Origin of the sequence: Mesorhizobium sp. PUT5 (genome assembly GCF_052216645.1) — a bacterium.
Classification (GTDB): domain Bacteria; phylum Pseudomonadota; class Alphaproteobacteria; order Rhizobiales; family Rhizobiaceae; genus Mesorhizobium.
The window spans coordinates 3,126,849-3,184,519 of record NZ_JBQOSO010000003.1 but is presented as its reverse complement, the minus strand read 5'-3'; the positions used below and the strand labels follow the sequence as shown (position 1 = coordinate 3,184,519).

The 57,671-nt window shown below is 66.8% G+C and carries 44 protein-coding genes (1 of these 44 only partly in view); 18 read left to right on the top strand and 26 right to left on the bottom strand.

Annotated elements, in window-relative coordinates:
* Positions 1–17 precede the first annotated feature (17 nt).
* Both ACTDI4_RS16985 and ACTDI4_RS16980 read left to right on the top strand, forming a co-directional pair.
* Positions 18–2,063 (top strand): oxidoreductase, encoded by a 2,046-nt coding sequence (locus ACTDI4_RS16985; RefSeq protein WP_442843384.1) that lies wholly within the window; start codon positions 18–20, stop codon positions 2,061–2,063.
* A 53-nt stretch (positions 2,064–2,116) separates the two neighbouring features.
* Positions 2,117–3,766, top strand: a complete 1,650-nt coding sequence (locus tag ACTDI4_RS16980) for an ABC transporter substrate-binding protein (RefSeq protein ID WP_442842264.1) — start codon at positions 2,117–2,119, stop codon at positions 3,764–3,766.
* A gap of 96 nt (positions 3,767–3,862) precedes the next feature.
* Here the strand turns inward: ACTDI4_RS16980 and ACTDI4_RS16975 are convergent, their stop codons facing one another.
* The gene (locus ACTDI4_RS16975) at positions 3,863–5,011 is read right to left on the bottom strand and encodes an amidohydrolase (RefSeq protein ID WP_442842263.1); all 1,149 of its coding nucleotides are present in this window, start codon (positions 5,009–5,011) and stop codon (positions 3,863–3,865) included.
* Between the two features lie 226 nt (positions 5,012–5,237).
* Between ACTDI4_RS16975 and ACTDI4_RS16970 the strand changes: the two genes are divergently transcribed.
* Positions 5,238–6,020: a hypothetical protein gene (locus ACTDI4_RS16970; RefSeq protein ID WP_442842262.1), complete on the top strand. Its 783-nt coding sequence runs from the start codon at positions 5,238–5,240 to the stop codon at positions 6,018–6,020.
* Between the two features lie 97 nt (positions 6,021–6,117).
* Here ACTDI4_RS16970 and ACTDI4_RS16965 read toward each other — a convergent pair whose 3' ends face one another.
* From ACTDI4_RS16965 to ACTDI4_RS16945, 5 genes are all read right to left on the bottom strand, one after another.
* On the bottom strand, positions 6,118–7,569 hold the full coding sequence (locus ACTDI4_RS16965) for an amidohydrolase family protein (RefSeq protein WP_442842261.1): 1,452 nt from the start codon (positions 7,567–7,569) through the stop codon (positions 6,118–6,120).
* A gap of 167 nt (positions 7,570–7,736) precedes the next feature.
* The gene (locus ACTDI4_RS16960; RefSeq protein WP_442842260.1) at positions 7,737–8,852 is read right to left on the bottom strand and encodes an ABC transporter ATP-binding protein; all 1,116 of its coding nucleotides are present in this window, start codon (positions 8,850–8,852) and stop codon (positions 7,737–7,739) included.
* A 15-nt stretch (positions 8,853–8,867) separates the two neighbouring features.
* Complete coding sequence (locus ACTDI4_RS16955) at positions 8,868–9,656, bottom strand: ABC transporter permease (protein WP_442842259.1); 789 nt, start codon at positions 9,654–9,656, stop codon at positions 8,868–8,870.
* Positions 9,656–10,522 carry an ABC transporter permease gene (locus tag ACTDI4_RS16950; protein WP_442842258.1) on the bottom strand — a complete coding sequence of 289 codons (867 nt, stop codon included), beginning with the start codon at positions 10,520–10,522 and terminating at the stop codon, positions 9,656–9,658. The genes ACTDI4_RS16955 and ACTDI4_RS16950 overlap by 1 nt, the downstream gene beginning before the upstream one ends.
* Before the next feature lie 162 nt (positions 10,523–10,684).
* Complete coding sequence (locus tag ACTDI4_RS16945) at positions 10,685–11,719, bottom strand: extracellular solute-binding protein (protein ID WP_442842257.1); 1,035 nt, start codon at positions 11,717–11,719, stop codon at positions 10,685–10,687.
* Positions 11,720–11,917: 198 nt separating this feature from the next.
* On the opposite strand from ACTDI4_RS16945, the gene ACTDI4_RS16940 reads away from it, so the two are divergent.
* The gene (locus ACTDI4_RS16940) at positions 11,918–12,811 is read left to right on the top strand and encodes a LysR family transcriptional regulator (protein ID WP_442842256.1); all 894 of its coding nucleotides are present in this window, start codon (positions 11,918–11,920) and stop codon (positions 12,809–12,811) included.
* 236 nt (positions 12,812–13,047) lie between these two features.
* Here ACTDI4_RS16940 and ACTDI4_RS16935 read toward each other — a convergent pair whose 3' ends face one another.
* From ACTDI4_RS16935 to ACTDI4_RS16900, 8 genes are all read right to left on the bottom strand, one after another.
* Positions 13,048–14,643 carry an ABC transporter substrate-binding protein gene (locus tag ACTDI4_RS16935; RefSeq protein ID WP_442842255.1) on the bottom strand — a complete coding sequence of 532 codons (1,596 nt, stop codon included), beginning with the start codon at positions 14,641–14,643 and terminating at the stop codon, positions 13,048–13,050.
* Between the two features lie 91 nt (positions 14,644–14,734).
* Positions 14,735–15,871, bottom strand: a complete 1,137-nt coding sequence (locus tag ACTDI4_RS16930) for a M14 family metallopeptidase (protein ID WP_442842254.1) — start codon at positions 15,869–15,871, stop codon at positions 14,735–14,737.
* Between the two features lie 60 nt (positions 15,872–15,931).
* The gene (locus ACTDI4_RS16925; RefSeq protein ID WP_442842253.1) at positions 15,932–16,549 is read right to left on the bottom strand and encodes a TetR/AcrR family transcriptional regulator; all 618 of its coding nucleotides are present in this window, start codon (positions 16,547–16,549) and stop codon (positions 15,932–15,934) included.
* A 241-nt stretch (positions 16,550–16,790) separates the two neighbouring features.
* A complete protein-coding gene (locus ACTDI4_RS16920; RefSeq protein WP_442842252.1) occupies positions 16,791–17,921 on the bottom strand; it encodes a substrate-binding domain-containing protein in 1,131 nt (376 codons plus the stop codon).
* Positions 17,922–17,983: 62 nt separating this feature from the next.
* Positions 17,984–18,970 carry an ABC transporter permease gene (locus ACTDI4_RS16915; protein WP_442842251.1) on the bottom strand — a complete coding sequence of 329 codons (987 nt, stop codon included), beginning with the start codon at positions 18,968–18,970 and terminating at the stop codon, positions 17,984–17,986.
* On the bottom strand, positions 18,967–19,947 hold the full coding sequence (locus ACTDI4_RS16910) for an ABC transporter permease (protein ID WP_442842250.1): 981 nt from the start codon (positions 19,945–19,947) through the stop codon (positions 18,967–18,969). Before ACTDI4_RS16910 ends, ACTDI4_RS16915 begins: the two co-directional genes overlap by 4 nt.
* Positions 19,944–21,461, bottom strand: coding sequence for a sugar ABC transporter ATP-binding protein (locus ACTDI4_RS16905; RefSeq protein ID WP_442842249.1), 1,518 nt, complete (start codon positions 21,459–21,461; stop codon positions 19,944–19,946). Before ACTDI4_RS16905 ends, ACTDI4_RS16910 begins: the two co-directional genes overlap by 4 nt.
* A complete protein-coding gene (locus ACTDI4_RS16900; protein ID WP_442842248.1) occupies positions 21,458–22,342 on the bottom strand; it encodes a sugar phosphate isomerase/epimerase family protein in 885 nt (294 codons plus the stop codon). The genes ACTDI4_RS16905 and ACTDI4_RS16900 overlap by 4 nt, the downstream gene beginning before the upstream one ends.
* 124 nt (positions 22,343–22,466) lie before the next feature.
* Here ACTDI4_RS16900 and ACTDI4_RS16895 point away from each other — a divergent pair, with 124 nt between their 5' ends.
* Both ACTDI4_RS16895 and ACTDI4_RS16890 read left to right on the top strand, forming a co-directional pair.
* On the top strand, positions 22,467–23,507 hold the full coding sequence (locus ACTDI4_RS16895) for an AraC family transcriptional regulator (RefSeq protein WP_442842247.1): 1,041 nt from the start codon (positions 22,467–22,469) through the stop codon (positions 23,505–23,507).
* 72 nt (positions 23,508–23,579) lie between these two features.
* Entirely contained in the window at positions 23,580–24,092 is a 513-nt protein-coding gene (locus ACTDI4_RS16890) for a DUF2478 domain-containing protein (RefSeq protein WP_442842246.1), read from the top strand.
* A gap of 46 nt (positions 24,093–24,138) precedes the next feature.
* On the opposite strand, the gene ACTDI4_RS16885 is transcribed toward ACTDI4_RS16890, so the two are convergent.
* Positions 24,139–25,104: a methionyl-tRNA formyltransferase gene (locus ACTDI4_RS16885; protein WP_442842245.1), complete on the bottom strand. Its 966-nt coding sequence runs from the start codon at positions 25,102–25,104 to the stop codon at positions 24,139–24,141.
* A 121-nt stretch (positions 25,105–25,225) separates the two neighbouring features.
* On the bottom strand, positions 25,226–26,713 hold the full coding sequence (locus tag ACTDI4_RS16880; RefSeq protein WP_442842244.1) for an aldehyde dehydrogenase family protein: 1,488 nt from the start codon (positions 26,711–26,713) through the stop codon (positions 25,226–25,228).
* A 206-nt stretch (positions 26,714–26,919) separates the two neighbouring features.
* On the opposite strand from ACTDI4_RS16880, the gene ACTDI4_RS16875 reads away from it, so the two are divergent.
* The 4 genes from ACTDI4_RS16875 to ACTDI4_RS16860 all read left to right on the top strand — a co-directional run bounded on the left by ACTDI4_RS16875 (position 26,920) and on the right by ACTDI4_RS16860 (position 29,085).
* The gene (locus ACTDI4_RS16875; protein ID WP_442842243.1) at positions 26,920–27,996 is read left to right on the top strand and encodes a substrate-binding domain-containing protein; all 1,077 of its coding nucleotides are present in this window, start codon (positions 26,920–26,922) and stop codon (positions 27,994–27,996) included.
* 184 nt (positions 27,997–28,180) lie between these two features.
* Positions 28,181–28,435 carry a DUF2249 domain-containing protein gene (locus tag ACTDI4_RS16870; protein ID WP_442842242.1) on the top strand — a complete coding sequence of 85 codons (255 nt, stop codon included), beginning with the start codon at positions 28,181–28,183 and terminating at the stop codon, positions 28,433–28,435.
* Positions 28,436–28,505: 70 nt separating this feature from the next.
* Positions 28,506–28,763, top strand: coding sequence for a hypothetical protein (locus ACTDI4_RS16865; protein ID WP_442842241.1), 258 nt, complete (start codon positions 28,506–28,508; stop codon positions 28,761–28,763).
* 34 nt (positions 28,764–28,797) lie between these two features.
* Complete coding sequence (locus ACTDI4_RS16860) at positions 28,798–29,085, top strand: DUF6522 family protein (protein ID WP_442842240.1); 288 nt, start codon at positions 28,798–28,800, stop codon at positions 29,083–29,085.
* A gap of 16 nt (positions 29,086–29,101) precedes the next feature.
* Here the strand turns inward: ACTDI4_RS16860 and ACTDI4_RS16855 are convergent, their stop codons facing one another.
* Positions 29,102–30,022, bottom strand: a complete 921-nt coding sequence (locus ACTDI4_RS16855) for an NAD(P)-dependent oxidoreductase (RefSeq protein ID WP_442842239.1) — start codon at positions 30,020–30,022, stop codon at positions 29,102–29,104.
* 147 nt (positions 30,023–30,169) lie between these two features.
* Between ACTDI4_RS16855 and ACTDI4_RS16850 the strand changes: the two genes are divergently transcribed.
* Positions 30,170–30,925, top strand: coding sequence for a FadR/GntR family transcriptional regulator (locus ACTDI4_RS16850; RefSeq protein WP_442842238.1), 756 nt, complete (start codon positions 30,170–30,172; stop codon positions 30,923–30,925).
* 32 nt (positions 30,926–30,957) lie between these two features.
* Positions 30,958–32,502: an alkaline phosphatase family protein gene (locus tag ACTDI4_RS16845; protein WP_442842237.1), complete on the top strand. Its 1,545-nt coding sequence runs from the start codon at positions 30,958–30,960 to the stop codon at positions 32,500–32,502.
* 23 nt (positions 32,503–32,525) lie between these two features.
* Here ACTDI4_RS16845 and ACTDI4_RS16840 read toward each other — a convergent pair whose 3' ends face one another.
* Positions 32,526–32,822, bottom strand: a complete 297-nt coding sequence (locus ACTDI4_RS16840; RefSeq protein ID WP_442842236.1) for a DUF3175 domain-containing protein — start codon at positions 32,820–32,822, stop codon at positions 32,526–32,528.
* Positions 32,823–32,978: 156 nt separating this feature from the next.
* Between ACTDI4_RS16840 and ACTDI4_RS16835 the strand changes: the two genes are divergently transcribed.
* Positions 32,979–34,208, top strand: a complete 1,230-nt coding sequence (locus ACTDI4_RS16835) for an MFS transporter (protein ID WP_442842235.1) — start codon at positions 32,979–32,981, stop codon at positions 34,206–34,208.
* 19 nt (positions 34,209–34,227) lie between these two features.
* Here ACTDI4_RS16835 and ACTDI4_RS16830 read toward each other — a convergent pair whose 3' ends face one another.
* The 8 genes from ACTDI4_RS16830 to ACTDI4_RS16795 form a co-directional block, all read right to left on the bottom strand.
* Positions 34,228–34,734 carry an RrF2 family transcriptional regulator gene (locus tag ACTDI4_RS16830; RefSeq protein WP_442842234.1) on the bottom strand — a complete coding sequence of 169 codons (507 nt, stop codon included), beginning with the start codon at positions 34,732–34,734 and terminating at the stop codon, positions 34,228–34,230.
* A gap of 324 nt (positions 34,735–35,058) precedes the next feature.
* Complete coding sequence (locus ACTDI4_RS16825) at positions 35,059–36,045, bottom strand: sulfate ABC transporter substrate-binding protein (RefSeq protein ID WP_442842233.1); 987 nt, start codon at positions 36,043–36,045, stop codon at positions 35,059–35,061.
* Positions 36,046–36,204: 159 nt separating this feature from the next.
* Entirely contained in the window at positions 36,205–37,248 is a 1,044-nt protein-coding gene (locus ACTDI4_RS16820; RefSeq protein ID WP_442842232.1) for a sulfate/molybdate ABC transporter ATP-binding protein, read from the bottom strand.
* Positions 37,249–37,263: 15 nt separating this feature from the next.
* Positions 37,264–38,130, bottom strand: coding sequence for a sulfate ABC transporter permease subunit CysW (gene cysW / locus ACTDI4_RS16815; RefSeq protein WP_442843383.1), 867 nt, complete (start codon positions 38,128–38,130; stop codon positions 37,264–37,266).
* Between the two features lie 10 nt (positions 38,131–38,140).
* Positions 38,141–38,992 carry a sulfate ABC transporter permease subunit CysT gene (cysT, locus tag ACTDI4_RS16810; RefSeq protein ID WP_442842231.1) on the bottom strand — a complete coding sequence of 284 codons (852 nt, stop codon included), beginning with the start codon at positions 38,990–38,992 and terminating at the stop codon, positions 38,141–38,143.
* Between the two features lie 46 nt (positions 38,993–39,038).
* On the bottom strand, positions 39,039–40,067 hold the full coding sequence (locus tag ACTDI4_RS16805) for a sulfate ABC transporter substrate-binding protein (protein WP_442842230.1): 1,029 nt from the start codon (positions 40,065–40,067) through the stop codon (positions 39,039–39,041).
* 167 nt (positions 40,068–40,234) lie between these two features.
* The gene (gene pbpC / locus ACTDI4_RS16800; RefSeq protein ID WP_442842229.1) at positions 40,235–42,292 is read right to left on the bottom strand and encodes a penicillin-binding protein 1C; all 2,058 of its coding nucleotides are present in this window, start codon (positions 42,290–42,292) and stop codon (positions 40,235–40,237) included.
* 296 nt (positions 42,293–42,588) lie between these two features.
* Positions 42,589–48,099, bottom strand: coding sequence for an alpha-2-macroglobulin family protein (locus tag ACTDI4_RS16795; RefSeq protein WP_442842228.1), 5,511 nt, complete (start codon positions 48,097–48,099; stop codon positions 42,589–42,591).
* 319 nt (positions 48,100–48,418) lie between these two features.
* Between ACTDI4_RS16795 and ACTDI4_RS16790 the strand changes: the two genes are divergently transcribed.
* The 5 genes from ACTDI4_RS16790 to ACTDI4_RS16770 form a co-directional block, all read left to right on the top strand.
* Positions 48,419–50,323 carry an autotransporter assembly complex protein TamA gene (locus ACTDI4_RS16790; protein WP_442842227.1) on the top strand — a complete coding sequence of 635 codons (1,905 nt, stop codon included), beginning with the start codon at positions 48,419–48,421 and terminating at the stop codon, positions 50,321–50,323.
* Between the two features lie 3 nt (positions 50,324–50,326).
* A complete protein-coding gene (locus ACTDI4_RS16785) occupies positions 50,327–54,508 on the top strand; it encodes a translocation/assembly module TamB domain-containing protein (RefSeq protein WP_442842226.1) in 4,182 nt (1,393 codons plus the stop codon).
* A 285-nt stretch (positions 54,509–54,793) separates the two neighbouring features.
* Positions 54,794–56,449 carry an ABC transporter substrate-binding protein gene (locus ACTDI4_RS16780; protein WP_442842225.1) on the top strand — a complete coding sequence of 552 codons (1,656 nt, stop codon included), beginning with the start codon at positions 54,794–54,796 and terminating at the stop codon, positions 56,447–56,449.
* Between the two features lie 105 nt (positions 56,450–56,554).
* Positions 56,555–57,589, top strand: coding sequence for an ABC transporter permease (locus tag ACTDI4_RS16775; protein ID WP_442842224.1), 1,035 nt, complete (start codon positions 56,555–56,557; stop codon positions 57,587–57,589).
* Positions 57,590–57,598: 9 nt separating this feature from the next.
* Positions 57,599–57,671: the start of an ABC transporter permease gene (locus ACTDI4_RS16770; RefSeq protein WP_442842223.1), read on the top strand. The gene runs 1,082 nt beyond the window's last position; 73 of the gene's 1,155 nt are visible here — the first part of the coding sequence; the start codon lies at positions 57,599–57,601; its stop codon lies beyond the right edge, outside the window.

Here is a 57,671-nt window from a genome sequence, read left to right as displayed (position 1 = left end):
ATGCGCGCATGAATTCCTTGCCCGGCACCGATCCTCTCCTTCAGCCCTTTCATCTGAAGCACCTTGTGCTGAAGAACCGGGTGATGTCGACCAGCCACGAGCCGGCCTATTCGGAAGACGGCATGCCGAAGGAGCGCTATCGGCTCTACCATGCCGAAAAGGCCAGAGGCGGCATGGCGCTGACCATGACGGCGGGGTCGGCCATCGTGTCGCGCGACAGCCCGGCCGCCTTCGGCAACCTGCATCTTTACGACGACGCCATCGTGCCGTGGCTTGCCGAACTGGCCGACGCCTGCCACGAGCACGACTGCAAGGTGATGATCCAGATCACCCATCTCGGCCGCCGCACCGGCTGGAACAAGGCCGACTGGCTGCCGGTGCTTTCGGCCTCGCCGGTGCGCGAGCCGGCGCATCGCGCCTTCCCCAAGACGGCGGAGGACTGGGACATCGAGCGCATCGTCGCCGACTATGCCGCCGCCGCGCAACGCTGCCAGGCGGCCGGCCTCGACGGCATCGAGTTCGAGGCCTACGGCCATCTGATGGACGGCTTCTGGTCGCCCGCCACCAACTATCGCGACGACGCGTTCGGCGGCCCGCTCGAAAACCGGCTGCGCTTCACGCACATGGTGCTGGACGCCGTGCGCGCGGCGGTCGGCGAACGCTTCGTCGTCGGCATCCGCATGGTGGCGGACGAGGATTTTGCCGCCGGCCTGTCGAAGCAGGAAGGCGTGGAGATCGCCCGGTTGCTGGCGCGGTCGGGCAAGGTTGATTTCCTCAACATCATCCGCGGCTCGATCGAGACCGATGCCGCGCTGACCAAGGTCATCCCCGTGACCGGCATGCGCGCCTCCCCGCATCTCGACTTCGCCGGCGAGGTGCGGGCGGCAACGAAGTTCCCGACCTTCCATGCCGCGCGCATCTCCGACGTCGCCACGGCGCGCCACGCCATCGCCAGCGGCAAGCTCGACATGGTGGGCATGACGCGCGCCCACATCGCCGACCCGCACATCGTGAAGAAGGTAATGGAGGGGCGCGAGCACGAGATCCGCCCCTGCGTCGGCGCCACCTATTGCCTCGACCGCATCTATGAGGGCGGCGAGGCGCTCTGCATCCACAACGCCGCCACCGGGCGCGAGGCGTCGATCCCGCACGTCATCGGCAGGAGCGGCGGGCCGGCGAAGAACCTGGTCGTGGTCGGCGCCGGCCCGGCCGGGCTGGAGATGGCGCGGGTGGCGGCCGAGCGCGGCCATCGGGTCTCGGTGCTGGAAGCCTCCGGCCACGCCGGCGGACAGGTGCGGCTGGCGGTCCAGAACCCGCGCCGCAGGGAGCTGATCGGCATCGTCGACTGGCGTCTGGCCGAACTCGACCGGCTGGGCGTCATGATCCGCTACGACAGTTGGGCGGAGAAGGACGACGTGCTGGCGCTCGCCCCCGACGTGGTGGTGGTGGCCAGCGGCGGCGTGCCGCAGAACCCGCCGCTGGAGACCGGCGGCGACCTCGTCACTTCGAGCTGGGACATCATGTCGGGCGCGGCGAAGCCCGGCGAGACGGTGCTGCTCTACGACGACAATGGCGGCCATCAGGGCATGGGCGCGGCAGAGCTGATCGCCAATGCCGGATCGCGGCTGGAACTGGTCTCGCCCGAGCGTTTTTTCGCGCCCGAAATGGGCGGCATGAACCATGTGCCCTATATGCGGTCTTTCCACGAGAAGGGCGTCACCGTCACCATCAACACGCGGCTGGCGGCGGTGCGGCGCGAGGGCAACCGGCTGGTCGCCGCGCTGGGCTCGGACTTCGCCGAAGGCTGGCGGGCGGAGCGCCGCGTCGACCAGGTGGTGGTGGAGCACGGCACCCTGCCGCTGGACGACCTTTACCTGGCGCTGAAGCCGCTGTCGCGCAATGGCGGCGCCGTCGACTACGAAAGGTTGGTGGCCGGCGGCGACATCTTCCCGCTGCGCAACCCGGAAGGCGGCTTCCTGTTGCTGCGCATCGGCGATGCCGTGGCCTCGCGCAATATCCACGCCGCCATCTATGACGGCATCAGGTTCGGCATGAGGATCTGAGCCTGGAAGATATCGACGGCGATCGACGGGAACAGAAGAAGAAGGAGGAGAACATGCGATTCTACAGGAGCAACGGCAATCGAGTGCCGGCGGCCATCGAGCAGATGGCCAAGGATGCGCGTGAAGGCCGGATGGATCGACGCGAATTTCTGGCCTTGGCGAGCGCATTCGGGGCATCGACAGCCCTGGCCTACGCGATGGCGGGCCTGGCCGCCCCTCGGCCGGCTTTCGCCGAGGAGGTCAAGAAAGGCGGAACGCTGCGCGCGGCAATGCCCGTGAAGGCCCAGAAGGACCCGCGCACCTATGACTGGGTGGAGCTTGGAAACATCACGCGCACCTGGCTTGAACCGCTGGTCCGGTATACGCACCAGTTCACGTTCGAACCGGTCCTGCTTGAAAGCTGGGAGGTGAACGACGACGCCACGGAATATGTTCTGCATGTCCGCAAGGGCGTGACCTGGAACAATGGCGACACGTTCGACGCCGACGACGTGGCGTTCAACATCGCGCGCTGGTGCGAGAAGGATGTCGCCGGCAATTCCATGGCCGCCCGTGTCGGGGCGCTGATCGACGACAAGACGGGCAAGGCAAGGGATGGCGCCATCACCAAGGTCGACGGCAATACGGTGAAGCTCAAGCTCAGCAAGCCGGATATCGCAATCATCCCGAACTTCACCGATTATCCCGCGCTGGTGGTTCACCGCAGCTTCGACGCTGGCGGCGCCGATCCCATAGCCAAGCCGATCGGCACCGGGCCGTTCGAGCTGGTCTCCTACGACGTAGGTGTGAAGGCCGTGGTCAAGCGCCGCCAGAATGGAAAATGGTGGGGCGGCGAGGCGCCTCTCGACGGCGTCGAGTTCATCGACTACGGCACCGACTTCAATGCCACGGTGAACGCTTTCGACTCCGGCGAGATCGACCTCAACCTGGAGACGCCGGCCGACTTCATCGACATCCTGGACAAGATGGATCTGGTCAAATCCGAGGTTGCGACGGCTACGACCCTGGTGGCGCGCACCCATGTGGCCAACAAGCCTTACGACGACCAGCGGGTGCGCAACGCCTTGCAAATGGCGGTCGACAACAACGTCGTGCTTCAGCTCGGCTACAACGGTCGGGGAACGGTTGGCGAAAATCACCATGTCAGCCCCATCCATCCCGAATATTATCCGCTGCCCAAGAAGACCCGCGACGTGGCGGGCGCCAGGAAGCTGATGGAGGAAGCCGGCCAGGCCGACTTCGAGCATGACCTGATCACGGTCGAGGACGACTGGCAGAAGAACACGGGCGACGCGATTGCGGCGCAACTGCGCGAGGCCGGCATCAAGGTCAAGCGCACCGTGCTGCCGGGTTCGACCTTCTGGAACGATTGGACGAAATATCCCTATTCCATGACGATCTGGTACATGCGCCCGCTTGCCGTCCAGGTGCTGGCGCTCGGCTATCGGACCGGAGAAGCCTGGAACGAGTCCGGCTACTCCAATCCGGAGTTCGACGCCAAGCTCAACGAGGCATTGTCGATCAACGACGTTGACAAGCGCAGGGAGGTCATGAAGGATGTCGAGCAAATACTGCAGGATTCAGGCGTTATCATTCAGCCGTTCTGGCAGAAGCTCTACAGCCACATGAACAAGAAGGTGAGGAACTACAGCGTTCATCAGACCTTCGAGATGGACCTCCAGAACGTCTGGCTGGACGCCTGAGCCGGGTCTTTCGAGGCCCGCATCCGCCTCGCCGGCACCCGTCCAAAAGCGGGTGCCGGTCGAAACGTCCGGTTTCCGCCACTTCGGGGTCACGCCTTAACCGAGGATATTTCGTGCCGTGCGCATGAATATCCTGGACCCGATCGGGATCAGGTCGTCCGGAAAGTCGTAGTCGGGATTGTGCAGGGCAGGGTGGTGCTCGCCCGCGCCCAGGAAGAGCATCGCCGATGCGGCATTGTGGCCGAACACGCCGAAATCTTCCGAAGCGCGCATCGGCAGGTCGCCTTCCCCGTGCGGGACACTCTCCTCGTCGAGTACCCGCCGCAGATGCGCCACGGCCTCCGGCGCGTTGACGCTGGCGACGAATATCTCGTGATAGTCGTAGCGCACGGCAAGGCGATGCCGGCCGGCGATCCCTGCGGCCAGCGCTTCGGCGGCGGCGCACAGGTCGGCCATGCGGTCGTCCCGCCGGGTGCGCAGCGTGGCCCAGACCTCGGCATGTCCCGGCGCGATGCCGAACACGGCTTCGCCCATCAGGGCATGGGTGACGGTCACCATGCCGAACTCGTCATCGGCGAAGGTTCCGTTGCCGAGCGCGGGCAGCGCCGGGATCAGTTCGCTGATCGCCATCGCCGGCGGGACGCCGGTCTCGGGCATGGAGGAGTGCGCGGTCTTGCCCTCCAGCATTATGCGCATGCCGCGCGAGGCGCAGTTGACGACGCCGGCTTTGAGCCGCACCTCGCCGAACGGCACGCCGGGCAGATTGTGCAACGAGAAGGCGAAATCCGGCGCGATCCCGCTGAAGCGCGGATCGGCGACGACGCCGGCCGCGCCGTTGCCGGTCTCCTCCGCCGGCTGGAACATCAGGACGACACGGCCGCGGGCGGGCCGCTGACGCCCGAACTGGCGGCCCAGCGCGGCCAGGATCGCGGTATGCCCGTCATGGCCGCACATATGGGCCTTGCCCGGTACCAGCGACGCATGCGGCACGCCCGAAACCTCGTGGATCGGCAGCGCATCGAGCTCCGACCGGAACATGACCGTCGGTCCCGCCGCGCCGCTGTCGTAGACCGCCGCCACGCCGTGTCCGCCCAATCCGGTCAGCATATTGTCCGGCTTCGTCTCGGCGAGGAAGGCGACGACCTCTGCGGCGGTCTTGTCCTCCTCGTTCGAGATCTCCGGTTGCCGGTGCAGCTTGCGCCGCCATGCGGTAAGCTCCACGATGTCTCGATTGGTGAGGGTCACGTTTTCCGACTCCGCTTGCTGTCGCATTCCAATAGCACAGGCAGCCGGGATGGCGCATTGAATCCGGGCGACGAGAAACCCACGGAGTGGCAATCTCGCAGACGAGACGCATCCTGTCCGCGAATCGTTGGTCATTGCGCAGGCAGGCGTCGGACGAACCCGGCGCGGCGCTGAAAACGAGGCTGAGACAATGCCGTCGAATGGTCACCATGATCTCGAAGCCGCAATGGAATCGCTCCGCTCCCTGCAGGACGGCGACCGCGGCGTCCTGGCTGTCATAGCCTGCGGGCACGAGGCCATTCCCAGCCTGAAGGAAGTGTTGCTCCGGAGTGACCCAAGCGGGCTGTTCGAAACCAGATGCCGGGCGGTGCGGGCCCTCAGGTCACTGGGAAGCAGCGATGTCTTGGCCGATTTCCTGTCGATACCCCAACTGGGCGCGGATCCCGCGCAGCGTCTCGGCGACGAGGCGGTCGTCGAAGCTGCGGCGCGTGCCCTGGCCGAGATGCGCCGCGACGATGCAAGCTTTCGACTCCTGCTGAAGCTTGGGCGCAGGCTGCCTTATCTGGCGGGCGTGGTCGGGGCCCTTGGAAGCTTCGACCGTCCAGAGGCCGCGCCGGTCCTTGTCCCTGCCTTGGGAGAGGATGAGGCAAGGCCTTTGGCCGAAGCGGCCCTGCTGCGCCTCGGCCGGGCGGCATTGCCCCTTCTCGTGCCGGCAACGACATCGCCGCACCCTTCCGTGGACAACGAGAGCGACGGCAGTCGACGCAAGAGGCGAAGCGCATTGGAGCTGGTTTCGCGGATCGGCTGCACGAAACGGGCATGGCCTCGCCTGCGAAGCCTCATGGACGATAAGGATGCGAGGATTTCGGCCCTCGCCTGCAAGCTCTGCCTGCTGCACGGGACGGCAGCGGAGCGGGAAAAGGCGGCCAGCCGCCTTGCCGGGCTGCTGGCAGGCGCCGACTGGATGCTGCGGGCGGACATCCTCCGGCCGCTTAGACGGGACGAATGAGCGCTGCGCCCCCCGTGTTTCCGCAGGTCGGCGAGAATCGGCGACTGCCGGGCGGCGTCGCCGATATCGGCCCGGAGGCAGGAGCGCGCCTCCTGGATCAGCCTCGCGAGTTGGCGGGCGGCGGTGCGTCGAACCAGTTCTCGCTCTCCAGGAGCTTCCAGATCCGCTCGCTGACCTTGCCGCCTTCGGCAACCACGCGCCCTTCATCGGCCACGGCCAGCTTGCCGCCCAGAACCTGGAAGCGTCCGTTGGTCATGACGTGCCGCACGTTGCGGCCGCTGGAATAGAGCAGATGATGCAGCGGCTCCGGCGGCAGTGCGCCGACCCCGCCGAGGGGGGTCGTGACGTTGACCGCGCACAAATCCGCCTTGGCGCCCGGCGCGAGCCTGCCGAGGTCTTTGCGCCGCAGCATGTCGGCGCCGCCGACCGTTGCCGCGCGCACCGCATCGGCAATGCGCGGGCGCTGCATCTTGGCCTCGCTGTATTGCTCCAGCAAAGTGGTGCGCAACTGCCCGTTCAGCGTCGCGATCTTGATGTTCTCCAGATAGTCGTTGGATATCTGGTCGATGCCCAGCGAAATGTTGAGCCCGCCTGCGAGCGCTTCGGGGAAGGGCTGGGAGGCCTGGTGCAGCAGGCTCGCCATGCAGGCGCAGTGCACATAGTTGACCCCGTGCCGCTTCAGGATCGGCGGGTCCAGCACCATGTCCATCTTGTAGAGATGCGCGGCGATCACGGGCTGCTCGAAGAAGCCCAGGCTCTCCAGCCAGGCCACCGGGCGCATGCCCCACAGCCGCTCGCAGACCTCCACTTCGCGGAGGCGCTGCGCGAGATGGATATGGACGCCGTTGCCGAGTTCTTCGGCGGCCTTCTGCGCGGCCTTCAGCGTCTCCGGCGTCTGCGTGTCGGCCGCGTGGATGGCCATCTGCCCGCGCAGCAGATCGCCGTCCGTCTCATTGAGCGCCAGGCCGAAGCGCCGCGCAGCTTCGATTTCCTGAAGCGTCTCGGGCACGGAATCGAACAGCATCTGGTCGTTTTCGCGGTACCAGAGCTTGTAGAGCCGGTCCATGTTGGGGGCGATGACGCTGACATAGGCCCGCACGCCCCAGGCGCTTGCCACGCGCACGAAGGATTGCGCGTGGCGCAGCGAAGCGCTCATCTCGACGAATGTCGTGCAGCCGGACTTCATGATCTCGGCGATATTGTAGGCGGTCAGGGCGTCGAGCTGCTCGTCGTCCAGCTTCATCGCCATCTCGACCGGCCGGTCCATGAAGCGGCCGCCCTCGATCAGGCCGCGCGCCGGGCTGCTGACGGCGGTGTGCGTGTGCCCGGAAATGAAGCCCGGCAGCACGAGGCAGTCGCCGGCGTCGACCCGCGATTCCCAGCCGCGCACGCGGCCCTTGCGGATCTCGGCGATCGTGTCGCCGCGGACCACGATCGAGACGTCGCGCTCCAACTGCTGCCGGCCGTCTCGCTCCACCAGTGCCCAGCCGGCTTCGATCACGCAGTCCTGGCTCGAGGCGGTCCGGCCATGGGGGGAAATGTCGGTCATCGGGTCTGCTCCTGTAACTGGCAGTGGAATGGTCTTGTTCGGCAAAGTCGGCGCAAAAGAACCCGCATGCGGCGAGCACCATGCTCGTCGCTTTCGTTCGGCCGACGAAAACTGGAAGGGTGGGCTGTTCGCGGGCAGCCGGCGGTTATGTGCTCATGGCGCCGGCCTCACGCTGACGGGAACGCGACGGTGTCTTCGGGCCGCCACGTGACGACGACGTCGTCGCCCGAGGCGAGCCCGAGATCCGCGCCGGTGACGCGGTTCTGCATGACCGTGGTCATCAGCCCCAAAGGCGTTTCGACATAGCAGAACGTCTTTTCGCCGCTGAACATCACGCCCTTCAGATGGCCGCAAACGGCATTGCCGGTTGCAGCCTGGCCGTTTTGGGCGCGAACCTCCATCTTCTCGGGCCGCACCATCACGGCGACGCCGCCGCCCACCGGCACATCCGCATGGACCTTGCACACTTCGATCTCCCCGGTCGCGCAGGCAAGCCGCGCGCCGTCCCGGCCCCGCTCGACCAGCCGCGCCTGCCATTGGTTCATCTGGCCGATGAACTCGGCCACGAAGGGCGTCGCCGGCTCGTCATACATGACGCGCGGCGTATCGAACTGTTCCACCCGCCCGGCGTTCATGACGGCGACCCTGTCGGCCATGGCGAGCGCCTCCTGCTGGTCATGGGTGACGAAGACGGTGGTGATGCCGAGCTGCTGCTGCAACTGCCTGAGCTCGAACTGCATGGCCTCGCGCAGCTTGGCGTCGAGCGCCGCAAGCGGTTCGTCCAGCAGCAGCACCCGAGGCCGGGTGACGAGCGCCCTGGCCAGCGCGACGCGCTGCTGCTGCCCGCCCGAGAGCTGGCCGGGAAAGCGCTCGCCGAACGGGTCCATGCGCACCAGTGCAAGGGCTTCCGCGACGCGCCCGGCAATGTCGGCTTTCGGCAGCCGCCGCATCTGCAGCCCGAAGGCCACGTTCTCGGCCACCGTCATGTGCGGGAAAAGCGCGTAGCTCTGGAAGACCATGCCGATATCGCGGCTTTCGACCGGCACGGCGAGCAGCGACTTGCCGCACAGCAGGATGTCGCCCGAGGTCGGGGCCACGAGGCCGGCCACGGAGCGCAGCAGCGTGGTCTTGCCGCAGCCCGAAGGCCCCAGAAGCGCCACGAACTCGCCCTGCGCGATATCGATGCTGACATTGTCGACGGCGGTGAAGGTGCCGTATTTCTTGCCGACCTCGCAAAACGACAGATAGGGCAACATCGATACGGCAGTCTGGGTTCGTTGCATGGGTTCCGGCCCGTTCTATGCTGCTATCAGGTGCTTGACGCCCAGGAAGCGCTCCAGGACGAGAAGCAGGACGACGACGATGACGATCTGTATGGTGGAGATTGCAGCCACGGCGGGATCGTAGTTGTAGACGAGGTAGCTCAGCACCGCGACCGGCAGGGTCGTTGTGTCGGCGTTCGACAAAAGGAGCGCCACGGCGACCTCGTCGAACGAGAGCAGGAAGGCCAGGATGCCGCCGGCAAAAAGGCCCGGCCTTATCATCGGCAGCGTGACATGCCGGAACACCTGCCAGCGGCGCGCGCCGAGCGTGCGCGCGGCTTCCTCGACCTCGGTGCCGATGCCGGCATAGACGCCGAGCACCGTGCGCAGCACATAGGGCACCGTGATGACGACATGGCCGATGAGCAGGCCGACGGGCGAGGTGCCGAGGCCGAAGCGTGCGAGGAAGAACAGCAAGGCCGCGGCCAGAATGATGGTCGGCAGGCTGAGCGGCGACAGCATGAAGGCCAGCATCGCCTCCTTCATCGGCAGCTCGCTTCGCACCAGGGCGATCGCCGCCGGGACGGCCAGGATCACGCTTGCCATGGTCGCTGCGACGCCGAGAATGAACGAATTCCATAGCGGCACGACGAATTGCGCGTCGGTCAGCACCTTCTCGAACCATTTCAGCGAGAAGCCGGAGGGCGGGAAGCTGACGAACTCGGCCGAGGTGAAGGCCACGCCGACGATGATGAGGACGGGCGCGGCGAGGAAGGCGATCGTCAGCGTGACGACGATCCGATGCCAGGGAGCGAGCGTATCCATCAGGGCCTCCAGCGGCGCCGGCGCGCCCGCGACTGCAGCCAGACCATGACCATGACGATGGCGAGCAGGGTCATGCCCATGGCTGCCGCGAAGGGCCAGTCGGATGCGACGTTGAGTTGCTGGTAGATGAGAAGCGGCAATACCATCGTGGATGTGCTGCCAAGCAGCATCACGGTCACGAAGCTTCCCACGCACAGGGTGAAAACCAGGATCGAGCCCGTGAACAGCCCTTCATAGCTCAGCGGCAGGATGACGCGCCGGAATATGCGCGCGCGCGTCGCCCCCAGCACGGCGGCGGCTTCCTCCAGCTTCGGGTCCAGGGTTTCCAGCGTGCTGGCGAGCGAAAGCACCATGAACGGCAGCAGCACATGCACGAGGGCGATGAGGACGCCTCCCCAATTGTACATCAGGTTGAGCGGCGGAAGGCCGAGCAGGGTGAGCGTCCAGTTGATCGCCCCCTTGCCGCTCAACAGCACCATCCAGCCGAAGGAGCGCACCACCACGTTCACCAGAAGCGGAATCACGATGGCGAAGATCAGAAGGCTTTTGCGCGTGCCGGTGGAGCGGGCGATGGCATAGGCCAAAGGATAGCCGACGATGGCGCAGATGACGGTGACCAGGGCGCCCAGGGCAAGGGTGTCGAAGATGACCCGAAGATAGTAGATGTCCGTGAATATCCGCGCATATTCCGAAAAACTCGGCCTCAGTTGCGACAGATGCAGGCTTTCGCCCAGCACCAGCAGCAGCGGTCCCACGAAGAACACCAGCAGGAACACCAGCAGCGGCGCCGGCGCATAGATCGGCCGGGCCCGGAAAACGCCGGCGACCGGCGTGGCGGGCGGGGAGAGCGCTCCTGTGTGCTGCATTTGCGTCATCGCGGTGTCTATCTTCCTCATTTTCCGACGTGATCGCCGGGCTGTCGCTGCGCGTCGAAGCCAGCCTGTGCTGCGGCGAGGCTTGCATGCCGCTGCACAGGCAGATGCCTGGCCCGGGCGGGGTGCATCAGCGCCGCCGCCCGGGCCGGCTGCCTACTGCATTTCCTTGTTCCAGCGTTCGATGATCTCGGGGATGCGGTCGATGATCTCGTGATAGGGCGGGACCTTGATCTTATCGAGCGGCGTGAATTCCGCGCGCAGGTCGTCGGGGTAGCTCACCGTCTTATTGGTGCCCGGGTAGCGCATCGTTTCCGAATTGCCGATCTGGCCCTCGGGCGACAGCACGCAGTTGATGTATTCCCAGGCCACCGGGTTTGCGCCCCTGACCACGGATTGCATGACGAGGCTGACCACCCCGCCCGGCTCCGGAACGGTGAACTTCGCCCAGTCGTTGCCCTTGTTGATGAAGGAGAATGCGCGGCCGTCCCAATAGACCAGCACGTTGACCTCGCCGGTGGCGAAGAGGTTGAGCGCCTCGACCGGCGTCGACCAGAACTTCACCACATAGGGGCTGATGGCCTTCATCTTCTCGAAAGCCGTATCGATGCTGCCGTCATATTGCTGGGCGACCCACCAGATCTGCGAGGGTCCCCAGGTGTAGGTTCCCGACGGCCAGGCGACTTTCCGGCCATATTTGCCGGCGGCGATGTCGTCGATCAGTTGCTTCCAGGATTGCGGCGCTTCCACCGTCTTGCCGTTGTACATGACGCCGAGCGCACCGTAGTTGCCGGAGACGCCGTAGTCGTCCCAGGGCTTGTGGAACTCGTCGGGGATGGAGGCGAGATTGGGCACCTTGTCGACGCTCATCTGCTCCAGCAGGCCCTCGCGCGCCGCGCGCAGGCTGTCGAGTTCGCTCAGGGCGATCACGTCGATCGGCGAATGGCCGGGGTTTGCCTTGACCTTGGCGAGCCAGTCCGAGGATTCGCCCGTCATGACCTCGACCTTCACCCCGGTCTTCTTTTCGAAGCAGGGTATGTAGTTCTTCTTGACCGATTCCGCCCACAGGCCGCCATAGGCGGTGACGACGATCTTGTCGGGCTTGGCTTCGTCGGCTCCCGCGGTTGCAACCGAAGCGCCGAGCGCAACGGCAATGCTAAGCGCGGCAAGGGCGCAGCAAGGTTTTTTCATTCAATTTCTCCTCCCGGTTGAAGCGGGCAACGGTCAGCGGTCGATGGAACGGCCCGGCGCCTTCCGCCGCGCATCAATCCCGCACAAAGATCAACCATCCGTTGCTTCGCGAGCCGAGACTGACCGGATAAGGCTAGTATTGACGGGACCGGAGCGCCAATACCATCATGGGCGCGATTTATATCGCGGGAGGCATAAATGCTGAATGTGAGGCTGCTGCGCTGCTTCGTGGCGGTGGCCAATGAATTGAGCTTCACCGCGGCGGCGGCCCGGCTCAACATGGCGCAACCGGCGCTGACCCGCGCCATCAAGCAGCTCGAAGATCATCTCGAAGCCCACTTGCTGTACCGCGATACGCGCAATGTCCGCCTGACCGAGATCGGCCACGCCTTCCTGAAGGAGGCACAGGCGGCGCTGGAGCAGATCACCCGCGCGGAGCGCGTCGGGCGTGAGATGGCGCGGGGCGAGCTGGGGCAGATCAGGATCGGATATATGGCCTTCCTGTCGCAGGATTTCCTGGCTCCGCTGCTGAAAAGATTCAGTCTCCAAAGGCCGAACGTGCGCGTCGAACTCTTCAATCTGGGTACCGAGCAGCAGCGTGCGGCGCTGGTCGATCACACCATCGATGTCGGGCTCATGCTGGGGCCTTTCTCCATAGCAGGGATCGCGAGCAGGGAACTGCGCGAGGAGCAACTGGTCGTGGTCATGCCGCAGGACCATCCGCTGGCTGCGCTGGAGCTGGTGACCGCCAGCGATCTGCGCGGCGAAAAGCTGGTCGTCGGGTCGGAAAGCATGTGGTCCGTCTACAGGCGCGCGGTCTTCTCCGAGTTCGACCGTCTCGGCATATCGCCGCAGATCGCTCAGGAGGCGCCCACCACCTCGGCCGTGCTGGCCCTGGTGGCCGCCGGGCTCGGGCTAACGATCTTCCCTCTATCCCCGACCCTGCACCTTACGAGCCAGATGACCGTGCTGCGTCCGTTCGCCATGGGGCAGGGGAAGATGACGACGATCTGCGCCTGGAACAAGATCAATCCCAATCCGTCGGTGGCCGCGCTGCTCGACTGCATATTCTGTGCGCCGGCAGGTTCCTGAGGGAAAGGTCTCCCGGCGCCCGATCGATCCTTGTCCGAAAATGGCGACCGGCGGCAGGGAACCATAGTGGCGGACCTGTGCCGTCCGCATCTGTTCCGAGCGCGATCGGGAAGCGCATGTTCCGGCGGTCTGCCCCGTCGCGCGAGTTGCCGCGCGACGGGGCATTGTCAGCGGAAACGGCTTTTCGTTGTCACGAACTGCAGATTTCGCGAAAGTCCTGGTTCAAGGCGTTGTTCCTAGTCCGAGGTTTCCACCCCATCGAACTGGAGAGCGCCAAGCGGACTTTGGACGAAACCCTGCACGTTCTTGCGCATGACGACGACGGTAAGCGAATGGTCCAAGGTCGCCCAAGGGGCCTCCCGCTTGAAGACGACCTGTGCCTGCTCATAAAGCCGTGTGCGCTCTGCTTGGTCGGTGGTCTCTTTCGCTTTGATGACGAGTTCGTCAAACTCCTTGTCGCACCATTGCGCCCAGTTGCTGCTGCCCACTGCGGAGCAGCTCAACATTGCGCCGAGGAAGTTGTCCGGATCGCCGTTGTCTCCGGTCCAGCCCAGAATGATCGCACCATCACGATTCTTATCCTTGCTTCGCTGAAGGTATTCGGCCCACTCATAGGTGACGATATTCGCGGTCACCCCAATCCTGGCCAGATCCGACTGGATGAGTTCGGCGGCGCGACGGGCGTTCAGCATGTATGGGCGCGACACCGGCATCGCCCATATGTTCATTGACAGATCCTTCACACCGGCAGTTTCGAGGGCCGCTTTGGCAGCATCGGGATCGTATTTGTCATCCTCGATCGCGTCGTTGTAGGACCACATGTCCGGAGGGAGCGGGTTCTTGGCCACTTTCGCCGCGCCTTGGAAAACCGCATCGACTATGGCTTGCTTGTTGATGGCCATGTTCAGCGCTCTGCGCACGTCCGCCTTATCGAAAGGCGGCTGCGTCGTATTGTAGGCCAGAAAAGCGATGTTCAGACCGGGAAGCTCCGATACTTTCAAGTTCGGGTCGGCCTTCATTGCCGAGACATCGGCTGCATTGGGGTATGACATCAGGTCACACTCGCCGGCCTGCAGCTTTTGATAGCGCGTCGACGCATCGGTTGTGATCGCAAAGACCAGATTCTCGACTTTCGGTTTTTCTCCCCAATAGTCGATATTCGCATCGTAGCGAATGACGGTATCCGGCTGATATTCGACATATGAAAATGGACCGGTCCCGACGGGAAGCTGGCTCAGTTGCGCCTTGTTTCCTTTGGCGTCGAGCTGATCCGCATATTCCTTCGAAACTATGGAAGCAAACGGGATCGCAATGTCGGCCAAGAACGGAGCTTCTTTGCGATTCAACTTGAACCGAACGGTCATGTCGTCGACTTTATCGATCGATTCGATAAGCTCGTTCAGCCCAAGGTCTTCGAAATACCCCCAACTGACATTCTCGGCATATTGATGCCAGGGATGATCCTTCTTCCACTGACGCTCAAAAGAGAACATGACGTCGTCAGCATTGAATTCGCGCGTCGGCGTGAAATAGTCGGTGGTTTGAAATTTGACGCCGGGCCGCAGGTGGAAAGTATATTGCAGCCCGTCATCCGAGATATCGTAGCTTTCAGCCAAGGCAGGAACGACTTCTGTCGTGCCCTTTTTGAACTCTACCAGGCGATTGTAAATGGTGTGGCCAACCGCGTCATAGGTCGTGCCGCTCGTCGCTATCGCCGGGTCGAAGCCCGACGGTGATGCTTCGGAACAGTAGACGAATACCTTTGCATCAGCGACAGTCGCGCATGACATAACTCCAATCAAACTGATGGATAGAAAGCAACTCCTGATCATTTTCCCTCCCATTGGAAATAATAACCGAAATTTTACCGGTAATCACGACCCTCGCATGGAGCATGTGGCAGAATACGGGGGCCGAAGCTGCCTATAGCGCGTCCATGACGGCAGCCAGCGCTTCCAGCGAAGCCGCGCCAAACAGCCGGGATCTTCTTGGCGTCCAGCCGAACCGCTCGTCCGGGTCGAATACGTCATCGAGAAATGGAATCTCGATGATGAACGACGGGCAGCCGAATGTCTCTGCTGTCCAGGAAATCGCCATGGCGAGCGGATCGGTGCCGGGGGTGTGGTCGTAGTTCGGCTTCGGCAGATCGGGCTGATAGTTGGGGGACGCGATTTTGAGCGCTTCTTCGAAGCGGCCCAGAAGATCAGCCTGTTTGCGCGACCAGGACGGCACGCCGACGGGGCGCACCGGCCACGGGTAGTGGTTGTTTTCGTCGCCGTGAATATCGTAGCAGAAATCCACGCCTGTCTGGCGCATGCGCTCCCGCACGTACCAGGTTTCGGGGCTCTTTTCCGGTGTCGTGTCGCTCCATGACCGGTTCAGGTCGATGCCCCCGGCGTTATAGCGATGGTAACCTCGGAAACTGCCGTCCGGATTCATGTTGGGGACGACATAGAACACTGCTTTTTTCAGCAACGACCGGGACAGCGGGTCGGCGGGATCGATGAGGCGATCGAGTAGCCCCTCGGCGGTGAATTCCGATTGGGATTCACCTGGATGCTGACGAGCGAGGACCCAGATGGCTTTCTTTCCTGTCCCTGGCTCCCCGACGGTCACGAGGTTGACGCTGCGTCCTTCGAGTGTCCTGGCAAGGCTCTCCACGCGTGCAACGGGGCTCGCCGCACAGCGCTCCACCAGGGCGAAACGTTCCAGTTCACAATACGGAGCATGATAGGCATAAGACACGCGATCCTGCTCGGGCGTGTGGCTCCACTTGAGAGCAGAGCCATCGAACGTGGTGGGAATCCTGAACCAATCCCTGCGGTCATAGGAAGCGGCGATCCGGTAGTTCTTCCAGCCGCCGGCCCAGCGGGTGTTTCCGGCGTGCTCAAGAGTGAAGTTGCACTCCTTGCCGCGCGCGCCCGTAGCAGCGAAATTGAAGCCCATGAATTCATCCGAACCTTCGATGTCCGGAAGAATCTCTAGACGTATGTTGGACCAATCCGATTCATCTATGATCCCTATGCGGCCGGAATCGAAATTGCAGGTAATCTTGCTCACGAATTACTTCCTCCGTTGTAGGATCAGACCCGCGACTGCGGCTCGAAAACATGGGTGGGGCTATGAAGCGCCTCGGCGCGGCGGCGGCGTTGCGGACGCGTGAGGAGCCGCTGCTCCGGGTTCGCGCGCAAGGACGTCGTATCTGGCGGAAATGATTGTCGTTAACGTCTGAAGATGGCGCTCGAAATAGGCTTCCTCCTTATGGAAAAGCCGCTCGAGACTCAGCCCGCGGATCGCAATTAACGTGAATTCCAGAAGCTCGAAGATTTCTTTCTTCCGAGTCCCCATTTCCACATGGCTTTCCAGCCACCGGTACCGAATTTCACGAATTGCATCCATGCGCCCGGAAACGGCCTGCGGCCGGGCGGCAGCCTCCGTCCGCGTCCCGATCAAAATCTCCCAGATCGCCCAGTATTCCGGATCTCCGTACACGCTCCAGAAATAGCGAACGAGTTCCGGCACGTTCAGCTTGCCGTTCGTGGCGAGATGGTCTTGTCGCGTGAAGTCTTGCAGGACGTTCTCGGCCAGATGGTCGTAGACCGTGAAGAGCAATTCGAATTTCGTCGGAAAATGGTGGTGAAGAGCGCCGGTCGTCACACCGGCCTCCTTGGCGATCGCCGCAGTGGTGACGCCTGCAAAACCGATCTTGTGAAGCAGGGTTACTGCCGCCGTGATCAACTGAACGCGCGTTTCCGCGCTTCGGTCGGCCTGGGTGCGTCTGGAGGTTGGCGCCGAGTGGGTCATCCGCCAACATAGATACATATTGGTCGGAATGTAAATGGGGTTGATGCAAGGAAGGATCGATGCTGCATCCGGGAGGGAATGCAGGCCGGTGGTCACACCCGCCGAAAGGATCGTGCGTTGCCGGTGATGCCGGCCGGGGCGGGCGCGGGTGCGTCCGCCCCTTGGCCTCAATTCGTCACTTCTTGCCGCCCCAGCGCTCCGGATAACCGGGCAGCTCCTGGCAGCCGCACAGGCTGTAGTGCAGCGGCGGCATGCTCTCGTCGACATAGTCGGCCAGCGTGTCCTGGGTGATGGCCGGCTGCGGCAGCACCCATTCCGGCCCGGGCACGGACTTGCCGTCGAGAACGTCGAGCGCGCCGATGATGGCGGTGCGCCACTGGTAGGTCGGATAGGACGGGCCGATGGCCGTCAGTTTCTCCTTCTGCCACTTGCGCAGGAAGTCCTGCTGGTCCTCGCCGCTGATGACGGGGTAGGGCAGGCCGGCATCCTCGAAGGCTTCCAGCGCCACGGTCGCGGTGTCGCCGGCGTCCATCCACACGGCGTCGATCTTGTCGCCGCGGTTGATGTAATCCTCCACCACCGCCTTGGTCTTGGCGCGGTCGCTGCCGGTGAACTCGGATCCGATGACGTTCAGCCCGGCCTCGTCGAAGATGTTCTTGGCGGCCGAGTAGCGCGTCTCCAGCACGTCGACGCCCGGCATGATGCGCAGCGCCAGCACGTTGTCGCCCTTCTTCAGCTTGCTGGCGATGAACTCGCCCGAGGTGATGCCGAAGCCGTAGCCGCCCACCGGGTGGATGTAGGTGACGGGGCACTGCGTGTTGACGCCACGGTCGAAGACGATGACCGGCAGCTTGGCGCAGGCGGCCTCGACAGCCGGCGTCAGCGCGGCCGTGGTGTTGGGCGACACGATCAGCGCATCGCACTTGCCGCCGTTGACCATCGCCTCGATGTCGGAGATCTGCTTGTCGTCCTTGCCCTCGGCGTCGACGACGATCAGCTCCTTGATGCGGTCCTTGTGCAGTTCGGCCTCGGCCTGCAGATTGTTGAGGCCGACCACGCGCCAGGGATTGAAGACGCCGGCATTGGAGAAGCACAGCGTCACCGGGCCGTCCTTCTTGTACTTGGCCGCGTCGACCATGGCGTCGCCCAGATGCTGGGCCCAGGGCTGGCCCTCGGGGCCCTTCGGGGTCATGGAAAGCTGTTCGCGCTGCTTCTGGAATTCGGCCGGGTCGTTGAATTCCTGCGCCAGGGCGGCACCGGCGAAGGTGGATGCCAGCAAGGCGGCGGCCATCAGTTTCAACTTCATCGTCTCTACTCCTCCAATATGCCGGCATGCCGGCGATGCTGCTTGTCGGTTCCTGCAAGCAATCAGGTTCGGCGGCGGTCGCGCCACGCGCTGGCGCCCACCGCAGCGATCAGGATCAGCCCCTGTATGCTGTCGCGCAGCGCCTGCGGCAGGCCGGCCAGGTTGAGCAGCGTGAACAGGGCGAACAGGCTGAGCGCCCCGAACAGCGCGCTCCAGATGGTGCCGCGCCCGCCGAGTAGTTGCGCGCCGCCGACCACGCAGGCGGCGATGGCCTGCAATTCCAGTCCGCGCCCCGCATTGACGGAGACGCCGGAGAAGCCGCCGATCAGGATGCCGGCGGTGACGGCGGCCAGCGCCGAGACCGTGAAGGCGGCGACGCGGGTGGCGGCCACCGGCACGCCGGCCAGTTCGGCCGCGCGCGGATTGTCGCCCACGGCCAGCGCCCGCTTGCCGAAGACGGTGCCGTCGAGCCCCCACCATGCCAGCGCGGCGAAGCCCGCCAGCACCAGCACGGCGAGCGGCAAGGTGCCGATCAGCCATATGTCGCGCAGCACCAGCCGGCCGAGATTGCGGAAATTGTCCGGCAGGTCGCCGCGCGCGGCGCCGCCCGACCACGCCAGCGCCAGCCCGTTGACCCACAGCATCGTGCCCAGCGTGGCGATGATGGAGGGCACCTTCAGGCAGGCGACCACCAGACCGTTGAAGAGGCCGATGCCGAGGCCCATGGCATAGAGCAGGCCGATCGTGGTCCAGGTCATGTCCGGATCGCCATTGATCAGGATCGAGGCGGCCAGCACCACGAGCGTCACCACCGCGCCGACCGACAGGTCGAAGCCCCCGGTCAGGATCACGTAGAGCTGCCCGGCGGCGAGGATGGCCAGGGGGGCGGCGCGCCGCAGGAAGTTCATGAACAGGCCGGCTTCCAGGTAGTTCGGCTGCAGGAAGGCGATGGCCGCATAGAAGGCGACGAAGACGACGATGCCGATATTGAGCCTGTGCCAGGCGGGCGCGAAACGGCGGGGGGTGCGGGCCTGCGGGATCGTGCTCATGCCACGTGCCCCTTCTGCCGCACGGCATGGACGGCCACGGCCGCGATGACGATGGCGCCGCGCAGGACCTGCTTCAGGAAAGCGTCGACGCCGATCATGTTGAAGGAGGCGTCCAGCGCGGCGAACAGCAGCACGCCGGCGAGCGTGCCGCCCACCCCGCCCTTGCCGCCGGCGAGAATCGTGCCGCCGATCACAGTGACGGCGATGGATTCAAGGTCGTAGATGCCGTCGCGGCCGATCCACGGCGTGCCCGATTGCAGGCGGGCGGCGAGATAGAGCCCCGCCACGCCGGCAAACAGGCTGGACAGGACATGGGCATAGACCACGAAGCGCTCGGTGCGGATGCCGGCGAGGCGCGCGCCGTCGGGATTGCCGCCGACCGCGTAAAGCCGCGCGCCGAAGACCGTGCGCGACAGCGCCAGCGACGCCGCCGCGGCCAATGCGGCCAGAAGCAGCAGCGCGAAGGGAATGCCGAAGAGCCCGCCATAGGCGAAGACCTGGAACTGCGGCGCCACCGAGCCCTTGAGATAGGTGAAGGCGGCGGCCAGCACCCCCTGCACGATCAGGCCCGTGCCCAGCGTCACGATCAGCGGATTGACGCCGAGATAGGCCACCAGCGCGCCGTTGACGAGGCCGACGAGGGCGCAGCCGGCAAGGCAGGCCACGATGGCCGGCGCGATCATCGCCGGGTCGCCCTGCATGATGAAGGAGGCCGAAACGGCGACGGCGCTGACCAGGGCGGCCACCGACAGGTCGATGGAGGCGACGAGGATGACGAAGGTCTGCCCGAGCGCCACGAAGCCCAGCGCCACCATGCGCTGCAGCAGGCCGACGATGCCGTCGAAGCCGAGCTGGCTGGCGGCCCCGGTGGCAAGGGCGGCCGCCACGTAGATCGTCGCCGAGAGGATGACGAGTACGCCCGCCACCGAAAGGCGCAGCGGCCGGCGGGTGGGTGTCGTTGCGGCGTTTGCGCTCATGCCGCCCGCCTGTCCGCGCCGCCCTGCATGCCGAGCTGCAGGGCCATCACCGCTTCCTCGCTTGCGCCGCGCGGCAGTTCGCCGGCGATGCGGCCCTGGTGCATGACCAGGATGCGGTCGGAAATGCCGATCAGCTCGGGCATGTCGGAGGAGACGACGACGATGCCGCGCCCCTCGTCGGCAGCCGCGCGCATGGTGCGGTAGATCGCTGCCTTGGCGGCGATGTCGATGCCGCGCGTCGGCTCCACGAAGACGAGGATGTCGCTGGCCTGCTCCAACCAGCGGGTGATGATCGCCTTCTGCTGGTTGCCGCCCGACAGCGCCCCGATCGGCTGGCCGAAATCGGCGGCGCGCACGTCCATGGCGCGCAGGCTGGCGTCGATGCTCGCGTCGGAATATTTGCCGCGGCGCGGCCGCTCGAAGAAGGCCGCCATGGCGCGCAGCGTCAGAAGCGCGTTGTCGCGCACCGACTGGCGCGGCAGAAGCCCCTCGCGCTTGCGGTCGCCCGGCAGGTAGCCGATGCCGCGCGCGATCGCCTGATGCGGCGAGACGATGGACTGCTTCGTGCCCTTCACCTCGATGGAGCCGGACAGGAACGGCCGGTCGCCGATCACGGCCTGCGCAAGCTGGGCCTTGCCCGAATCCTCCAGCCCCGCCACGCCGACGATCTCGCCGGCGCGGATTTCCAGGTTAATGCCATGCAGAAGCGCATTGGCGCCGCCGGCGACGGAAAGCAGCACTTTGCCGGGTTCGGCGGTCCGCGGCGCGGGATAAAAATCCTTGAGGTCGCGGCCTACCATGGCGCGCACGATGTCGCCGACCTCAAGGCCTTCGCGCTGCCGCGTCCACACCTTGCGGCCGTCCTTCAGCACGCTCACCCGGTCGGCGATGGCCATCACCTCGGGCATGCGGTGGGAGATGTAGACGATGGCCACGCCCTCGTCCTTCAGGCCGCGCACCAGCGCCAGCAGCGCCTGCGCGTCGCGCTCGTCCAGCGCGGCTGTCGGCTCGTCCATGACCAGCACGCGGGCGTCCATCAAAAGCGCCTTGGCGATCTCCACAAGCTGCTGCTGGGCGATGGAAAGCTCGGAGACCTGGAGGTCCGGGTCGATGGCGGCGCCGAGGCGCTCCAGCAGAGCCGCGCTGCGGGCACGCATGCGGCGCCGGTCCAGCAGGCCGCGCCTTGCGATCTCGTGGCCCATGAAGATGTTTTCGGCCACGCTGCGATAGGGCAGGAGCGACAATTCCTGGTGAATGATGGAAATGCCGGCCCGCTGCGCCTCGACCGGATGAAGGAAGCGCACCGCCTTGCCGGCCAGGCGCACCTCGCCCGCATCGGCCCGGTAGCTGCCGCCCAGGACCTTCATCAGCGTGGATTTGCCGGCGCCGTTCTCGCCGCAGATGGCGTGGACCTCGCCGGCGCGGCAGTCGAAATCCACATGGTCGAGCGCCAGGATGCCCGGAAAGGCCTTGGCGATGCCGCTCATCTCCAGCATCGGCGGGGTCCCGCTCATGCCGGCACCTCGCGGCCGGCCCCGAGGACCCGCTCGCCGGCCGCCTGCCATTCGCGGCGCACGAAGGCGGCGCTCTCGGCAAACAGCACGTCGATGTCGTCGAACAGGTCGCGCCACACGCGCGTGGCCCCCGCCAGTTCAGGCAGTGCGCGGCTGAAGGATTCGATCGTCAGCCAGCCGTCGTAGCCGCAGCGGCGCAGCGCGTCGAAATGCGCGGCGAAGGGCACATGGCCGGTGCCGGGAATGCCCCGGTCGTTTTCCGAGACGTGGAAATGGTTGATCTCGCGATGGTGGCGCTCATAGGTCGCCGGCGGGTCCTTTTCCTCGATATTGGCGTGGAAGGTGTCGAACATGTAGCCGTAATTGGGGTGATTCACCTTGCGCCAGATCTCCGAGGCCGCGTGGATGGTCGACATCAGATAGCATTCGAAGCGGTTGACCGCCTCCGCCGAGACTATGACGCCGGCTTGTTGCGCATAGTCGGCCAGCGCGCGCATGGCCTCCACGCAGCGCTGCTTCTCCTGCACGGTGGGGCCGAAGCCGGTGAAGACGCCGACCGGCGAATGCAGCGGGCCGGCGATGATCTCTCCGCCCATGGCGTGGGTGCAGTCCACGATCCAGCGGTGATGGTCGCGGGCGCGGGCACGCACGGCGGCATCTTCGCTCACCGGGTTGGCCTGGGGCGTGGCCACGGCCGCCGCCCCGGCCACCAGGCCGATGTCGGCCAGCACCCTGCCCAACGCCCGGTAGCGCTCCACCGTGCCGCCGAACACCGGCACCTCGACCGCGTCATAGCCGAGCGCCTTCAGCCTTTCGAGCTGGGGGGCGTGGCCCGCGTCTATGTCCGCGCCGAGCACGAGCAGGTTGAATGCAAGCTTCAAGCGTTCCTCCCGGTTCGACCGCCGAGACGACAATGCCAGACTTGACTAAGCCGCGCTTGCATCTCACGCTACTGGTAAATTTCTTAAGTCGGCCGGCCGGCCGGCCGGGCGGGAGGAAAGCCTGATGAACGAGCACACGATGCGGCAATTGCAGCACCACAGGCCGTCCGTGTTCCGGCAGCCGGATTCCATGATGTATGCCGACAATTGCCGCGAGTTGCAGGCCGCCGCGGCGCGCGGCGAGGTGGAACTGCATGCCTGGACGCGCGGCAGCTACCCCGGCACCTCGCTGGGAGACAGGCTGCCCGGCATCCGCACGGTCGGCTTCTGGGACGCGCGCCACCGGCAGGATTGGGGGCTGGGCCGGCATTGCAACGAAGGCTTCAAGATCGCCTATCTGGCGCGCGGCAGCCTCAATCTGGTGGTCGACGACCGCACCTACGAGCTGGCGCAGGGGCAGTTCATCGTCATCCGCCCCTGGCAGCTCCATTCCATCGGCGATCCGGCCGTGGATGCCAGCAGGCTCTTGTGGGTGATACTCGACGGCGGCCTGCGCCGCCCCAGCGAGCCGTGCAACTGGCCCGACTGGCTGGTGTTCTCGCGCGAGGAGGCCGACACGCTGTCGCGGCTGCTGACCCAGAACAACCAGCCGGTCTGGGACGCCGGCGCCGACCTTGCCCGCGCCTTCGAGGCACTGGCGCCGATCCTGCTCGGGCGCACCCCGCAGGAGGGCGAGACCCGGCTGAAAGTGGCGCTCAACACCATCATGCTGAGCCTGATCGAGCGCATGGCCGCGCAGGCGCCGAAGCTCGACCCGGATCTTTCGACCTCGCAGCACACCGTCGCCATCTTCCTGCGGCGGCTGGCGTTTGCGCTGGACGAGGACTGGACGCTGGACGCCATGGCCGAGGAGTGCGGCCTTTCGCGCACCCGCTTCTCCGAACATTGCCAGCGGCTGACCAACATGACGCCGAAGCAATATCTCCAGCACCTGCGGCTGGAGGAGGCGGCGCGCCAGCTCAACGGCTCGGGGCTGAGAAGCATCACCGACATCGCACTTGCCTGCGGCTTCTCCTCCAGCCAGTATTTCTCCAACGCCTACCGCAAGCGCTACGGCTGCGCGCCCATCGCCACCCGCCGCCGCGCCGCCGATGGCCGGAGCTAGGGTCAGGACCCCAGGCCGAATGCGCCATTTTTCGTCGGCCGGCGTCGCTTTTCGTGCTATCAATGGGCCGTCATGGCCGGATCGGGCAAAATAGCCGTCATCGCCAATCGCGAAGGGCAGGATTCCCAGGCGCTTCTTGCCGAGGCGGCGGCCGGCTGGCGCGCGGCGGGTGCAAGGGTCGCGGGTGTCCTGGCCGAGGACAGCGAGGCCGAAGGGACGTGCAGCGCCGGCTTCCTGCGCGACATCGCATCGGGCAGGAAATTCTCCATCCATCTCGACATGGCCCCGGCCGGCACCACATGCCATCTCGATGCCGCCGGGCTGGACGATGCCTGCCGGGGGCTGCTTTCACAGATCGCTTCGGCCGACGTCGTGCTGTTCAGCAAGTTCGGCAAGATGGAGGCGGCGCGGCAGGGCCTGTGGGCGGCGTTCACGGCTGCCGCTGCCGCCGGCAAGCCGCTGCTGACGACGGTTTCGTCCAGGCATGTCGACGCCTGGACCGCGTTTGCGCCCGCAGCGGCGTGGCTGGCGCCGGATGGCCGCTCGATCGAGCAATGGTGGCGCACGGCGCAGCTACGCGGCTGAGCGGATCTTTTGCACCGGATCGGGCCAGCGTCCGGCGCAGGTGCGATCAGCCGGCCGCTGCCGCTAGGTTCTTTTCCGCCTCGGATTCCAGCCGGTCGCCGACCGCAAGTCCGTGCGACCTGGCGAAGGTCGCGGCCGAAAGCTTCTGTCCGGCCTCGGTGCGTACCCTGCCGATCTCGATCGTGCCGCCCTGCACGGCGATGCTGAGGGTCTCCTCGCCGACCGCGGCGATCGTACCCGGCTTGCCGGCCACGTCGCCGAAGCGCCGAACCGGGTGCTTGCGGCTTTCGAACAGCCGTAGCTTCTGGCCGCCCACGGTCGTCCACGCACCGGGCGCGGGGTCGCAGCCGCGGACCAGGTCGTGGACAAAGTCGAGATGCGCGTTCCAGTTGATCCTGGCTTCCGCATCGCGGCACCAGCCTTCGTAGGAAGCTTCGTCCTCGTCCTGCACGGTCTCGGTGTGGCGCCCGGCGACCACGAGGTCCGCGGCTTCCAGCATGGCCTCGACGCCGAGCGGGAACAGGTGGTCGAAATAGACCGTGCCCAGCGTGTCGTCGGGGCCGATGGCGACGCGCTTCTGCAGGATCACCGGCCCCTCGTCCAGCCCGTCGGTGGGGCGGAAGATGGTCAGCCCGGTTTCGGTCTCGCCCTTGATGACGGGCCAGTTGATCGAGCTTGGGCCGCGATATTTCGGCAGCAGGGAAGGGTGGTACTGGATGGTGCCGTGCTTCGGGATGTTGACGAAGGCCTGCGGCGCGAACTGCAGCACATAGGCCATCACCGCCAGATCGACGTCGAGCGCGCGCAGGGCGCCTTCGGCTGCCGGGCTCTTAAGGTTGGGGAGCTGGAACAGCCGCAGCCCCCGCTCCTCGGCGGCCAGGCGCAGCGGGTCGGGGCGGGCGCCCGGCTTCTCGGGCGCGCAGAACACGCCCGCCACCTCGTCGCCGCGCGCCAGGAACGCCTCCAGGACGCTCTTGCCGAATGCCTGCTGGCCGATGATTGCGATGCGCATGCTGCCTCCTCGATTTCGGGCAAAGACCTTCCCTGTCCCGCGCGCGGCAGGCGGCGGGCCGGTCGGTGTCGGTGGATGGAAGCGCCGGCTGCGGCCTTGGCCGGGCGGCCGGCGCGGGGTGTCAGCGTCCCGTGTTGATCCAGACGGCCTTGGGCTCGGTGAAATTGTCGATGGCCGCATCGCCATGCTCGCGGCCGAAGCCGGAATCGCGCGCGCCGCCCCAGGGCAGGCGGATGTCCGTCGGGCCATAGGTGTTGACCCAGACGGTGCCGGCCTTCAGTCGCCTGGTGAAGCGATGGGCGCGGCCAATGTCGCCGGTCCACACGCCGGCCGCCAGGCTGTAGGCCGTGCCGTTGGCGATGCAAAGTGCATCCTCCTCGTCCTTGAACGGGATGACGGCGGCCACCGGGCCGAAAATCTCTTCCTGCGAGATGCGCATCTCGTGGCGCACGCCGGCAAAGACGGTAGGCTCCACGAAATAGCCGGCCGCGCCGTGCCGCGTGCCGCCGGTGACGACGGAGGCACCCTCCTTGCGGCCGATGTCGATATAGTTCAGCACGCGCTCCATCTGCACTTCGGAGACCAGCGGCCCCATCGCGGTGGAGGTGTCCTGCGGGTCGCCGATGCGGATCGACTGCGCGCGCGCCGCAAGCCGCTCGACCACCGCGTCATGGATGCTTTCATGCACCAGGATGCGCGAACCGGCCGAACAGACCTGCCCGGTGTTGAAGAAGATGCCGGAGCCGGCCGCCTTCACCGCCATGTCGACGTCGGCGTCGGGGAAGACGATGTTGGCCGACTTGCCGCCCAGTTCCAGCGTCACGCGCTTGAGGTTGCCGGCGGCGCCGCGCAGGATCTGGCGGCCGACGGCCGGCGAGCCGGTGAAGGTGACCTTGTCGACGTCGGGGTGGTCGACCAGCGCCTGGCCGGCGACCTTGCCGAAGCCGGGCACGACGTTGAGCACGCCCGCGGGCAGGCCGGCTTCCAGCGCCAGCTCGCCGATCTTCAGCGCGGTGAGGGGCGTCAGCTCGGCCGGCTTCAGCACCACCGCGCAGCCGCAGGCCAGCGCCGGCGCGATCTTCCACATGCCGATCATCAGCGGGAAGTTCCACGGGATGATGGCGCCGACCACGCCGAGCGGCTCGCGCACCGTGTAGGTGAGCGCGTCGGGGCGGGCCGGGATGACCTGGCCGTTTATCTTGTCGGCCATGCCGGCATAGTAGGTCAGCGTGTCGAGCACCGCCGGCAGGTCCTGGCGGCGGATGGCCGAGACCGGCTTGCCGGAATCGAGACTTTCCAACTGCACAAGCTCGTCCTCGTCGCGGCGGATCAGGTCGGCCAGCTTGAGCAGCAGCGCGCCGCGCTCGCTGGCCTTCATATGGCTCCAGGCGCCCTCGAAGGCGGCGCGGGACGAGCGCACCGCGGCATCCACGTCCTCCGCGCCCGCCTCCGCCACCTTGGCCAGAACCTCGCCCGTGGCCGGATTGAGCGTCTCGAAGCAGCGGCCCGAGGCGGCGGCCACGCGGTGGCCGTCTATCAGCAGCCTGTGGGTGTCGTCGGCAATCCTGTTCAGCACGTCTCGATCCCGATAATATGAAGTGTTGTTCATATCTCATGCCAATGATCGCGACATGCACGGTCGGCTATGAGATGGAAGGGATCGTAGTCTCCTTGTAAAACCTTGGGAATATGAAATTTCCTGCCTATAAGGCGGCGGAAATATATGAACGGCGCAGCCTAAGTCGATTATTCGAGATATGATGTCGAGATCATATCTGGCCGAGCGGCGCGGACGAGGAAAACCGGGGAGGCAGCATGATCCAGATCGAGATCGAGCCGGTGTGGCGCTTCAAGCGGCGCGAGGATGCGCGCTCGCTGCGCATCATGCTCGACTTCCTCGCCGAGATCCGGGCGACCGGCAAGATCGCCGCCGCCGCGGACCGGGCCGAGGTTTCCTACCGGCATGCCTGGAACCTGATCGAGAAATGGTCGGAGTTCTTCGACATGCCGCTGGTGGTGCGGCGGCAGGGCAGCGGCACCAGCCTGACCCCCTTCGGCGAGAAGCTGGTCTGGGCGGGCCAGCGGCTGGAGGCGCGGCTGAGGCCGTTCCTGCAGAACCTGTCACAGGAACTGGAGACCGAGATCAACCAGATGTTGCCGCACGGGCCGCTGGTGCTGCGGGTGCATGCCAGCCACGGCTTCGCCGTTCCCCGGCTGCGCGAACTGCTTGCCCGCGAGCCCGACATCGACGTCGATTTCCGCTACGTCACCAACCAGAATTCCCTGGTGTCGCTGGTGCATGACGGCTGCGACCTCGCCGGCATGCACCTGCCGCAGGGGGAATCGCGCAAGCGCGCCATCGCCGCCAGCAAGGGCTGGCTCACGCCCGGCATCCATCGCGTCATCGGCTTCGTCACGCGCGAGGTCGGGCTGATGGTGGCGCGCGGCAACCCCCTCGGCATCACCGCGATCGAGCATCTGCTCGACCCGAAGGTCCGGTTCGTCAACCGCGATCCGGATTCGGGCACGCGGCAACTGTTCGAGCACCTGCTTGCCCAGCACCAGCTCGACGGCACCCGCATCAACGGCTACGAGCAGATCGAGCACACCCATGCCGCGGTGGCCGCCTATGTGGCCTCGGGCATGGCCGACGCTGCCTTCGGGGTGGAGGCGGCGGCCCGGCAGTTCGACCTGGATTTCGTGCGGCTGCTCACCGAGGACTATTTCTTCGTCTGCCGCAAGGACATCCTCGAGATGGACGCGGTCAAGCGCGTGCTGAAGGTCATGCGCAGCGAGGAATTCTACGCCGCCATCTCGCAGGTGCCCGGCTATCGGGTGAAGGACGCCGGCGTCATCAAGACCATAGGCGAGGTGTTCCGCAGATCGCAATAATCGGTCGGGGGCTTTCGTGCGGGCGCCCTGGCCGGGGAGTTTCGGCCGCAAAAGATGCATTGACAATGTATCTTTTGCGGCGGAATATCGCGCCCGCACCGCAGCGCATCCGCCTTGCGGTCGCGGCAAGGTTGCGGGTTTGCCGCCGCCGGCCGCCCACCAAAATAGCCGAAGGAGCAGTTCAATGGCGCAGACCGAAGCAAGCGCGAACGAAGTCGATGTCCGCAGCCTGGTGCCGGCGCAGAGGCATCAGAAGATCTTCCAGCTCGTCGATCAGCTCGCGCCCGGCGGGTCGTTCGTTCTCGTCAACGACCATGACCCCAAGCCGCTCTACTATCAGCTCGAGGCTGAATATCCGAAACAGTTCTCCTGGACCTATCTCGAAAGGGGGCCGGCCGTCTGGCGTGTCGAGATCGGGCGCCAGTTGCAGGCGGCCTGAACGGCACGCCGCGCCGCCGCCCGCTGCCGACCGGCGGGCGGTGCAAGCCGCGAACCGAAGGAGAAATCAGGTGAACGAAGCCGGAGCCGATCGCATCGACGGCGCCATGGCCGCCACGCTGGGCGAGGGGCCGAACCCGCTCGCAGAGCTGGCCGACCTGCTGGTCTCCAGCCTCGAGGCACTGGCGCGGGCAGGGCAGGCCGACGCCGCCTGCTGCATGGCCGGGCGCGCCTGCGCCGTGCTGCGCACGACCGATGCCGGGCAATGGCGCAAGTTCAACGTGCTGCTGCACCGGGTCGGCAGGCTGGCGGGGCCGGTCGGCACATGAAGCGTGGCCAGCGCAAATGGCAGGGCAGGGGCCGATGAAGGTCGAGATCAACGAAGGCGACATGGTCGTGGACGCTGTGCTGCTCGGCAAGCTGCTGGACATCGCCCCGCACGAGGTGCCTGCGCTGCTGCGGGCCCAGAAGATCACCTCGCTGTGCGAGCGCGGCATCGAGGGCCACGCTGGCGAATACCGGCTGAGCTTCTTCTACGGCAGCCGGCGCGCGCGGCTCAGCGTCGACGAGGCGGGCAACGTCCTGCGGCGCTCGGTCATCGATTTCGGCGATGCCGCCATGCCGCGCCAGTTGCACCGGCCCGGCACCTGATCGCGGCGGAAGCCGATCAGTCCTTCTTCGGCTTCGGGGCAAGGTCGACGCCGTTGATGCGGCCGACATAAGTTGGCAGCATGGGCACATATTCCTCCGTGCCGGCGGTCACGGCGCCCAGGAAGGAATTCTTGGCTGCGTTGCCGAGCGGGTTGGCCACACCGGCGTTGTTTGCCATCGATTCCAGATAGGTGAGGTCCTTGAGGCCGTTGGCCAGGGTGAATTTGTGGGCGTCGCGGTCGCCTTCCAGCACCCAGCGCATGAAGGTCTGGTAGAAGCCGCAATCCATGCGGCTGCCGCGGATGACGCTGTCGAAGCGCCGGGGCGGGATGCCGACCTTGGCCGACAGCGCCAGCGCCTCGGAATAGAGCGCGGCATAGCCGAGCGACAGGAAATTGTTCAAAAGCTTCATGCGGTGGCCGTCGCCGGTCGTGCCGATATGCGTGATGCGGCCGGCCCAGGTCTCCAGCACCGGCTTCAGCCTGGCGAAGACCGCGTCGGAGGCGCCCACCATGGTGTCCAGCGTGCCTTCCCAGGCCTCCTTCGGCGTGCGGCCGAGCGGCGCGTCCGCGTAGTCGATGCCCAGCGGCGCAAGTTCCGCCGCCAGCGCCGTGGTGGAGGTCGGGTCGGCAGTCGAGCAGTCGACCACCACGGAGCCCTTCTTCAGCCCTTCCTTCAGCCCGTTCTTGCCGCGCACGATCTCTTCGACCTGGCGCGAGCCGGTGACGCAAAGGAAGACGATGGTGGAGCGCTCGGCAAGCTCGCGCGCGGTCGCGGCTTCCGTGGCGCCGCGTTTCAGCATGTCTTCGGCCGGCGCGCGGTTGCGATGGGCAAGGAAAGTCAGGGCGTAGCCCTTTTCCACTATGTTCCGGGCCATGCCGTGGCCCATGAAACCGAGCCCGATGAAGCCGATCCGTTCGTTCGCTTTCGCAGTCATTTTCCGCCGTTCCCTTGCTGTGGGGAACAGGAACGATAGGCCTTTCGCGCCCGAAAGTCTGCGTCGTCTTTGGCGCGGCTTTCCGGCGCGGCTTGACATGCCCCGCCGGCACGGACTTCTTGGTCGTCGCGACAGGAAGAGGACGAGATGGGCGAAGGCAAGCCGAAAAAGCCTGAAAGATCTGCCGCAGCGCTGGCCGGGCGGGGCAATGGCGCCAGCGTGCATGCCTCGCTGGCCAATGAGATCGGGCTGCGGATCGTGCGCGGCGACTATGCGCCCGGCGCGGTGCTGCCCAACGAGGCCAAATGGGCCGAGACCTTCAATGTCAGCCGCTCCGCCGTGCGCGAGGCGATCAAGATGCTGATGGCCAAGAGCCTGCTGGCCTCGCGGCCCAAGGTGGGCAGCCGGGTCGAGCCGCGCGAGCGCTGGAACCTGCTCGACCGCGACGTGCTTGCCTGGTACGCGACCTCGCCCGACCGGGTGACCTTCCTAAAGACCGTTCAGGAGTTCCGCCACATCATCGAGCCGGAAGCCTCGGCCTTCGCGGCCCTGCGGCGCACCGAAGCCCAGATGGAAGAGATCAGCGCCGCCTGCCGGCAGATGAAGGAGGCCGAGACCCTGCAGGCGCGCACCGAGGCCGACACGCGCTTCCACCTCGCCATATTGCGGGCTGCCGGCAACGATCTTCTGGTGCCGCTGGGCGTCTTGATCGAGCAGGCGTTCAACCATCTGTTCATGCATGTGACACGCAAGGGCGACGACCTCGACCAGGCGATGAAGCTGCATGAGGCGATCGAACGCAACATCCGCCTGCGGCGGCCCGAGGCGGCGCGCAACGCCGTGCGCAAGCTTCTGGCCGCCACCGACAAGGTGGTCGGCCGCGCCCCGGACGACGCCGGCTGACCATGCCTCCAAGGACCCGACGGGAAGGAACCATGCGGCCTAACGTGCTCTTCATCTGCGCCGACCAGTGGCGCGGCGACTGCCTCTCGGCGCTCGGGCATCCCAATGTGCGCACGCCCAACCTCGACGCGCTGGCGGCCGACGGCGTGCTGTTCAAGAACCATTTCGGCCAGTGCACGCCTTGCGGGCCCTCGCGCACCAGCCTGCTCACCGGGCTCTATCTGATGAACCACCGCTCGGGCCGCAACGGCACGCCGCTGGACGCCCGCCACACCAACGTCGCGCTGGAGGCGCGCAAGGCCGGTTACAAGCCGGCGCTGTTCGGCTACACCGATACCAGCATGGACCCGCGCGGGCGCGACCCGGACGACCCGGTGCTGACCGGCTACGACAAGGGCGTCATGCCCGGCTTCGTCACGCCGCTGCATCTGCCGGACGACATGGGGCCGTGGGTGGCCGACCTCGTGGCCCGGGGCTACGATCTGCCCGCCGGCCGCGACGACGCCTTCCGCCCGCGGCCCGGCTTCGCCCGGCCGGCGGATCGCGGCTTCCGCTACGTGCCCACGATCTTCCCGGCCGAACTGAGCGAGACGGCTTTCCTCGCCGACCGTTTTCTCGAATGGCTTGCCGTGCGGCAAGACAGGCCGTGGTTCGCGCATCTGGTGTTCTATCGCCCGCATCCGCCGCTGATCGCGCCCGAACCCTACAACGCGCTGGTCGATCCGGCCGACGTGGCCCTGCCGGTGCGCGCGGCCACGCCGGAGGCCGAAAGAAGCCAGCATCCGCTTCTGGCCTACGAGCTGGAAAGGATCAGCGAGCCGGGCCTTTACGACGAGCACAGCCCGCTCGACCCGGTTTCGGCAAACGAACTGGAGATCCGCCAGATGCGCGCGGCCTATTACGGGCTGATCGCCGAGGTGGACCATCATGTCGGCCGCGTCGTCGAGCATCTGAAGCGCACGGGCGAATACGGGCGCACGCTGATCGTGGTCACCAGCGACCATGCCGAGATGCTGGGCGGGCACCATGTCTGGGGCAAGGAGATCTATTTCGATCCGGCCTTCCACCTGCCGCTGGTGATCCGCGACCCGCGCCCCGAGGCCGAGGCCGCGCGCGGCACTCGCGTCGACGCTTTCACCGAGGCGGTGGACATCATGCCGACAATCCTCGACTGGCTGGGGCACGCCGTGCCGCGCGCCTGCGACGGTCGCTCGCTGCTGCCGCTTCTGGAGGGCGGGGTGCCCGCCGGCTGGCGCGAGGCCGTGTTCTTCGAGCACGATTTCCGCACCGTCGCCACGCAAAGGGCCGAACAGGCGCTCGGCATTTCCTCCGACCAGTGCAGCTACGCCGCGATCCGCGACCGGCACTACAAATATGTCCACTTCGCCGCGTTGCCGCCGCTGCTGTTCGACATCGCCGCCGATCCGCACGAGACGGAGAATCTCGCCGGCCGGCCGGAAATGGCGGCCACGATCGCCGCCTATGCGCAGAAGATGCTGAGCTGGCGGCTGGAGCATGCCGAGCGCACGCTGACCAACATGCAACTCACTCCGGCCGGGGTGGTCTCGCGGCCATAGAGGCCGGCGCCGGACGGGAATCCTCAGTCCTTCCTGTCGCGGCCGAAGGCGGCGCGCAGTTCCTCCTTGGCGTCCTCGAGCACCTTCCGCTGCTTTTCGGGCAGGTTCTTGCCGGCGCGGTTGATGTAGAAGTTCAGCATCGACATCGCCGACTGGAACGGCTCGGCCTTGCGCCGCTCGCTGTGCTCGGCCGAGTGCTTGAGCGAGGCGGCGATCTTCTTGGGATCATGCGATTCGAAGATGTGCTCCTCGACGTCGAGGGCGTCGCTGTGCTCGGTCACGTCCTGCGACCATTTCTTCCCGTGCTGTCGTGTAGCCATGACGGCCTCCTATCGGGTTTCGACGTCAATGGCCGGCCGCGCTTCCGGTTCCCGTGCTGGACCCACGTTCGACCCGCCATGGTTCTGCCCGCATCCGCCGAAGCGGGACGATAATGCGCACCAAGCGGATCGGCCGCACAGACCGGAGCGGTGGTGGTGAACTTGCAATTTCTGGCGGACGACGCGGCGCTTCTGGACAGCGGCTACGCGTGGCGGCGGCTCGCCATCTCGGTGGTGTACGGCACCATCGGCGGGGTCGGCATGTGGGCCGTGGTGATGGTGCTGCCGGCCGTGCAGGCCGAATTCGGCGTCGACCGCGCCAACGCGTCGCTGCCCTATACGGCGACGATGGTGGGTTTCTGCATCGGCAACGTGCTGGTTGGCCGCGCCATCGACCGTTTCGGCTACTGGTTGCCGGCGCTGATGTCCTCGATCGCGCTGGCGGCGGGGTTCCTGCTCGGCGCCGTGGCCGGCTCCATCCTGCAATTCACGCTGGTGCAGGGCCTGCTGATCGGGCTAGGGACCTCGGCTACCTTCGGCCCGCTCATCGCCGACGTCTCGCACTGGTTCGACCGCCGGCGGGGCCTGGCGGTGACGATCGGTGCCTCCGGGAGCTACATAGCCGGGGCGATCTGGCCGGCCGTCATGTCCCCGATGATGGAGGCCGGGGGCTGGCGCTTCACCTATGCTGTGATCGGCGTCGTCTGTCTGGTCACCATGGTGCCGCTGGTGCTGATGCTGCGCCGGCCGTCGCCGCGGACGGTATCGGCCAGCGGGGCGGGCCAGCGGTCGGCGCGGCCCATTGCGCTGTCGCCGGCCGCGCTGCAGGCGCTGCTGGTCGTGGCCGGCCTGAGTTGCTGCGTGGCCATGTCCATGCCGCAGGTGCATATCGTGGCTTACTGCATGGACCTCGGCTATGGCGTGGCGCGCGGGGCCGACATGATGTCCATCATGCTTGCGGCGGGCGTGGTCAGCCGCATCGGCTCCGGCTTCCTGGCCGACCGTATCGGGGCGGTGAACACGCTGCTGCTCGGCTCCGCGCTGCAATGCCTGTCGCTGGCGCTCTACATCCCCTTCGACGGGCTGGCTTCCCTCTATGTCGTGTCGCTGGTGTTCGGCCTGTCGCAGGGTGGCATCGTGCCCTGCTACGCCATCATCGTGCGCGACTACATGCCGGCCGCCGAGGCCGGCCAGCGCGTCGGTATGGTGATGATGGCGACGGTCGCGGGCATGGCGATCGGCGGCTGGATGTCGGGCTGGATCTACGACGCCACCGGCTCCTACGCCGCCGCCTTCCTGAACGGCATCGCCTGGAACCTGCTCAATCTCGCTGCGATCGGGGTGCTGTTCTGGCAGTCCCGCCGGCTGACGCCGGCCGCGGCCTGAGCCGGACCCGGCCTGCCGCTCAAACCTGCAGGTCCGCCCCAGCCTCGGCGCCTGGAGGATCGGCGGCGGCATCGGCGATCGGGTCGGCTTCCAGATGGGCGGGCAGGCCAAGGCCGCCGGCATCGCGCATGGCGGCGAGGCTGCGCCCGTCCAGCACCTCGGCGATGGCGTGGCGGACCTCCAGCATCATGCGGCGCACCTCGCAGGTGGCCTCGTCGCAGTCTTCGCAGCGCCGGTAGCGCGTCTGGCTGGCGCAGGGGACCGGCGCCAGCGGGCCGTCCAGTACGCGCACCACCTGGCCGATCGCGATCTCGGACGCCGGCCGGGCGAGCCGGTAGCCGCCGTCCTTGCCCTTGCGGCTTTCCACGAAGCCGGCATTGCGCAGTTCGCCCAGTATGGCGTCGAGGAATTTCTTGGGAATGTTGTTGGCGACGGCGATGTCGCCCACGAAGGCGAGCCGGCCCGCCGGCATGCGCGACAGGTGCACGAGCGCCTTGAGGCCGTATTTGCCTTTCCTGGTGAGCATGCCGGACAATTCAAACCAAAACGCGTCAAACCAAAACGCGGCCTTCGGAGGACGGTGCCGTCCTAGAGCATGTTGCAGCCAAGTGGAATCACTTGGCGTCGCATACATGCGGCAAAATCAACTAGATAGACCATGATGTCGTCCGAAAACCGCTTCACACTTTTCGGCATCATGGTCTAGTGCGCCGGACACGATAGAGCCCGGCGCTGTGCCAGACAACACGAAAGCCATTTATTTTCCGTAGCTTCCGTGTCGCCTTCAAGCCGCCCGGAGGCAGGGGCCGGGCGCAGCCGGCCCTTAGGGCGGGCGCGGTTGCGGCTTGCCTCAGCGGTCGCCGTAGACCTGATCGAGCAGGCCGCCGTCGGCGAAATGCTCGGCCTGCACCTTCTCCCAGCCGCCGAACACGTCCTCCACCGTCACCAGCCGCACCGGCGGGAACTTGTCCTTGAACGCCTCGGCCACCTGCTCGTCGCGCACGCGCATTCCGTTCTCGGCCTCGATCTTCTGGCCCTCGGGCGTGTAGAGGAAGTCGAGATAGTTCTTGGCAAGCGCGCGGGTGCCGTGCTCCTCGGCCACCTTTTCGACGACCGCCACGGGGAATTCCGCGAGCAGGCTGACCGAGGGGACCACCTGCTCGTAGTCGTCGGTGCCATATTCGCGGGCAATGCCCTGCGTCTCCGCCTCGAAGGTGATCAGCACGTCGCCGATGCCGCGCTCGGCGAAGGTGGTGGTGGCCGCGCGCCCGCCGGTGTCGAACACCGGCACGTTGGCGAAGATCTTGCCGACGAACTCCTTCACCTTGGCCTCGTCGCCGTTGAACTTCTCAAGGGCGTAGGCGCTGGCGGCCAGATAGGTGTAGCGGGCATTGCCCGAGGTCTTGGGGTTGGGGAAGATGACCTGGACGTCGTCGCGGGCGAGGTCGTCCCAGTCCTTGATGTTCTTGGGATTGCCGGCGCGCACCAGGAAGGAAGGCAGCGAATAGAAGGGCGAGGCGTTGTGCGGGAACTCCTGCTGCCAGGTGGTCGGCACGTAGCCGTTCCTCACCAGGAAATCGACGTCGGGAACCTGGTTGAAGGTGACGACGTCGGCGCCCAGGCCGTCGACGATGGAGCGAGCCAGCTTGGAGGTACCGGCATGCGACTGGTCGATGGTCACGCCGGGATGCTGTTCGACGAAGGCCTTGTTGATCTGCACGAACAGTTCGCGCCCGACATCATAGGAGGCGTTGAGCAGCTTGTCGGCGGCGTTGGCCGAGGCGGTTGCCAGCAGCAATCCGGCAAGGGCCGCGCCGGCGAGGATGAGGCGTTTCATGAAAGCTCCATGAGGAAGAAGAGGACCACAGATACCGCGCACCATAGAGGGCGGGCGGGCCAAGACGAGGCACCTGGGTGCCGAGGTCGCGGATGAAATAGAAAATCGATCCGGAATGCCGATAAGAACGGGAACGGATTTCCGGATCGTGGATTGGCGCTAGGCTTCCGCCGGAAACAGCTTCCAGCGGCGCGGGCGGAAGGCGACGCGGCTCTTGCTCGCGGCCGTGTGGTCGATGGGAAGCTCGATCTCCACGCGCCTGCGGTCGCCGCCCACCTCCAGTTCCACGCGCCGCGTCTCGGCCACGCGGCAGCTGTTGACGACGGTGCCGGCAATGCAGCCGCCGCAGCCGTCCAGCAGTTCCACCTCGTGCGGGCGGAAGAACAGCGTGCCCTTGCCTTCCGGCGCGTCCCCGGCCGAAAGGCCGATGGGGCGGTCCGCGATCCAGACCTGGCCGTCCTCGACCTTGGCCGGCAGCGACGAGGATTCGCCGATGAAGCCGTAGACGAAGGGCGAGTTGGGCGTGTCGTAGACCTCGTCGGCCGTGCCCACCTGCTCGATGCGGCCCTGGCTCATCACCACCACGCGGTCGGCCAGTTCCAGCGCCTCCTCCTGGTCGTGGGTAACGAAGATGGTGGTGTGGCCGGTAGCGTCGTGGAAGTCGCGCAGCCAGCGGCGCAGGCCGCGGCGCACCTGGGCGTCCAGCGCGCCGAAAGGCTCGTCCAGCAGCAGCACCCTGGGCTCGATGGCCATGGCGCGCGCCAGCGCCACGCGCTGGCGCTGACCGCCGGAAAGCTGCGCCGGATAGCGGTCCTCCAGCCCCGAAAGCTGGACGAGGTCGAGCAGTTCCAGGGCGCGGCGGCGGATCTCGGCCGCCGGCGGGCGGGTGGCGGCGGGGCGCACCTTCAGGCCGAAGGCGATGTTGTCGGCCACGGTCATGTGGCGGAACAGCGCGTAATGCTGGAACACGAAGCCGACATTGCGCTGCTGGATGGTTTTGTGCGAGGCGTCCTCCTCGCCGAAGAAGACCTTGCCGCGCGTCGGCCTCTCCAGCCCTGCGATGAGGCGCAGCAGCGTGGTCTTGCCCGAGCCGGAGGGGCCGAGCAGCGCGATCAGCTCGCCCGAGCGGATGTCGAGCGACACGTCATGCAACGCCGGGAAGCGGTCGAACTCCTTGCGCACATTGGCAACGCGAACTTCCATCGAAAGATTTCCCCGTCAGTGTCCGCGGCTGCCGGCAAGGGCGTGGCCGTAGCGGATTTCCAGTATGGTCTTGAGCGCCAGCGTCACCAGCGCGAGGCCGGCCAGCAGCGAGGCCACGGCGAAGGCGCCGACGGCGTTGTATTCATTATAAAGAATCTCGACATGCAGCGGCATGGTGTTGGTCTGGCCGCGTATGTGGCCCGACACCACCGAGACGGCGCCGAACTCGCCCATGGCGCGGGCGTTGCACAGGAGCACGCCGTAGAGCAAGCCCCATTTGATGTTGGGCAGCGTCACGTAGCGGAAGGTCTGCCAGCCGCTGGCGCCCAGTGAAAGGGCCGCTTCCTCGTCGCCGGTGCCCTGTTCCTGCATCAGCGGGATCAGTTCGCGCGCCACGAAGGGGAAGGTGACGAAGATGGTGGCCAGAACGATGCCCGGCACGGCGAACAGGATCTCGATGCTGTGCGCCTTGAGCCACGGCCCCAGCACGCTCTGCGCACCGAACAGGAGCACGTAGACCAGGCCGGCGATGACCGGCGAAACCGAGAAGGGCAGGTCGATGAGCGTGATGAGGAAGGCCTTGCCCTTGAACTCGAACTTGGCGATCGCCCAGGCGGCGGCCAGGCCGAAGACGATGTTGAGCGGCACGGAGATGACCGCGACCGTAAGCGTGAGGCGGATGGCGGCGCGCGTGTCGGGGTCGCCGAGCGAGGTGAGATAGGCGTTTACGCCCTTTGCGAAGGCCTGCTGGAAGACGATGGCCAGCGGCAGCACGAGGAAGATGCCGAGAAAGACGAAGGCGGCCGCCATGAGCGCGGCGCGCGCGGCGCGACTTTCCGTCACCGCGGCCGAGGGGCCTGCCGCGCCGGCCTCTCCGGCCATGATCTGTGGGTCAGCCATAGCGCTTGCGGCTCCATGCCTGCAAAAGGTTGATGACGAGCAGCATCACGAAGGACAGCGCCAGCATGATCGCCGCGATTCCGGTGGCGGCGGCGTAGTTGTATTCCTCCAGCCGGATGATGATGAGCAGCGGCGCGATCTCGGAAATCTTGGGCAGGTTGCCGGCGATGAAGATGACCGAGCCGTATTCGCCGACGCCGCGGGCGAATGCCAGCGCGAAGCCGGTGAGGATGGCCGGCGCCAGGCCGGGGAACAGCACGCGGGTGATGGTCTGGAAGCGGCCGGCGCCGAGCGTGGCCGCCGCCTCCTCGACCTCGCGGTCGATCTCCTCGATGATCGGCTGCACGGTGCGCACCACGAAGGGCAGGCCGACGAAGATGAGCGCCACCACGATGCCGAGCGGCGTGTAGGCCACCTTGACGCCGAGCGCGGCCAGCGGCTTGCCCAGCCAGCCGTTGGGGGCATAGAGCGTGGTCAGCGCGATGCCGGCCACGGCGGTGGGCAGGGCGAAGGGCAGGTCGACCATGGCGTCGACGATGCGGCGGCCGTAGAAGTCGTAGCGCACCAGCACCCAGGCCACGATGGTGCCGAACACCACGTTGACGGCGGCCGCGATCAGCGCCGTGCCGAAGCTGATTTCCAGCGCCTTCAGCGTGCGGATGTCGGCGGCGATCTTCCAGAAGTCGGCCCAGCCCAGCGCGGCGGAGCGCCACACCAGGCCCGACAGCGGGACGAGGATGATGAGGACGAGGTAGACAAGCGTGAAGCCGAGCGTCAGCCCGAAACCGGGGATGACGCTCGGCTGCCGGAACCTTGCCCCCGCCATGGCGGGCACCATGCTCATGCTTTTTCCGTTCTCCTTGGATTCGTGGCGTTTCGGGCCGGTCGTCTCATTGGGCCGGCTTATAGACCTGATCGAAGATACCGCCATCGCCGAAATGGTAGGCTTGCGCCTTTTTCCAGCCGCCGAATTGCGGGTCGTCGATGGTGACGAGGGAAAGCTTCGTCTCCCAGCCCACCGCATCGGCCTCGACAAGCTCGGGCTTGGCCGGCCGGTAGTGGTTGCGGGCGATGATGGTCTGGCCTTCCTTCGAATACAGATATTTCAGATATTCCTCGGCCACCTTGCGCGTGCCCTTGGCGTCGACGTTGCCGTCCACCACGGCCACCGGCGGCTCCGCCAGGATGGAGGAGGGCGGATAGACGATATCGAAATTGTCGGCGCCGAATTCGTCCAGCGCCAGATAGGCTTCGTTTTCCCAGGCCAGCAGCACGTCGCCCAGCCCTTTCTGCGCAAAGGTGACGGTGGAGCCGCGCGCGCCGGTGTCGAGCACGGGTACGTTGGCGAACAGCCTGGCGATGAACTCCTTCGTCTTCGCCTCGTCGCCGCCGTCTTGCGCATTGGCATAGGCCCAGGCGGCGAGGTAGTTCCAGCGCGCGCCACCGGAGGTCTTGGGATTGGGGGTGATGACCTGGACGCCCTGCTTCACCAGGTCGTCCCAGTCCTCTATGCCCTTGGGGTTGCCCTTGCGCACCAGGAAGATGATGGTGGAGGTGTAGGGCGCGGAATTGTTCTCGAACCGGCCGCGCCAGTCGGGGGCGATCTTGCCGGTCCTGTCGGCGATCGCGTTGATGTCGCTCTCCAGCGCCAGCGTGACGACATCGGCTTCGAGGCCGTCGATGACGGCGCGTGCCTGCGCGCCGGAGCCGCCATGCGACTGCTGGATGGTGACGGTTTCGCCGGTCTCGGCCTTCCAATGGGCGGCGAAGGCCTCGTCATACTGCTTGTAGAGTTCGCGCGTCGGGTCGTACGACACGTTGAGGATGGTGGTGTCGGCGAAAGCGAAGCCGAGCGTGCCGAACTGCACGGTTCCGGCCACCAGTGCTGCAGCAAGAGTTCGGAAATGAAGTCGCATCATTCCTGTCTCCGTTGGGTACGGGTTTAATCTACAGAAATGGTAGAAATTGAACCCGGCCGGACGTTGCCTTTTTCCGGCCGGCGAAGAAAATTTTCGGCGAAATGACGGGCGCTTGAGAAACTTCTTCCTTGCCGGAGCCGGTTTTTCCGGCAGCCGGGGCGGGCGCTCTATTCGACGAACACCTTGACGCTGGCGGCGCGGCCGGCGGCGTCGATGACGGTCAGCGTGGAATAGCCCGCGCTGTCGGGCTGCCACGTCGCGGTGCGGGTGCGGTCTAGGCCGGCGAGCGGCTTGCCGTTGGCCAGCCAGCGGAACGGCGCGCGCCCGCCCTGCAGTTTCAGCACGAGCGGGGTGGCCTCGGCGGAGGCGGCGCCGAGGTCGACCCGGGCGCCGTCCGGTGGGAAGACGATGCGCGGGGCCGGCTCCGTGGCGCCGTTGATGCCGCCGGTTGCCGGGCCGAATCGCGCCAGCGTCACCGGCAGTTCGTCGCGTCGCGGCGTCACCACGCCGGCCGGGCGCGGCGGCAGCGGCACGGCGGCGAGGCCGGAGCGGGCAAAACCCTCGAACAGGATGGGCGCCGCCGAGACATAGCCGGACAGGCCGGGCACGGCGCCGGCATCGGCGCGGCCCACCCACACGCCCAGCACGTAGCGGCCGTCGTAGCCGATGGACCAGGCGTCGCGATAGCCGTAGGAAGTGCCGGTCTTGTAGGCGATACCGCGCCGGGCCGCGCCTTCCGGCGGCCGCACCCCGGCCAATATGTCGGTGATCTGCCAGTTGGCGGACGCGTCGAGCAGGGTGGTCGCCGCGCCCGTTTCGGCTGCCTTCTCCGTTCCGTCGCGCAGTCTCTCGACCCGGCCGCCATTGGCCAGCCCGCAATAGAGCTGGACCAGGTCGCGCAGGGTCACGCCGACGCCGCCGAGGCCGATGGCCAGCCCCGGCGCCTGGTTGAGCGGCAGCGCGGGGCTCACGCCCGCCTGGCGGAAGCGGGCAGTCAGCCGCGCCGGGCCGACGGCGTCGAGCACGCGGATGGCCGGCACGTTGAGCGACAGTTGCAGCGCCTGGCGGATGGAGACGTCGCCCTGGTAGCCCATGTCGAAATTCTTCGGCCGGTAGCCGGAGAAGTCGGCGGGGCTGTCCTCGATCAGCGTTTCCTGCGCCACCATGCCCTGCTCGAAGGCCAGCCCGTAGATGAAGGGCTTCAGCGTCGAGCCGGGCGAGCGCAGCACCCGCGTCATGTCGATCCAGCCGGAGCGGCCGCCGTCGAAATAGGAGGCCGAGCCGACCTCGCCCAGAATGTCGCCGGTGCGCGAATCGGCCATCACCATGGCGATCGACAGTTTCGGCCCCAGCCGGGCCGCCGCATTTCGGGCAACCGCCTCCAGCCCCTGCTGCACGCTCTTTTTCAAGGTGAGGCGGGGCGGCCTGCCGGCCGGCGCCGTCTTCAGCGCCAGGTCGGCGGTGTGCGCGGCCAGCGCCGGCAGGGCGCGGCGAACGCCCGGCACCTCGTCCAGCGCCGCACGCGCGGCCTCGCGCTCGCCGAGCCGGCCGGCCGCCACCATGCGCTGCAGCACGCGGTCGCGGGAGGTCTGGGCGGCCTGCCGGTTGCGGTCGGGCCTGCGTCGTTCCGGCAGTTGCGGCAGGGCCACCAGCAGAGCCGCTTCCGAGACGGTGAGCCGCTTCGGCTCCTTGCCGAACCAGGCCAGCGTTGCGGCGCGCACGCCTTCCAGATTGCCGCCATAGGGAGTGAGCGTAAGATAGCGTTCGAGGATCTCGTCCTTCGACAGCCGCCGCTCGATCTGCAGGGCGCGTAGCGCCTGCTTGAGCTTGGCCGCGACGGAGCGGCCGTCGCGCGGCTCGATCAGCCGGGCAAGCTGCATGGACAGCGTCGAGCCGCCGGAGACGATGCGGCCCTGGGTGACGAGCTGGAGGGCGGCGCGGCCGATCGCCAGCGGATCGATGCCGGCATGGTCGCGGAAGCGCTTGTCCTCATAGGCGATCAGCATGTCGACGAAGGCCGGGTCCACCTGGTCGAGCCGGGTGGCAAGGCGCCAGTAGCCGTCGGGAGCCGCATAGGCGCGCAGCAACTGGCCGTCCCGGTCCAGCACCTCGGCCGAGACGGGGAGCGTTTCGGGCAGGGGCGGGGGGAAGGCGCGGTCGAGCGCGAGAAGGGCTGCGGCGGCAAGTGCAAAGCACGCCAGAACGGCCGCTGCACGGAAGGACATGCTGCGAAGGGCCTTTTGTGACGCCTTCTTCATCCGATTTCGCCTGCTTCGGCCGTTTTCTGCAATGGGCGTTTCGATGCGGAAATCCTGACGGGCAGGGTGTGATTTCTACCCCCACCCCTAACCCCTCCCCACAAGGGGGAGGGGAAGGGTCGCGCCGCCGTCCGTGCAAAGACCTTTGAGGATTGATGCAGGCAGGCGCGGACCCAAAGTCCCCCTCCCCCTTGTGGGGAGGGGTTAGGGGTGGGGGTGGAAGGGCACGGTTGCATGGCGGAATGAGCCGGGTTTCGGGCGCCCTACTGCGCCCTCACCTCCATCATGCCGGTGGCGGTGCGGGCCGAATATTGCGGCCGGTACATGTCCTCCACGCTGGCGGCCGGGTGGGCGTAGACGCCGGGGGTCACCGCGCGCACCACATAGGCCAGCGTCTTGGTGCTGTCGCCGTCGTCCCGGCTGCCCTCGTCGTCGCTCTCGCCGCCGGGGCCGAAGGCGGCCACGAAGCGGTCGTTGCGGAACTCCACATGCGCCGGGTTGGTCTGCGCCAGCCATGAGAAGTTGGCGAGCTGCGCGCTCGACACCAGGCTCGGATTGTCGATCTCGAAGCCGGCCGGCAGCAGGTCGGTCACCAGCACGCGCTGCGGCCAGTCGTTGAGCTGCTGCACCTTCAGCACCACCACATAGCGCTCGTTCTGTTGCGCCTCGGTGACGTTCGTCTCGCTGCCGTCGAGATTGTAGTAGGTGCGCTCGATGGTGAAACCGTCGCCGCCGGCCGGCAACGGCTGGGCGGGCGCGGCATGGCTGGTGACGACGGCCTGCACCGCCGCCTGGCCGGCATTGCCGACGGTCAGCGGGTTGTCCAGCAGGTCGTTGCCGGACATCTCGGCCGAATAGGCGCCCTTGTGCGGGGCGCCGTCGATGGTGAGCGCGATCGCCTCGTTGCCGTCCTTGAGCGCACGCGCGGCCAGCAGCATCCAGGCGTTGTCCTGGGTGCTGGTCCAGCGCGCATCGGCACGCTCGCGCGCCACCAGCTTCAGCAGGTCGGGCACGATCGCGGGCGTTGGCCGGCTTTCGGCGGCAAGCGCCAGCATGGCGGCGCCGTCGCGCAGCGGCGAGCCGTAGTCGGCGCGGTAATAGTCGTAGTCCGCCGTCTGGCGCGCGAGCCGGAGCGCGGCGTCGAAGGTCGCCTCCGCGCGCTGGGCGTCGCCATAGAGCGAAAGAGCCGCGCCGAGCTGCGCCACCGCCATGGGGCTGGCGAAGGAGTCCAGCTTGGTGTCGGCATAGTAGCGCAGATCGCCCACGGAGGCCTTCTTGTTGCGGGCGAGCACATAGAGCGCATAGGCGATCTCGCTGCCCCGGCTCTGCACGTCCTGGTCGTAGCCCAGCGAGTTCTGCAGATTGGCCAGCGCCTGGGAGACGGCCTGTGCCGGCACGTCGAATTTCGCCTCCCGCGCGCGGGTGAGGAAATCGGTGACATAGGCGTCCAGCCACAGATCGCCGGAGCCCGGCCCCCACAGGCCGAAGCTGCCGCTGGAGGACTGGTTGTTCAGCACCTTGTAGACGGCGTCCTGGATGCGCTGGTGCAGGTTCGGGTCGCTCGCCATGCCGAAGCCGGAGGCCATGTCGTTGACATAGATGAGCGGCAGGGCGCGGCTGGTGGTCTGCTCGGTGCAGCCATAGGGATAGCGGTCGAGCGACATCAGAAGCGACGGCACGTCCAAGGCGGCGGCCTGCGAGATGCCGACGCTGACGGACGCGCCCTCCAGCAGGCTGGCGGCCAGAAGCTCGCGGTCGACGCGCAAGGTGCCGCCGGGCTTCAGGTCCACCACCATGCGGGTGGTGACGGGAAGCTGCGCCGGACGGATGGGCAGAACAAGCGTCTGCTCGACCGCCTCCGGCCCGTCCTGACGGGAAAGCCGCACGGTGACGGCGGCGTCGCCCGCGGCCACCGCGATCAGCGGGACGGTGAGCGACTGGCGCTTGCCGGCGACGAGGCTCAGCTTGGCCGGCACGGCGTCGTCGCCCACGGTGAGGTCGCCGGTGGCGGTGACGGTGAGGTCGTAGTCGCCGTCGGGGGCGTCGGTGTTGGCGATGTCGAGCCGCATGACGGAGGAATCGCCCGGCGCCATGAAGCGCGGCAGGCCGGCGGTGACGACAACGGGATCGCGCACGATGACGTCGGTGACGGCATGGCCGACGGCGTTGCCCGTCCAGGCTACGGCCATGACGCGCACGGTGCCGTTGAACTGCGGGATGTCGAAGGAGATGGTGGCCTTGCCGTCCGGCCCCAGTTCGACCGGGCCGGAGAAGAAGGCGACCAGCTTTTCCGTGGGCGGGCTGCCCTGGCTCTGCATGGCGTTGCCGTCGCCGCCGGTGCGCAGCCGGCCGGTGACGCCGAGCGAGCCGTCGATGAGGCGGCCGTAGAGGTCGCGCAGCTCCAGCCCCATCATGCGCTGGCCGAAATACCAGCCTTCCGGATCGGGCGCCTTGTAGCTGGTCAGGTTCAGGATGCCGACATCGACGGCGGCGACCATGACATATGCCTTCTCGCCGGCCCCGGCGCCGGTCACGGCGACCGGGATCGACAGGGCCTGGTGCGGCAGGGTCTTTTCCGGCGGCGCCAGCGCCACGGCGAGCTTCTTCGCGCCCGGATTGACTGGCAGCCATTTCACGCCGATGGCGCGGGCGGGCATGCGCGACTGCTCTGCGTCGCCCGGCCGGAACAGCGTGGCTGTGACATAGGCGCCGGCACCCCAATCGCCGGCCACGGGGATGTCGACCGTGCCGCCGCCCGCCGGGATGGAGGCGGTGACGGTCTTGAGCAGCCGGTCGGCGCCGACGGTCACCAGCAGCTCGCCGGCGAAATGCGGGGACACCTTCAGCCGCGCCACCTCGCCGGCGGCGTAGCCGTCCTTGTCGAGCGCGATCTCCAGCGCGTCGGGCGTCTCGGTGGAAGAGGCGGCGACATACCAGCCGGCGTCGAATTCGTAGCTGGTGGCGGGGCCCTGCGGGTCCGCCGTCGAAACCTCAAGCCGGTAGCGGCCCCAGTCCACGGGCAGCGAGACGGTGGCCTCGCCGTTTGCGGCGATGTCCGCCGTGCCGTTGGTCACCGCCCTGGTCAGCGTCACCGGCTCGTAGTTCCAGGAGCCGCCGCTGCGATACCATTGATAGTTGCGCTCGACCTTGACCAGCGACCACGCCGCTCCTTGCAGCGCAGCGCGTTTGCCGTCGGGGTCGACGGCGATCAGGCTGAACTTAGCCGTTCCGCCCTGCGGCACCTCGTCGCCGGAAAAATCGGGGCGGATGCCGATCATCTCGCCCTGCGGGCGGATGGCGAGCTGGAGCGAGCGCTCCACGGCGCGGCCGCCGGCCTCGCGCATGCGCACCGTCACCTTTGCGTTGACCAGCCGGGTGGTGGAGGGAAGCTGGTCGACCGTGACGGGGAAGCTCGCCTTGCCGTCGTCGCCCACCAGCGGCAGGTCGGCCAGCGGCGTCACGGTGGGCTCGGCCGCCTGCTCGTCGGCGAGGCCGAAGACATAGCCCTTGAAGCGGTCCCAGTCGCGGGTGGGAACAAGCGTCGTCTCGCCCTCCAGCGCCAGCCCTGCGGCCGGCGCGCCATAGAGAAAGCGGCCATCCACGGTGACGTTCGCCGTCTCGCCCTGCGCGATCTCGGTTCTGTCTGCGCTCAGGTCGAACTCGATGCGGTCGGGGACGAAATCCTCCACCAGGAACATCTGGCTGGCGACGGCCGGCTGCTTGGGGTCGGTGTAGATGTTGACCGCCCAGGTACCGCGCATGGTGTTGGCCTGCAGCGCAAGCTCCACGGCATGGCCGCCGGCGGCCGCGCCGTCGCTGACCATGCGGCGGTCCTCCACGCCGTCGGGACGGGTGAAGACGAAGGTGAGCGGCAGGTTCTCCACGGCCCTGGCCGCATCGTCGCGGGCGAGGGCCGCCACATGCACGGTCTCGCCGGCGCGGTAGATGCCGCGCTCGGTCCAGGCATAGACGTCGAGCGCGCCGGGGGCGGCGCGGCCCGCCACCCCGCGGTCGGAGAGGTCGAAGCCGGCCCTTGTCATGTCGAGGAAGACGAAGTCCTGGTCGCCCTGCTTGGCCATCAGCACGGCCGGCACCAGCCCGCCTTCGCCACGGGTGAGGCCGGGGTTGAAGACGGCGCGGCCTTCCGCGTCGGTCGAAGCGGTGCCGAGGACCTCGTTGTTGCGGGCGAGCAGGGTCAGTTCCGCGCCCTGGATCGGTTTGGCCGAGCCGAGCGAACGGGCGAAGACCGACAGCCCGTCCTGGCCGGTATAGGTGGACAGGCCGATGTCGGAGACGACGAACCATTGCGTGGCGCGCGAGTTCCATTCGTCGCTGCGGTCGTCCACCGGCTGCGCGGTCAGCACGTAGACGCCGGGCTTGCGCTCAGGCAGGGCCTCGTCCACGGGGAAGGAGGTGGTCACCTCCTTGTTGAGCTCGTTGGCGATCTCCATGCGGCCTTGCCACACCGGCTCGCCCATCTGCTCGGATATGTTGGAGACGTCGTAGCCGTCGAGCTGGCGCAGGAACTGGTAGCCGGACAGAAGCTGTGTCAGCGCGCGATCGCCGATGCGGTAGAGCTTCATCTCGGCCGCGTCCATGTTGACGGTCACGACCGGGATGCCGCGGCGCGCGCCGGAGGGCAGCACGAAACTGTCGCCGGTGAAGCGGGCGGAAGGCCCGCGGTCCTGCACGTAAATGGACAGCACGACGGGCGCGGAGATGACCTCGCCGATCGCCGCCGGCAGGCCGGCGCGGAAGGTCACGTCATAGTGCTGGCCGTGCTCCAGCCCTTCCACGCAGATCTGCTTGCCGCCGGCCTCGATGCCCTTGGGAGCCCGGCCGTCCACGGTGACGAACTGGGAATAGTCCACGCCGGTCTTGAGCAGCTCTTCCGAGAACTGGGCGCAGATGCGCGGCGCGCTGGTGTCGGCATCGACGGAATGGTCGACGATGCGGAACCCCTTGCGCGCCTTCAGGTCCTCGTAGTCGGCGCGCACCGCCGGCGAGGAGGCCAGCGCAAGGCTCGCCTCGTAGGCCTGCAGGGCGGCGCGGAAAAGGTCGCGGCGGTCGAGGCCGGCGGCCAGCAGCGCCAGCGCTTCGGCGCGTTCGCTGGCCGTGCGGGTGAAATTGTAGCCGTTGAAGGCGGCGGAGGTGGCGTTGGCGGGCAGGGTCGAGGTTTCCTGCCCGTCGGCGGGCTGCGTGGCCAGCGTCTCGCGGGCCAGCTTCAGCCACAGCGCGCCGTCGTCGGGCATGACCGAAAGGGCGGCCTCGTATTTCTGCATGGCCGTGCGGTGGTCGCCGGCGGCGGACGCCTGCGCGGCTTCCTCGTCGAGCGCGGAAAGCCCCTCGGCCGGTCGGGCGAAGCCGGGGCCTGTGAGATAGGTGCGGTATTGCCGGGCCTGGTCGGCCATCCAGGCCGGGAAGAAGCCCAGCTCGGGCGGCGCGCCGATGTCTTTCTCGCCCTCGACCGCCACGGCCTTGCCGGCGACTGCGCCGTTGAACGGCTTGAGCGTGTTGAAGTCGGATTTCAGGAAACACCATTTGGCCTTGGTGTTGTAGGTGAAGGCGCGGCAGGCGGGATCGCCGAGGCAATCGGCCTTGCACTGGTCGAGCGTGACGTTCTGCTCCGAGCGCAGGTCGAAGCCGAAATAGTCGGCATTTTCGGTGGTGACGATGCGCCGCGTTTCGACGGCGCCCGCAGGGACGGTCCACACCGCTCCGGCCAGGAGGCTCAGGAGCAAGAAAGGCAGGAAGCGAGCCGCACGCAATGCCATGATACCCTCTCCAACAACGCCCGCCCGTCGAGCGGGTGCCCCGCCATGGGCCGCCCGTCCCCATGCGGGCATGTTCAGCCTCGGGTTGCGCTTGTCAACATGGCCGGCCGCTTTCGCGCGGGCCCGGGCTGCGGGACGCCGCCAAAGCCGGGAGTACAGTGGATATCACGCTTTGTTGCAACTTGAAAAGGAGTGTGAATTCCAAGCCGACCCGGATTCAGACATTGGGAAGACGGCTCCTTTACGGCTGTTTCACAAGTTGACTGCAATTTTAGCTTTCACAAGCTAGGGTAGGTAGATGCCGGCGGAGCGTACAAGGATGATTGCGAACAAGGTAGCGCCCCGGCGCGGCCTTTCACGCGCTCTCCTTGCGGCGCTGGTGTGCGTGGGCGCGTCGGTGGGCGCGCGCGAAGCCGCCGCCTTCGAGATCTTCGGCATCAGGTTGTGGGGCTCCTCCGAAAAGGAGGACGCCGACATCGTCGATCCGCTGCGCTATTCGGTCACCATCGAGGTGCCGGGCGCCGATGCCGGGTTGAAGAAGAAGCTGGAGAACACCTCCACGCTCAAGGCCGACGAGGAGCGCCCCGTCTCCGGTTCGCTCGGCCTGCTGGCCAAGGCCCGCTCCGAGCGCGAGCAACTGGTCGCGGCCCTCTACGAGGAGGCCTATTACGAAGGCATCGTCGAAATCCGCATCCAGGGCCGGTTGCTGGACGACCTGCCGCCCGACGCCGAGTTCAAGGGGCAGCAGCCGATCCCCGTCACCGTCACGGTGGAGCCCGGGCGGAAATTCGTGCTCGGCGACATCCGCCTGAAGGGCGACGCCGCGGGCCTGATGGGCGCCGACTACGGGCTGATCGCCGGCGGGGATGCCGGGTCGGCCGACATATTGAAGGCGGAGGCGGCGATCGTGCGCCACCTGAAGGAGGAAGGCCGGCCGCTGGCCAAGGTCACCGATCGCGAGATCGTGGCCGACCACGCCACCTCGACGCTGGACGTGACCCTGACGCTGGCCGCAGGCCCGATCGCCGGCTATGGCGAGACGACGGTGGAGGGCACGAAGGACGTCGACCGCGACTTCACCGCCTACATGACCGGCCTGAAACGGGGAGAGACCTATTCCCCCGCCGAGATCGACCAGGCGCGGGACCGGCTCATGGGGCTGGAGGTGTTCAACAGCGTGACGGTGCGGGAGGAGGACAAGCTCGACGCGCAGGGCGACATCCCCATCGACGTCAACGTCACCGAGCGCAAGCCGCGCTATTTCGGCATCGGCGGCACCTTCTCCAACATCGACGGCCTCGGCGTCGAGGGCTATTGGGGCCACCGCAACCTGTTCGGCCGCGCCGAGAAGCTTCGTATCGACGGGTCCATCAGCGGCATCGGCGCCAACGCGCTGGACAAGCTGAACTACAATGCCGGCATCATGTTCGAGAAGCCCGGCGTGGTCGGGCCGGCCTCCAAGTTCTTCTCGAACATGAAGGTGACCTACGAGCACCCGGACGCCTATGACAGCTTTTCGGTCAAGGGCGATGCGGGCCTGTCCTACGAACTGAGCCGTCACCAGACCGTGTCGGCCGCAGTGGCGCTCGAATATGCCAAGATCACCGATGTGTTCGGCAAGCACGACTACCTGATCGCCTCGGTGCCGCTGCAATATGTCTACGACAACCGCGACAATCGGCTCAACCCGACCAAGGGTTTTCGCGTGCTTGCCTTCGCCGAGCCGAGCTACGACATCCAGAACGGCAACACCTTCGTGAAGCTCAAGGCCGAGGGCTCGGCCTACCAGGCGCTGGACAATGCCGCGAAATTCGTGGTTGCAGGGCGCGTGGCGGGCGGCTCCATCTTCGGCACCTCGCTGATGGACGTGCCCGCCGACCGGCGCTTCTATTCCGGCGGCGGCGGCTCGGTGCGCGGCTACGCCTATCAGGGCATCGGCCCCAAGATCAACGGCACGCCGACCGGCGGCCTTTCCTATTTCGAGACCTCGGCGGAGATGCGCGTCGCGGTCACCGACACGATCGGCATCGTGCCCTTCGTGGATGCCGGCACGGTCTCGGCCGATCGCGTGCCGGACTTCTCCGACATGAAGGTGGGCGCGGGCGTGGGCCTGCGCTATCTCACACCGTTCGGGCCGCTTCGGGTGGATGCGGCCGTGCCGCTGAACCGCGATCCCGGCGACCCGCGCTTCGGTATCTATGCGGGCATCGGCCAGGCGTTCTGAGACATGCTGAAGATCGTGCGGCGCATCATGCGCGTCCTCTTTTTCCTGGTGCTCGCCGTCGTGGCGGCGGGGCTGGGCGCGCTCGTGGTGCTGACCACGCCCGAACGCGGGCGCGACAACCTTGCCGGCATCGTCTCCTCGCTCGCCTCCACCCCGGAGCGCAAGGTGACGATCGGCGGCCTCAGCGGCATCTGGTCGGGCGCGCTGCGGCTCGATCATGTCGTGGTGGCGGACAAGGCGGGCCCCTGGCTGGTGCTGCGGGACGTGGCGGTGGACTGGTCGCCTTCCGCGCTGCTGTCCAGGACCTTCCGCGCCGAACGTGTCGCGGTCGGGCGCATCGAGGCTGCCCGCCTGCCGCAGCAGGAGGAAACCAAGACGGAGCCGGCGAGGTCGTTCTCGCTGCCGGTTTCGGTCGACATCCAGCAGATCGACCTGCCCGACATCGCGCTGGGCGAGGCGCTGGCCGGGGCGGGCATCGCCGAACTGGCCGCCAAGGGGTCGCTGTCGGCCCAGGCTTCGCCGCTGGCGGTCGCCAGCGACCTGACCGTGTCGCGCCGCGACGGCAAGCAGGGCACGATCGCCGCCAGGGTCAATTTCGCGCCGGCAGACGACCGCCTCGACCTCGACGTGAAGGCGTCGGAGCCGCAAGGCGGCATCATCGCCAACCTGCTCGACCTGCCGGGCCAGCCAGCCGTGGACATCGCCCTTTCCGGCAGCGGCCCGCTGGCCGACTGGAACGGCACCGGCAGCTTCGCCATCGACGGCCAGGTGGTGACGCAGCTTTTCGGCCGCCACCAGTTCACGGACAAGGGCAACCGCGTCGAGGCCAAGGGCGACGGCGACTTCGCCCGCTTCGTGCCCGACCGGCTGAAGCCGCTGCTGGCCGGCAAGACGACGTTCGACCTCGCCGGCACGGCGACCACGGCCGGCGGTCTCGACATCGAGCGTGCGACGGTGGAGAGCGGCGCCCTGCACGGCGCGGCCAAGGGCAGCATCAATCCTGCGGGCGCCAGCGACTTCGCGCTGGAATTCACCTCGGTCGGGCCGACCCTGCCGCTTTCGCTGGGCAGCGAGGAGAGCCCCATCGACATCGAGCTGAAATCGGCCTCGCTGCGCGCGCTGGGCGAGGGGCGCAGCCCGGCCATCGACATCGTGCTTTCGGCGGCCAAGGTCGCCACCCGCGACGTCAAGGTCGACAATGTGGCGGTGGCGCTGCATTCTGACGCCTTCGACATCGAAAGCCGCACCGGCCCGATCTCCGGCACGGCGAGCGCCGACCGGATCGGCTTCGACAACCCCGCCGTCGCGCCGCTGATCGCCGGCAAGATCGCGGCCGAGGTCGCCGGCAGGCTGGAGAAGGACACCATCGTCGTCGACAGCGGCTCGATCCGCTCCGACGCGCTGACCGGCGGCTTCGACGGCCACGTCTCGCTGGCCGACGGCTCGATCGAACTGAACGTGAAGGCGGACGCCGCCTCGGCCGCGCTGCCGGCCGCCGCGCGCCCTTTGCTCGCCGCGCGCACCGTGCTCACGGCGGCGCTGAAGCGCGATGCCAATGGCAATGTCAGCGCCGATCGGCTGGAGCTGTCCTCCGGCGCCGTTTCGGCCGGCGGCAAGGCCAGCCTGAGCGACGGCAAGGTCGCCGCAGAGCTGAAGGGCGCGCTGGCCGACGTCTCGCTGCTGTCCAAGGACGCGCAGGGCGCCATCGACCTGTCGGCGACCGCGCAGGGCGACCTGTCGGCGCCCGATGTCTCCGTGACCGTGCAGAGCGGCAAGCTTTCGGTGGCGAACCGCGAGATCACCGGGCTGAGGCTCGACGCGCAGGGGCGCGCGGACCTTGCCAATCCGGCTGCCACGGTCTCGCTTGCAGGCAATGTCGCCGGCCAGAAGCTGACGGGCAATGCCGTGCTGAAGACGGCGGATGGCAAGCGCGCCATCGAAGGGCTTTCGCTGTCGCTCGGCCCGAATCAGGTTTCGGGCGACCTGGCGCTCGATGACGCCTTCCTGCCGGACGGCACGGTGACGTTCAAGCTGCCCGACATCGGCCCGCTGGCCGCGCTTGCGCTGGAGACGGCGGAGGGCGACGTCAACGGCACGGTCCGCTTCTACAAGGACAAGGGCGTGCCGCAACTGGCGCTCAAGGCGAGTGCCGGTTCGGTTAGGCGCGGCGATCTTGCGGTGAAGAACGCCAGCGTGGATGCGCTGGTGGCCGACTATGCCGCCATACCCGCCATTTCCGGCACGGTGCGGGCCGAGGCCGTCAATTCCGGCGGCACCGCAATCACCGGCGTTGCCGTCGATCTCAATCGCGACGGGGAATGGACGGCCTTTTCCGGCGGCGCCACGGTCAGGGACATTCCTGCCAAGGCCGCGGGCCGGGTGAAGGTGGCCGCCGGCACCACCACGGTCGAACTGCGGTCGGGCGAGGCGACCTTCCACGGCGTCAAGGCGGCGATCGCGCGGCCGTCCGCCATCGTCATCGCCGGCGGCACGACGCGGCTGGACAAGTTCGCCATCGGCATCGGCGGCGGCACCGCGACGGTGTCCGGAACGGCCGGCGAAAGGCTCGACCTCGGCGTCGCGCTCGCCGGCGTTCCCGTCTCTGTGGCCAACGCCTTCGCCCCGGGCCTGGATGCCGCCGGCACGGTCTCGGGCAACGTGAAGGTGAGCGGCCCGGCATCCGCCCCCACGGTCGCCTACGACATCACCGGCAGCGGCGTGCAGGTGGCGCAGACCCGCGGCGTCGGCTTCGGTGGTCTGGGCGTCAAGTCCTCCGGCAGTTTCGCCGGCAACAGGCTGACATTCGAGGCCAATGCCAGCGAAGGCTCCGGGCTTGCGCTGAAGGCCGGCGGAACGGTGACCACCGCCGGCACGCCGCAGCTTTCGCTCGACGTCAACGGCGCCGTGCCGTTCGGCTTCCTGGCGGCGAAGCTGGCCGAGCAGGGCCTGTCGCTGACCGGCACGGCCAACGTGGCCGTTCAGGTGCGCGGGCCGGCGACGGCGCCGGTGATCGGCGGCACGGTCAGGGCCTCCGGTGTCCGCTTCGTCGATGCGAAATCCGGCCTTGCCGTCAACGACATCCAGGCGGAGGTGACGCTGGGCAACGGGGTCGCCACCGTCAGCCGGCTCACCGGCACGCTTTCGACGCGCGGCACGCTGACCGCCGGCGGAACCGTGAGCCTGGACGCGGCCAAGGGCTTCCCAGCCGACCTGTCCATCAAGCTGAAGGACGGGCGCTATACCGACGGCAGGGTGGTGACGGCGAACCTTTCCGGCGATCTCGCCGTCAAGGGGCCGCTGGCCACGGCGCCGGCGATCTCCGGCACCGTCGATCTCGGCCGCACCGTCATCACCGTGCCGGAGAGGCTGCCCGGCTCGCTGGCGGCGCTCGACGTCCAGCACAGGAACGCGCCGGCCGCCGTGCGCGCGCAGGACAAGGCCCTCAATCCGGGCAACGGCGGTGCGGGCGGTGGCGGCGGCAGCGGGCTCGGCCTCGACATCACCGTGCGCGCGCCGAACCAGATCTTCGTGCAGGGCAGGGGGCTCGACGCCGAACTGGGCGGCACGCTGAAGCTCACCGGGCCGGCATCGTCGCCGCAGGCGGTGGGGCAGTTCACGCTGAAGCGCGGCCGCCTGGCGCTGCTGGGCAAGCGGCTGAACTTTACCGAAGGCACGCTGACCTTCGCCGGCTCGCTGGTGCCCTACCTGAACCTGACGGCGGAATCGTCGGCCTCCGACGCCACCGTGACGATCACCGTGCAGGGCGAGGCCACCAATCCGAAGTTCAACTTCTCCTCGGTGCCGGCGCTGCCGGAAGACGAGGTGCTGGCGCGGCTGATCTTCGGCCGCGCGATGTCGAGCCTGTCGCCGCTGCAGATCGCGCAACTCGCGGACGCGGCCGCCACGCTGACGGGTGCGGGCGGCTCTTCCTCGCTGCTCAACAAGCTGCGCAACAGCCTGGGCGTCGACGATCTCGACGTCACCACCGACGAGAAGGGCGGCACCGCGGTCTCGGCCGGCAAATATCTCAACGACCGCACCTATCTCAGCATCCAGAAGGGCGACAAGCCCGGCTCCGGCAAGGCGCGCATCGACCTCGATGTCGGGCGCGGGCTGAAATTGCGCGGCGAGGCCAGCGATGCCGGCGAGGCCAAGGGCGGCATTTTCTACGAAAAGGAATATTGAGCGCGCTGCGTTCGGGCCGGCGATCGACTTCCGGCGATCCGGCGCGCGTCGTTTCCACAGAGTTTTCGCGACAAACCGCTGCAGCAGGTTGCGCCGGCCGAATTCGACCGGAATCCCATGTGGGCTAACAGGTTTGCGTCATATCTGTCGCAATCGCGACAATAGGATTTGCCTTGCCGTTGCACATTTTCGGCCAAGTTCCGCTCGCGCCGGTTTTGACATCGGTCGCCGGATGCGGAATGCTAAAAGGCCAAAGGCCAATAACGGGAGCAACGGGAGATAGTTATGCGTTTCTACAAGAATAACAGTGACAAAGTACCGGCCGTGATCGAGGAATTGGCGGCCAGCGCAAGAGCGGGCAAGATGGACCGCCGCGAATTTCTTGCCCTGGCCAGCGTGATGGGCGCTTCGACGGCCATGGCCTATGGCATGCTGGGCGTCGCCCTGCCGACGCCGGCGAAGGCGGAAGAGCCGAAGAAGGGCGGCGTGCTGCGCTGCGCCATGCCGGTCAAGGCGCAGAAGGACCCGCGCAGCTACGACTGGTCGGAACTCGCCAATTGCACCCGCACCTTCCTCGAGCCGCTGGTGAAATACACCCCCGAATACACGTTCGAGCCGATGCTGCTGGAAAGCTGGGAGGTCAATGACGACGCCACCGAATATGTGCTGCATGTGCGCAAGGGCGTGACCTGGAACAACGGCGACGAGTTCAACGCCGACGACGTGATGTTCAACCTGATCCGCTGGTGCGACAAGAGCGCGGAAGGCAACTCGATGGCCGCGCGCATGGGCGGCATGGTCGACGCCACGACCGGCAAGGCCGCCGACGGCGCCATCACCAAGGTCGACGACCATACGATCAAGCTGAAGCTGCCGGCCTCCGACATCTCCATCATCCCGAACTTCGCCGACTATCCGGGCCTTGTGCTGCACCGCGACTTCGAGAAGAACGGCTCCGACATCGTCAAGAACCCGGTGGGCACCGGCGCGTTCGAGCTGGTGTCCTACGACGTCGGCTCCAAGGTGGTGGTGAAGCGCCGCGAGAACGGCAAGTGGTGGGGCGGCGAAGCCTATCTCGACGGCGTCGAGTACATCGACTACGGCAACGACTTCAACGCCTATGTGAACGCCTTCGAAGCCGGCGAGATCGACACCTGCCATCAGACGATGGCGGAGTTCATCGACATCCTGGACGGGATGGGGCTGGTGAAATCGGAGTCCAAGACCTCGACCACCATCACCTGCCGCACCAATGTCGGCCACAAGCCCTACGACGACCAGAAGGTGCGCAACGCCCTGCAGATGGCGGTGGACAACGCCACCGTGCTTCAGTTGGGCTACAACAATCTCGGCTCGGTGGGCGAGAACCACCATGTGGCTCCGATCCACCCCGAATATTACGAGCTGCCGAAGAAGAGCCGCGACATCGAGGGCGCCAAGAAGCTGATGACCGAAGCCGGTCAGATGGACTTCGAGCACGAGCTGATCTCGGTGGACGAGGACTGGCACAAGAACACGGGCGACGCCATCGCCGCCCAGTTGCGCGAGGCCGGCTTCAAGGTCAAGCGCACCATCCTGCCCGGCTCGACCTTCTGGAACGACTGGACGAAATATCCCTATTCGACCACGAACTGGAACATGCGTCCGCTGGGCGTGCAGGTGCTGGCGCTGGGCTACACCTCTGGCGCGGCGTGGAACGAGACGGCCTATTCCAATCCGGAATTCGACAAGAAGCTGGGCGAGGCGCTGGCCATCGCCGATCCGGAGAAGCGCAAGGAAGTGATGAAGGAAGTGGAGCAGATCCTCCAGGATTCCGGCGTCATCATCCAGCCCTTCTGGCTGTCGCTCTATCACCATTCGACGCCGAAGGTGAAGAACAACCCCATGCATCCGACCATGGAAGACAATTACGAGCGGACCTGGCTCGACCCGGACGCCTGAGCGCGGGTTGCCGCGACAATGGGAAAGCCGGGGGCAGAGTCCCGCCGGCTTTCCCTTCCCTTCTGATTTTCAGACGTAAGACCCACGCCTCTAGGAGGGGCCAAGGTGATATCGTTCATAGCGCGGCGCCTGGGCGTCATGGTGTTGACCATGATCTGCCTGACGCTGGTCGTTTTCTATCTCGTCAATCTGGAACCGAACCTGAAGAAGCTCGCGCTGGCGCAGACCAACAGCCGCGCCAGCCAGGCGGAGATCGACAGCTGGCTCGACCGCAACGGCTATCGCGACCCGTTCCTGAAGCGCTATGCGGAATGGATCGGGGTGTGGCCCAAGCAGCCGGCGCGCGATACGGCGGGAAATCCCATCCCCCGTTTCAACTATTGCGGCGAAAGCGCCGTGCCCCAGTTCTCCGGCGTGCTGCAGGGCGACTTCGGCTGCTCCACCAAATTCCGCACCACCGTGGCGGCCAAGCTGTTCCCGGCGCTGGGCGCCACCGCGATCCTGATGTTCTGGGTCATGGTGTGCATGATCCCCGGGGCGCTCATCATCGGCGTGCTGGCCGGCATGCGCGAGGGCTCGCGCACCGACCGCACGCTTTCGGTGATTTCCATCGCCACGACGGCCACGCCGGAATATGTCTCGGGCGTCATCTTCACCGTCATCTTCGCCACCTGGCTCGGCTGGCTGAACGGCTCGGCCGCCAGCGCCACGTTCCAGGGCATCACCTTCGTCAATTTCGCGCTGCCGGTGATGACGCTGGCCATCTACGGCATGGGCTACATCGCGCGCATGACGCGCGCCTCCATGGTGGAGGTGATGACGGCGCAATATATCCGCACCGCCCGGCTGAAGGGGCTGAGCTTTCCGGCAGTGGTGATGAAACACGCGCTGCGCAACGCGCTGATCGCGCCTTTCACCGTCATCATGCTGCAGTTCCCCTGGCTTCTCACCGGCGTGGTGGTGGTGGAAATCATGTTCCGTTACCAGGGGTTCGGCTATACTCTGGTGGAGGCGGCCGGCAACAACGACATCGACCTTTTGCTCGGCTGCTCACTGGTGTCGGTGTTCATCGTGCTGATCACTCAGCTCATCTCTGACGTGGGCTACGCCTACCTCAACCCGCGTATCCGCGTGCAGTAGGGGGCTGACATGGAGTTTCTTTCAGGCCCCGAGATCGTGCTGCACATCGTGGCGTACCGGCTTTGGCCGGTATGGCTGGCGC

Excerpts from the sequence above, each read along its gene's own strand:
- ACTDI4_RS16980 (WP_442842264.1), top strand. The coding sequence starts at position 2,117 with ATGCGATTCTACAGGAGCAACGGCAATCGAGTGCCGGCGGCCATCGAG.
- ACTDI4_RS16970 (WP_442842262.1), top strand. The coding sequence starts at position 5,238 with ATGGAATCGCTCCGCTCCCTGCAGGACGGCGACCGCGGCGTCCTGGCT.
- ACTDI4_RS16965 (WP_442842261.1), bottom strand. The coding sequence starts at position 7,569 with ATGACCGACATTTCCCCCCATGGCCGGACCGCCTCGAGCCAGGACTGC.
- ACTDI4_RS16960 (WP_442842260.1), bottom strand. The coding sequence starts at position 8,852 with ATGCAACGAACCCAGACTGCCGTATCGATGTTGCCCTATCTGTCGTTT.
- ACTDI4_RS16955 (WP_442842259.1), bottom strand. The coding sequence starts at position 9,656 with ATGGATACGCTCGCTCCCTGGCATCGGATCGTCGTCACGCTGACGATC.
- ACTDI4_RS16950 (WP_442842258.1), bottom strand. The coding sequence starts at position 10,522 with ATGCAGCACACAGGAGCGCTCTCCCCGCCCGCCACGCCGGTCGCCGGC.
- ACTDI4_RS16945 (WP_442842257.1), bottom strand. The coding sequence starts at position 11,719 with ATGAAAAAACCTTGCTGCGCCCTTGCCGCGCTTAGCATTGCCGTTGCG.
- ACTDI4_RS16940 (WP_442842256.1), top strand. The coding sequence starts at position 11,918 with ATGCTGAATGTGAGGCTGCTGCGCTGCTTCGTGGCGGTGGCCAATGAA.
- ACTDI4_RS16935 (WP_442842255.1), bottom strand. The coding sequence starts at position 14,643 with ATGATCAGGAGTTGCTTTCTATCCATCAGTTTGATTGGAGTTATGTCA.
- ACTDI4_RS16920 (WP_442842252.1), bottom strand. The coding sequence starts at position 17,921 with ATGAAGTTGAAACTGATGGCCGCCGCCTTGCTGGCATCCACCTTCGCC.
- ACTDI4_RS16915 (WP_442842251.1), bottom strand. The coding sequence starts at position 18,970 with ATGAGCACGATCCCGCAGGCCCGCACCCCCCGCCGTTTCGCGCCCGCC.
- ACTDI4_RS16910 (WP_442842250.1), bottom strand. The coding sequence starts at position 19,947 with ATGAGCGCAAACGCCGCAACGACACCCACCCGCCGGCCGCTGCGCCTT.
- ACTDI4_RS16905 (WP_442842249.1), bottom strand. The coding sequence starts at position 21,461 with ATGAGCGGGACCCCGCCGATGCTGGAGATGAGCGGCATCGCCAAGGCC.
- ACTDI4_RS16895 (WP_442842247.1), top strand. The coding sequence starts at position 22,467 with ATGAACGAGCACACGATGCGGCAATTGCAGCACCACAGGCCGTCCGTG.
- ACTDI4_RS16890 (WP_442842246.1), top strand. The coding sequence starts at position 23,580 with ATGGCCGGATCGGGCAAAATAGCCGTCATCGCCAATCGCGAAGGGCAG.
- ACTDI4_RS16885 (WP_442842245.1), bottom strand. The coding sequence starts at position 25,104 with ATGCGCATCGCAATCATCGGCCAGCAGGCATTCGGCAAGAGCGTCCTG.
- ACTDI4_RS16880 (WP_442842244.1), bottom strand. The coding sequence starts at position 26,713 with ATGAACAACACTTCATATTATCGGGATCGAGACGTGCTGAACAGGATT.
- ACTDI4_RS16875 (WP_442842243.1), top strand. The coding sequence starts at position 26,920 with ATGATCCAGATCGAGATCGAGCCGGTGTGGCGCTTCAAGCGGCGCGAG.
- ACTDI4_RS16870 (WP_442842242.1), top strand. The coding sequence starts at position 28,181 with ATGGCGCAGACCGAAGCAAGCGCGAACGAAGTCGATGTCCGCAGCCTG.
- ACTDI4_RS16860 (WP_442842240.1), top strand. The coding sequence starts at position 28,798 with ATGAAGGTCGAGATCAACGAAGGCGACATGGTCGTGGACGCTGTGCTG.
- ACTDI4_RS16855 (WP_442842239.1), bottom strand. The coding sequence starts at position 30,022 with ATGACTGCGAAAGCGAACGAACGGATCGGCTTCATCGGGCTCGGTTTC.
- ACTDI4_RS16850 (WP_442842238.1), top strand. The coding sequence starts at position 30,170 with ATGGGCGAAGGCAAGCCGAAAAAGCCTGAAAGATCTGCCGCAGCGCTG.
- ACTDI4_RS16845 (WP_442842237.1), top strand. The coding sequence starts at position 30,958 with ATGCGGCCTAACGTGCTCTTCATCTGCGCCGACCAGTGGCGCGGCGAC.
- ACTDI4_RS16840 (WP_442842236.1), bottom strand. The coding sequence starts at position 32,822 with ATGGCTACACGACAGCACGGGAAGAAATGGTCGCAGGACGTGACCGAG.
- ACTDI4_RS16830 (WP_442842234.1), bottom strand. The coding sequence starts at position 34,734 with ATGCTCACCAGGAAAGGCAAATACGGCCTCAAGGCGCTCGTGCACCTG.
- ACTDI4_RS16825 (WP_442842233.1), bottom strand. The coding sequence starts at position 36,045 with ATGAAACGCCTCATCCTCGCCGGCGCGGCCCTTGCCGGATTGCTGCTG.
- ACTDI4_RS16820 (WP_442842232.1), bottom strand. The coding sequence starts at position 37,248 with ATGGAAGTTCGCGTTGCCAATGTGCGCAAGGAGTTCGACCGCTTCCCG.
- cysW (WP_442843383.1), bottom strand. The coding sequence starts at position 38,130 with ATGGCCGGAGAGGCCGGCGCGGCAGGCCCCTCGGCCGCGGTGACGGAA.
- cysT (WP_442842231.1), bottom strand. The coding sequence starts at position 38,992 with ATGAGCATGGTGCCCGCCATGGCGGGGGCAAGGTTCCGGCAGCCGAGC.
- ACTDI4_RS16805 (WP_442842230.1), bottom strand. The coding sequence starts at position 40,067 with ATGATGCGACTTCATTTCCGAACTCTTGCTGCAGCACTGGTGGCCGGA.
- pbpC (WP_442842229.1), bottom strand. The coding sequence starts at position 42,292 with ATGTCCTTCCGTGCAGCGGCCGTTCTGGCGTGCTTTGCACTTGCCGCC.
- ACTDI4_RS16795 (WP_442842228.1), bottom strand. The coding sequence starts at position 48,099 with ATGGCATTGCGTGCGGCTCGCTTCCTGCCTTTCTTGCTCCTGAGCCTC.
- ACTDI4_RS16790 (WP_442842227.1), top strand. The coding sequence starts at position 48,419 with ATGATTGCGAACAAGGTAGCGCCCCGGCGCGGCCTTTCACGCGCTCTC.
- ACTDI4_RS16785 (WP_442842226.1), top strand. The coding sequence starts at position 50,327 with ATGCTGAAGATCGTGCGGCGCATCATGCGCGTCCTCTTTTTCCTGGTG.
- ACTDI4_RS16780 (WP_442842225.1), top strand. The coding sequence starts at position 54,794 with ATGCGTTTCTACAAGAATAACAGTGACAAAGTACCGGCCGTGATCGAG.